General features: G+C 61.6%; 45 protein-coding genes and 1 other annotated feature. Of the genes, 27 read left to right on the top strand and 18 right to left on the bottom strand.

Annotated elements, in window-relative coordinates:
* Window positions 1–168 precede the first annotated feature (168 nt).
* Complete coding sequence (locus D1159_RS11960; RefSeq protein WP_161845892.1) at window positions 169–843, bottom strand: HAD family hydrolase; 675 nt, start codon at window positions 841–843, stop codon at window positions 169–171.
* 512 nt (window positions 844–1,355) lie between these two features.
* On the opposite strand from D1159_RS11960, the gene D1159_RS11955 reads away from it, so the two are divergent.
* The 8 genes from D1159_RS11955 to D1159_RS11925 all read left to right on the top strand — a co-directional run bounded on the left by D1159_RS11955 (window position 1,356) and on the right by D1159_RS11925 (window position 9,455).
* Entirely contained in the window at window positions 1,356–1,835 is a 480-nt protein-coding gene (locus D1159_RS11955; protein ID WP_161845895.1) for a small multi-drug export protein, read from the top strand.
* Window positions 1,836–1,881: 46 nt separating this feature from the next.
* Window positions 1,882–2,232, top strand: coding sequence for a hypothetical protein (locus D1159_RS11950; RefSeq protein WP_161845891.1), 351 nt, complete (start codon window positions 1,882–1,884; stop codon window positions 2,230–2,232).
* A gap of 11 nt (window positions 2,233–2,243) precedes the next feature.
* Window positions 2,244–4,466: an ATP-dependent RecD-like DNA helicase gene (locus D1159_RS11945; protein WP_161845890.1), complete on the top strand. Its 2,223-nt coding sequence runs from the start codon at window positions 2,244–2,246 to the stop codon at window positions 4,464–4,466.
* Window positions 4,467–4,567: 101 nt separating this feature from the next.
* Window positions 4,568–4,744, top strand: coding sequence for a hypothetical protein (locus D1159_RS19225; RefSeq protein WP_202621057.1), 177 nt, complete (start codon window positions 4,568–4,570; stop codon window positions 4,742–4,744).
* Window positions 4,741–5,397 carry a ComF family protein gene (locus tag D1159_RS11940; protein ID WP_161845889.1) on the top strand — a complete coding sequence of 219 codons (657 nt, stop codon included), beginning with the start codon at window positions 4,741–4,743 and terminating at the stop codon, window positions 5,395–5,397. The genes D1159_RS19225 and D1159_RS11940 overlap by 4 nt, the downstream gene beginning before the upstream one ends.
* A gap of 197 nt (window positions 5,398–5,594) precedes the next feature.
* Window positions 5,595–6,617 (top strand): rod shape-determining protein MreB, encoded by a 1,023-nt coding sequence (gene mreB, locus D1159_RS11935; protein WP_161845888.1) that lies wholly within the window; start codon window positions 5,595–5,597, stop codon window positions 6,615–6,617.
* Between the two features lie 70 nt (window positions 6,618–6,687).
* Window positions 6,688–7,860 carry an iron-containing alcohol dehydrogenase gene (locus tag D1159_RS11930; protein WP_161845887.1) on the top strand — a complete coding sequence of 391 codons (1,173 nt, stop codon included), beginning with the start codon at window positions 6,688–6,690 and terminating at the stop codon, window positions 7,858–7,860.
* A 167-nt stretch (window positions 7,861–8,027) separates the two neighbouring features.
* The gene (locus D1159_RS11925) at window positions 8,028–9,455 is read left to right on the top strand and encodes an aspartate ammonia-lyase (protein WP_161845886.1); all 1,428 of its coding nucleotides are present in this window, start codon (window positions 8,028–8,030) and stop codon (window positions 9,453–9,455) included.
* 72 nt (window positions 9,456–9,527) lie between these two features.
* On the opposite strand, the gene D1159_RS11920 is transcribed toward D1159_RS11925, so the two are convergent.
* Together D1159_RS11920 and D1159_RS11915 are read right to left on the bottom strand one after the other, a co-directional pair.
* Window positions 9,528–10,583, bottom strand: coding sequence for a collagen-like protein (locus tag D1159_RS11920; protein ID WP_202621056.1), 1,056 nt, complete (start codon window positions 10,581–10,583; stop codon window positions 9,528–9,530).
* A gap of 53 nt (window positions 10,584–10,636) precedes the next feature.
* Window positions 10,637–11,290, bottom strand: a complete 654-nt coding sequence (locus D1159_RS11915; RefSeq protein WP_161845884.1) for a TetR/AcrR family transcriptional regulator — start codon at window positions 11,288–11,290, stop codon at window positions 10,637–10,639.
* 447 nt (window positions 11,291–11,737) lie between these two features.
* Here D1159_RS11915 and trxB point away from each other — a divergent pair, with 447 nt between their 5' ends.
* The 5 genes from trxB (at window position 11,738) to grdD (ending at window position 16,467) form a co-directional block, all read left to right on the top strand.
* Window positions 11,738–12,673 (top strand): thioredoxin-disulfide reductase, encoded by a 936-nt coding sequence (trxB, locus tag D1159_RS11910; RefSeq protein WP_161845883.1) that lies wholly within the window; start codon window positions 11,738–11,740, stop codon window positions 12,671–12,673.
* Window positions 12,674–12,740: 67 nt separating this feature from the next.
* On the top strand, window positions 12,741–13,058 hold the full coding sequence (locus tag D1159_RS11905; protein ID WP_161845882.1) for a thioredoxin domain-containing protein: 318 nt from the start codon (window positions 12,741–12,743) through the stop codon (window positions 13,056–13,058).
* Between the two features lie 64 nt (window positions 13,059–13,122).
* Entirely contained in the window at window positions 13,123–13,593 is a 471-nt protein-coding gene (gene grdA / locus D1159_RS11900) for a glycine/sarcosine/betaine reductase complex selenoprotein A (protein WP_161845881.1), read from the top strand.
* Between the two features lie 164 nt (window positions 13,594–13,757).
* Entirely contained in the window at window positions 13,758–15,296 is a 1,539-nt protein-coding gene (grdC, locus tag D1159_RS11895) for a glycine/sarcosine/betaine reductase complex component C subunit beta (protein WP_161845880.1), read from the top strand.
* Window positions 15,297–15,309: 13 nt separating this feature from the next.
* Window positions 15,310–16,467, top strand: a complete 1,158-nt coding sequence (gene grdD, locus D1159_RS11890; protein ID WP_161845879.1) for a glycine/sarcosine/betaine reductase complex component C subunit alpha — start codon at window positions 15,310–15,312, stop codon at window positions 16,465–16,467.
* Between the two features lie 181 nt (window positions 16,468–16,648).
* On the opposite strand, the gene ispE is transcribed toward grdD, so the two are convergent.
* The 12 genes from ispE to D1159_RS11830 all read right to left on the bottom strand — a co-directional run bounded on the left by ispE (window position 16,649) and on the right by D1159_RS11830 (window position 30,083).
* Window positions 16,649–17,509, bottom strand: a complete 861-nt coding sequence (ispE, locus tag D1159_RS11885) for a 4-(cytidine 5'-diphospho)-2-C-methyl-D-erythritol kinase (protein ID WP_161845878.1) — start codon at window positions 17,507–17,509, stop codon at window positions 16,649–16,651.
* Window positions 17,510–17,524: 15 nt separating this feature from the next.
* A complete protein-coding gene (locus D1159_RS11880; RefSeq protein WP_161845877.1) occupies window positions 17,525–18,769 on the bottom strand; it encodes a DUF1015 domain-containing protein in 1,245 nt (414 codons plus the stop codon).
* Between the two features lie 54 nt (window positions 18,770–18,823).
* The gene (locus D1159_RS11875) at window positions 18,824–19,996 is read right to left on the bottom strand and encodes an aminotransferase class I/II-fold pyridoxal phosphate-dependent enzyme (protein ID WP_161845876.1); all 1,173 of its coding nucleotides are present in this window, start codon (window positions 19,994–19,996) and stop codon (window positions 18,824–18,826) included.
* Window positions 19,993–20,472, bottom strand: a complete 480-nt coding sequence (locus tag D1159_RS11870; RefSeq protein ID WP_161845875.1) for an Lrp/AsnC family transcriptional regulator — start codon at window positions 20,470–20,472, stop codon at window positions 19,993–19,995. The genes D1159_RS11875 and D1159_RS11870 overlap by 4 nt, the downstream gene beginning before the upstream one ends.
* Window positions 20,473–20,812: 340 nt before the next feature.
* Entirely contained in the window at window positions 20,813–21,379 is a 567-nt protein-coding gene (locus D1159_RS11865; RefSeq protein WP_161845874.1) for a uracil-DNA glycosylase, read from the bottom strand.
* A gap of 208 nt (window positions 21,380–21,587) precedes the next feature.
* Window positions 21,588–22,961, bottom strand: a complete 1,374-nt coding sequence (locus tag D1159_RS11860; protein WP_161845873.1) for a sodium:alanine symporter family protein — start codon at window positions 22,959–22,961, stop codon at window positions 21,588–21,590.
* A gap of 478 nt (window positions 22,962–23,439) precedes the next feature.
* Window positions 23,440–24,207 (bottom strand): MerR family transcriptional regulator, encoded by a 768-nt coding sequence (locus D1159_RS11855; RefSeq protein ID WP_161845894.1) that lies wholly within the window; start codon window positions 24,205–24,207, stop codon window positions 23,440–23,442.
* 198 nt (window positions 24,208–24,405) lie between these two features.
* The gene (locus D1159_RS11850) at window positions 24,406–25,689 is read right to left on the bottom strand and encodes an O-acetylhomoserine aminocarboxypropyltransferase/cysteine synthase family protein (RefSeq protein ID WP_161845872.1); all 1,284 of its coding nucleotides are present in this window, start codon (window positions 25,687–25,689) and stop codon (window positions 24,406–24,408) included.
* A 174-nt stretch (window positions 25,690–25,863) separates the two neighbouring features.
* Complete coding sequence (locus D1159_RS11845; protein ID WP_161845871.1) at window positions 25,864–28,512, bottom strand: valine--tRNA ligase; 2,649 nt, start codon at window positions 28,510–28,512, stop codon at window positions 25,864–25,866.
* Window positions 28,513–28,556: 44 nt separating this feature from the next.
* Entirely contained in the window at window positions 28,557–29,090 is a 534-nt protein-coding gene (locus D1159_RS11840) for a YcxB family protein (RefSeq protein WP_161845870.1), read from the bottom strand.
* 56 nt (window positions 29,091–29,146) lie between these two features.
* Window positions 29,147–29,368 (bottom strand) — a binding site (T-box leader).
* A gap of 97 nt (window positions 29,369–29,465) precedes the next feature.
* Window positions 29,466–29,744: a pro-sigmaK processing inhibitor BofA family protein gene (locus tag D1159_RS11835; protein ID WP_243152263.1), complete on the bottom strand. Its 279-nt coding sequence runs from the start codon at window positions 29,742–29,744 to the stop codon at window positions 29,466–29,468.
* A 54-nt stretch (window positions 29,745–29,798) separates the two neighbouring features.
* Window positions 29,799–30,083, bottom strand: coding sequence for a DUF2508 family protein (locus D1159_RS11830; protein ID WP_161845869.1), 285 nt, complete (start codon window positions 30,081–30,083; stop codon window positions 29,799–29,801).
* A 463-nt stretch (window positions 30,084–30,546) separates the two neighbouring features.
* Between D1159_RS11830 and D1159_RS11825 the strand changes: the two genes are divergently transcribed.
* Genes D1159_RS11825 through D1159_RS11815 form a run of 3 tightly spaced genes read left to right on the top strand, consistent with a single transcriptional unit; the run spans window position 30,547 to window position 32,056 of the window.
* The gene (locus D1159_RS11825; RefSeq protein ID WP_161845868.1) at window positions 30,547–30,861 is read left to right on the top strand and encodes an STAS domain-containing protein; all 315 of its coding nucleotides are present in this window, start codon (window positions 30,547–30,549) and stop codon (window positions 30,859–30,861) included.
* A 41-nt stretch (window positions 30,862–30,902) separates the two neighbouring features.
* Window positions 30,903–31,352: an anti-sigma F factor gene (spoIIAB, locus tag D1159_RS11820; RefSeq protein ID WP_161845867.1), complete on the top strand. Its 450-nt coding sequence runs from the start codon at window positions 30,903–30,905 to the stop codon at window positions 31,350–31,352.
* Window positions 31,349–32,056, top strand: a complete 708-nt coding sequence (locus D1159_RS11815; RefSeq protein ID WP_161845866.1) for a sigma-70 family RNA polymerase sigma factor — start codon at window positions 31,349–31,351, stop codon at window positions 32,054–32,056. The genes spoIIAB and D1159_RS11815 overlap by 4 nt, the downstream gene beginning before the upstream one ends.
* 78 nt (window positions 32,057–32,134) lie before the next feature.
* Here D1159_RS11815 and D1159_RS11810 read toward each other — a convergent pair whose 3' ends face one another.
* Window positions 32,135–32,317, bottom strand: a complete 183-nt coding sequence (locus D1159_RS11810; RefSeq protein ID WP_161845865.1) for a ribbon-helix-helix protein, CopG family — start codon at window positions 32,315–32,317, stop codon at window positions 32,135–32,137.
* A gap of 112 nt (window positions 32,318–32,429) precedes the next feature.
* Here D1159_RS11810 and D1159_RS11805 point away from each other — a divergent pair, with 112 nt between their 5' ends.
* Window positions 32,430–32,912 carry a hypothetical protein gene (locus D1159_RS11805; protein WP_161845864.1) on the top strand — a complete coding sequence of 161 codons (483 nt, stop codon included), beginning with the start codon at window positions 32,430–32,432 and terminating at the stop codon, window positions 32,910–32,912.
* A gap of 65 nt (window positions 32,913–32,977) precedes the next feature.
* Here D1159_RS11805 and D1159_RS11800 read toward each other — a convergent pair whose 3' ends face one another.
* Window positions 32,978–34,372 carry a D-alanyl-D-alanine carboxypeptidase family protein gene (locus D1159_RS11800; RefSeq protein WP_161845863.1) on the bottom strand — a complete coding sequence of 465 codons (1,395 nt, stop codon included), beginning with the start codon at window positions 34,370–34,372 and terminating at the stop codon, window positions 32,978–32,980.
* 121 nt (window positions 34,373–34,493) lie between these two features.
* On the opposite strand from D1159_RS11800, the gene D1159_RS11795 reads away from it, so the two are divergent.
* The 10 genes from D1159_RS11795 (at window position 34,494) to D1159_RS11750 (ending at window position 46,214) form a co-directional block, all read left to right on the top strand.
* A complete protein-coding gene (locus D1159_RS11795) occupies window positions 34,494–34,901 on the top strand; it encodes a ComEA family DNA-binding protein (RefSeq protein ID WP_202621054.1) in 408 nt (135 codons plus the stop codon).
* Window positions 34,898–35,581, top strand: coding sequence for a response regulator transcription factor (locus D1159_RS11790; RefSeq protein ID WP_161845861.1), 684 nt, complete (start codon window positions 34,898–34,900; stop codon window positions 35,579–35,581). Before D1159_RS11795 ends, D1159_RS11790 begins: the two co-directional genes overlap by 4 nt.
* 37 nt (window positions 35,582–35,618) lie before the next feature.
* Window positions 35,619–37,106, top strand: coding sequence for a HAMP domain-containing sensor histidine kinase (locus D1159_RS11785; RefSeq protein ID WP_161845860.1), 1,488 nt, complete (start codon window positions 35,619–35,621; stop codon window positions 37,104–37,106).
* Window positions 37,103–38,014, top strand: a complete 912-nt coding sequence (locus D1159_RS11780) for a GerMN domain-containing protein (protein ID WP_161845859.1) — start codon at window positions 37,103–37,105, stop codon at window positions 38,012–38,014. Before D1159_RS11785 ends, D1159_RS11780 begins: the two co-directional genes overlap by 4 nt.
* A 918-nt stretch (window positions 38,015–38,932) precedes the next feature.
* Window positions 38,933–39,904: a tRNA dihydrouridine synthase DusB gene (gene dusB / locus D1159_RS11775; protein ID WP_161845858.1), complete on the top strand. Its 972-nt coding sequence runs from the start codon at window positions 38,933–38,935 to the stop codon at window positions 39,902–39,904.
* Window positions 39,905–39,938: 34 nt separating this feature from the next.
* On the top strand, window positions 39,939–40,529 hold the full coding sequence (locus D1159_RS11770) for a sigma-70 family RNA polymerase sigma factor (protein WP_161845857.1): 591 nt from the start codon (window positions 39,939–39,941) through the stop codon (window positions 40,527–40,529).
* Window positions 40,530–40,558: 29 nt separating this feature from the next.
* Window positions 40,559–41,623, top strand: coding sequence for a zf-HC2 domain-containing protein (locus tag D1159_RS19220; RefSeq protein WP_202621053.1), 1,065 nt, complete (start codon window positions 40,559–40,561; stop codon window positions 41,621–41,623).
* A 239-nt stretch (window positions 41,624–41,862) separates the two neighbouring features.
* The gene (locus D1159_RS11760) at window positions 41,863–42,303 is read left to right on the top strand and encodes a hypothetical protein (protein ID WP_161845856.1); all 441 of its coding nucleotides are present in this window, start codon (window positions 41,863–41,865) and stop codon (window positions 42,301–42,303) included.
* 432 nt (window positions 42,304–42,735) lie between these two features.
* A complete protein-coding gene (gene fusA, locus D1159_RS11755) occupies window positions 42,736–44,811 on the top strand; it encodes an elongation factor G (protein ID WP_161845855.1) in 2,076 nt (691 codons plus the stop codon).
* Between the two features lie 212 nt (window positions 44,812–45,023).
* Window positions 45,024–46,214, top strand: coding sequence for an S-layer homology domain-containing protein (locus tag D1159_RS11750; RefSeq protein WP_161845854.1), 1,191 nt, complete (start codon window positions 45,024–45,026; stop codon window positions 46,212–46,214).
* A 51-nt stretch (window positions 46,215–46,265) separates the two neighbouring features.
* Here D1159_RS11750 and D1159_RS11745 read toward each other — a convergent pair whose 3' ends face one another.
* A complete protein-coding gene (locus tag D1159_RS11745; protein ID WP_161845853.1) occupies window positions 46,266–47,768 on the bottom strand; it encodes a polysaccharide biosynthesis C-terminal domain-containing protein in 1,503 nt (500 codons plus the stop codon).
* Between the last annotated feature and the right edge of the window lie 690 nt (window positions 47,769–48,458).

Raw genomic sequence — 48,458 nt, 5'->3', positions numbered from 1 at the left:
ATGGGAAGATATCCTCGCAGCCCTGATTGGGCAGGATTTGGTGGACGAAACAACGCTGATGCTGGACAGCACCACAAACTGAAAAACAACCGCCGCTTTGCCACCAGATATGAGAAGAAAGCACTCTATTTCCGGGCTGTTGTCTGCCTTGCCTGTATCCTTAGATGGTTACTTTGACAGTTTTAAAACAGACTCTAGCACCTGGTCCAGGCTGTGTACCGCCGTCACCGTATCGTCCGGCGCCGTTCCCCCGTCCCGCTGGAGCAGAATGGGGCGTATCCCGGCAGAGCGGGCCCCCGCCACGTCAGAGCGGTAGGAGTCCCCCACGTGGATCACCTGCTCCGGCCCGCAGCCGCTGACCTCCAGCGCCTTTTCGAACAGCTCCCGGTGAGGCTTATAGGCCCGCACCATGTCCGCGCAGACAATCCCCGCAGGGGAGAGCCCCTTGTCCTCCATTCCCTTTTCGATGTACTGCATCCCGTTGTTGCTGATCACATAGATGGGCCTGGAGCACCGCTTGAAAAATTCCTTCACGTCGGGAAAGGGGGGCGCGTAGATCCAAAACCGGCGGATCTGCTGGTGGAGGTCCTGTAAATCCTCCCTGAGATGAAATTCCGCCGAAAATTCCTCCAAAAGCCGATCCACAATCTGGTCCTCTGTCTGGTAGGTGTCCAGATAGCTGGCCTCCTCATACGCACGCAGCCTGGTCCACCAGAGGGTGAGGACCTCTCTGGGGCCAGACAGGTCGCTGTTCTGGCAGATCCGGGCGACGACCTCCTCCATCTCCCTGCCCCGCTCCTGCACCATTGTCCCTGTGTAATCCAAAAATACCGCCTGTATCATGGATAACCTCCTGTCTGTACTGCACTCAATTCAGAATCGCGTGTTTATTTTAGCACCGCCGCCGGGAAATATCAAATTCTCTCCGGCGGCGCGGGGGAGCCGCCTTTGCCTCCTCCTGCAAAAGCGGCAAAATTTTCACCCAGACTTGGTGAAGAAAGTTTGAAATCCGTTAGGGTTCCCGCGCTTTTGTCACTCGCCAGGCATAAATTTTGCGTACCAATCCACATACGCCGGTGAAATCAGCGCTTTCTTAACAAAATCCCCGCTATGACAGAAGAGAAAAGTATGTTACAATAGATGCGGCCTTGTTTGAAAACTGTCAGCACAGCCCGAACAGCGGGGGTTTTTCCACCATGCGGCGTTTTGGACTGTCGTTTATCAAGCAAGAACTGAGAACCTGTTCCTAACCGGATCACGCTGGATTTCCGCGGCCTTTTACGGTTGTGTGCAGGTTCTGAATCTCAGCCATGAGATAAATTTTAACAGAACCGAGGGAGTCAATTTTGGAACTGATGGAGTGGCTCACCCACAATCAGGCGGGAGAGCTGGTTTTTACCATGCTGGTGGCCATGCTGCCAGTAATTGAACTGCGGGGGGCGATCCCCTTCGGGGTGGCGCTGGGGCTGAATCCCTGGGCGGCACTGACGGCCAGTATCATTGGAAATCTGCTGCCGCTGCCCTTTATTGTGGTGTATATCCGGCGGATTTTTCAGTGGATGCGCCGCCGCCTGCCCAGGCTGAATCATCTGGTGGACCGGCTGGAGCATAAGGCCCATCTGAAGGGGCGGAAGGTGAGCAAATATCAGTATCTTGGCCTGATGATCTTTGTCGCCATTCCCCTGCCGGGGACCGGGGGGTGGACCGGCGCTCTGGCGGCGGCCTTTTTGGACATGCCCCTGCGCAAGGCGGTGCCTGCCCTGGTGGCGGGGGTGTTCACCGCGGGCTTTTTGGTGACGTTTTTGACCTATGTGGTAAAAATGGCTATCATTTGAACCCTTTTCTCCCCCGCCGCATAGGATGGCCCGGAGGTGAGTGGAGATGCAATCCATTCTGCAAGCGTGTGTGGCCCTGCTGGCCGCCACGGGGCTGCTGACCTTGGCGTGGCTGTGCTTCGGCAAGCTGCTGTGTCCCCGGGCGGGGGGGAAAGAGGGCGGGCCGGTGTACGCCGTCCTGCCGGTGCGGGGGGACGCCGCCACTTTGGAGCACGATGTCCGGGGCCTGGTGTGGCTGCGGGGCAGCGACAGCGCTAAATTCACCATTGTCATCGCCGACGCCGGCCTCAACGACCAGGGGCGCAGCATCGCCCACGCGCTGCTCATCCGGCACGGAGGTATGGCCCTGTGCTCAGCGGAGCGGCTTGGGGAGTACATAAGAGAAGCAATCGGGTAAAGGGTGATCCAGTGGAACACAGAGAAGAACAGGAGCTCTCTCTCATTGAGGGCGGTGTGGACGCCGTGATCTATCAAAACGAGGAAAACGGCTACACCGTGCTTCGGCTGGACGCGGGAGAGCAGGGGGGCATCACCGTGGTGGGGTGTATGCCTGGCGTGGCTCCTGGGGAGCGTCTGTCCGTCCAGGGGAAATGGATGCGCCACGCCTCCTATGGGGAGCAGTTCAAGGCGGAGATTGTGGAGCGCCGGATGCCCGCCGGGGAGGAGGCCATTTTGGAGTACCTCTCCTCCGGGGCGGTACGGGGCATCGGCGCGGCCACCGCCCGGCGCATTGTGCAGGAGTTCGGCGGGGAGGCCCTCACCGTGCTGGAGGAGGCCCCGGAGCAGCTCACCAAAATCAGGGGCATCACCCGCAAGCGGGCTCTGGCCATGGGAGAGCAGTTCCGCCTTCAGATGGGAATGCGCCGGCTGCTGGAATTTCTGGGAACCCACGGGGTGGCCCTCCAGCTGGCCATGCCCCTGTACCGCCGGTACGGCAACCGGGCGCTGGAGGTGGTGCGCTCCAACCCCTACCTCCTGGTGGACGAGGAGCTGGGGGTGGAGTTCTCCGTGGCGGACCAGCTGGCCCTGGACATGGGCCTGGAGGGAGAGGATCCCCAGCGCATAGAGGCGGGGCTTGTCTTTGAGCTCAGCCACAATCTGATGAACGGCCACACCTTTTTACCCAGGCGCAAGCTCCTCGCCGCCACTGCCCAGCTTCTTCAGATCGAGTCGCCCGAGGTGCTGGAGGACGGGCTGGAGGCTTTGGCCGAGCGTGGGGAGGTGGTGCAGGAGCCGGTGGCTGGAGAGGCGGCGTGCTACCTGTTCGACCTCCAGGAGGCGGAGGAGTATGTGGCCCAGCGCCTGGGGGAGATGGCCCGGCGGGAGCTGCTGCCCCCCCAGGGGCTGGACGGGCTCATCGACCGCATTCAGCGAGAGCAGGGCATTGTCTACGCCCCCCAGCAGCGGCAGGCGGTGGCCACCACCGCCCAGCGGCAGGTGATGCTCCTCACCGGCGGGCCGGGGACGGGAAAGACCACCTCCCTGCGGGGGGTGCTGGCCCTGTTTGATTCCCTTGGCCTGGACACCGCCCTGGCCGCCCCCACCGGCCGGGCCGCCAAGCGGCTGGGGGAGCTGTGCGGCCGGGAGGCCGCCACCATCCACCGCCTGCTGGAGACCCAGTTCGACCCCGGCAGCGGCCGGCTGGTCTTCGCCCACGATGCCTCCGACCCCTTGAAGGCAGATGCCGTCATTGTGGACGAGACCTCCATGGTGGATATCTCTCTCATGCGGGCGCTGCTGTCCGCCCTGCGGGGAGAGTGCCGCCTGGTGCTGGTGGGAGACCCGGACCAGCTCCCCTCCGTAGGCCCGGGGAACCTGTTCTCCGACCTCATCCGCAGCGGCCGGATCCCCATGGTGCGCCTGACGGAGATCTTCCGCCAGGCGGCCCAGAGCGCCATTGTGCGCAACGCCCACAGCGTCAACCGGGGGGAGCTGCCGGTGCTGCGCAATGGAGAAAGCGACTTCTTCTTCCTGCGCCGGAAGGACCCGGCCCAGGCCGCGAATACCATTGTGGAGCTGATCCAGACCCGACTGCCCAAGAACATGGGCATTCCGGCGGAGCAAATTCAGGTCCTCTCCCCCACCCGGAAGAATATCGCCGGCACCGCCGCCCTCAACCGGGCGATCCAGGAGGCGGTCAACCCCGCCCAGCCCGGCCTGGGGGAGCGGCGGTTCGGCGAGTACCTCTTCCGCGCCGGCGACCGGGTAATGCAGGTACGCAACAACTACGACCTCATGTGGCGGTCTGAGGACTCCCTCACCTCGGGAATGGGTGTGTTCAACGGGGACATCGGCCGCATTACCAAAATTGACAACCGGGACGAAGTCATCACCGTAAACTTTGACGGCCGCATTGTGGAGTACTCCCCCGACATGCTGGGAGAGCTGGAGCCCGCCTACGCCGTCACCGTCCACAAGGCCCAGGGCAGCGAGTACCGGGCGGTCATTTTGGCGGTGTGCCGGGGGGCGCCCATGCTCCTCACCCGCGGAGTGCTCTACACCGCCATCACCCGGGCCAGACAGCTGCTCATTCTGGTCGGCGATGAGGAAGTGGTGGCCCAGATGACCGCCAACGACCGCCAGCAGCGCCGCTACTCCGGCCTGCGCTGGCGTCTGGCCCAGGAAAAATAGGTTTCGCAAAATTTCGTTGACTTGAATCAAGTTGTATAGCTTAATTCAAGTATATATCAAGTATATCATCAGCCTATCCTAAGGATGGATGGTGGCATGAAATGAAGCGTGACAAACATCTGGGCATTACAATCAACAGCGAAATGCACCGGAAGCTGGTCTATATCTCAGACTATGAGGGCCGTTCTATGAGCGGACAGATTTTATATCTGATTCAGCAGTGCATTCGTACCTTCGAGCAGGAGCATGGCGCCATTGCCCTGGACGAGCAGTCTTGAACCGAGGGGTTGTGTGGGTTCTGGACCTGCTCTTTCCGCCCAAATGCGCGTTCTGCGGCGGGCTGCTGGCGGACGGGGAGGTCCATCTGTGCGCCGGGTGCCGGCGGGAGCTGCCCTGGCTGAAGGGCGCGCAGGCGGAACAGGCCTGTGAGAATATCACTCTGGCGGTGTCCCCGCTGCGCTATCAGGGCAAGGTGCGCGACTCCATCCGGCGGTATAAATTCCACGGCCGCCGGGGCTATGCCAAGGCGTATGGTCCCCTGGTGGCGGCGTGTATCCAGGCCCATCTGCCGGGGCGGTTCGACCTGCTCACCTGGGCGCCCCTGTCGGACAAGCGGAAGCGGCAGCGGGGATACGACCAGGCCTTTCTGCTGGCAAAGGCGGCGGGCAAGGCGTTGGGGATAGCGCCCACGCCCCTGCTGAAAAAGACCCGCCACACCGCCGCCCAATCCGGCCTGGACGGCCAGGAGGCCCGCAGGACCAACATCCAGGGGGCCTATCAGGCGGTGGGGGGGATCCCTCTGGTGGGGAAACGGGTGCTCCTTTTGGACGACGTAATCACCACCGGCTCCACCGCGTCCGCCTGCGCCCGGGCGCTTCTGGACGCAGGTGCGGCGGAGGTTTTATGCGCCACGGTGGCCCGGGCCCGCTGACCCGCCGGCAGTCCGGCGCGTGCAATCGAACATAAGATGCAGAATAGTTACAAAAACTTATGAAAAAACCAGTTGAAATCCATGCGCTTTCTCTTCTATAATAGGGAAGAAACACAGATATAGCACAGGCACAGCGATTAACTGTGAAATTCTGGGGAAAAATAAAGCAAATGCGAAAGAAGCTTTGAGGTGTGGGAATGTTCAGTAAGGATATCGGCATTGACTTGGGCACTGCGTCCATTTTGGTATATGTAGAAGGCCAGGGGATTGTCCTTCAGGAGCCGGCGGTGGTGGCCCTGCATAAGGACACCGGCAAGCTGCTCAAGGTGGGCACCGAGGCCCAGCAGATGCTGGGCAAAACCCCCGGCAACATTGTGGCCATCCGCCCCCTGCGGGAGGGGGTTATCTCCGACTATGACATGACGGAGCGGATGCTGAAGGAGTTTATCCGCAAGGTGACCTCCTTCCGCCTGTTTAAGCCCCGCATTGTCATCTGTGTGCCCTCCGGCATCACGGAGGTGGAGGAGCGGGCGGTGATTGACGCCGGCATTCAGGCCGGGGCCCGGCGGGTGTACCTGATTGAGGAGCCGCTGGCCGCGGCCATCGGCGCCGGCATCGACATCACCCGGCCCGACGGCCACATGATTGTGGACATCGGCGGCGGCACCGCGGATATCGCGGTGATCTCCCTGTCCGGCATTGTGGAGTCCAGCTCCATTAAGATCGCCGGCGACAAGTTCGACGAGGCCATTGTGAAATACATCCGCCGCAAGCACAACGTCCTCATCGGCGACCGGACGGCGGAGGAGCTGAAGATGAAGATCGGCTGCGTCTTCCCCCGGCCGGAGGAGGAGTCCATTGAGATCAAGGGCCGCTGTCTCATGACCGGCCTGCCCCGGGTGTTCACCGTCACCTCCAGCGAGATGATCGAGGCCTTTGAGGAGCCCGCCACCCGCATTCTGGAGGCCATCCACAGCGTGCTGGAGAGCACGCCTCCCGAGCTGGTGGCCGACATCGCCACCAACGGCATTGTTATGACCGGCGGCGGCAGCCTGCTGTGGGGCTTTGACAAGCTCATCGCCTCCCACACCGGCATCGAGACCTATGTGGCGGACGACGCCATCTCCTGCGTGGCCTACGGTACCGGCAAGAGCCTGGACACCATCGGCGACATGCAGGACGGCACCATCAACCTCTCCCGCCGCAAGCAGATGAACTAACCTATGGGCGCTGTACCGTCGGTATAGCGCCCATATTTTTATAGAGAAAAAATATAAGGAGGAAGCACGCATGAAAAATTTTGAGTACTATACCCCCACAAAGGTGGCCTTTGGCCGGGGGGAGGCGGACCGGGTGGGGGCCCTGCTGGCGGAGCAGGGCTGTCACAAGGTTCTCATCCACTACGGGGGCGAGAGCGCCCGGCGCTCCGGCCTGCTGGACCGGATCGAGGCGTCGGTAAAGGCGGCCGGGATCCCCTTTGTCTCTCTGGGCGGCGTGGTGCCCAACCCCCGCATCGCCAAAGCCAGAGAGGGCATCGATCTGGCCCGGCGGGAAGGGGTGGACTTCATCCTGGCCGTGGGGGGCGGCAGCGTCATCGACTCCGCCAAGGCCATCGGGTACGGCATCCCCTATGACGGAGATGTCTGGGATATCTATGCCGGCCGGCATGTGCCGGTTCAGATGTGCCCCGTGGGGGCGGTGCTTACCCTGTCCGCCGCCGGCAGTGAGATGAGCAACTCCTCCGTTCTCACCAACGAGGAGCTGGGGCTGAAGTGGGGGTGCAACTATGATATCTGCCGCTGCCGCTTCGCCGTGATGGATCCAGAGCTCACCTATACGCTGCCCCCCTATCAGACCGCCTGCGGCGTGGTGGATATTTTGATGCACACGATGGAGCGGTACTTCACCCGGGAGCCGGACACTGCCCTCACCGACCGCCTGGCCGAGGGGCTGATGCGCACTGTGCTGGACTGCGGCCGCACCGCCTTGGCCCAGCCGGAGGACTACAACGCCAGGGCCCAGATCATGTGGGCGGGGAGCCTGTCCCACAACGGCCTCACTGGCTGCGGCACCGTAGGGGACTGGGCCAGCCACAAGCTGGAGCACGAGCTGAGCGCCATGTTTGACGTGGCCCACGGCGCGGGCCTGGCCGCCATCTGGGGCAGTTGGGCCCGGTATGTCTACCGGGAGGCGCCGGAACGGTTTGCACAGTTTGCCGTCAACGTCATGGGCTGCGCCCCGGGCGCGCCGGAGCAGACCGCTCTGGCCGGGATCGAGGCCCTGGAGAACTACTTCCGCGCCATCGGAATGCCCGTCTCCCTCCAAGCGCTGGGCTGTACCATAGGCGAGGCGGAGATCGCCATCCTGGCGGATAAAGCCAGCCGTCAGGGAACCCTCACCCTGGGAAATTTTAAAGTGCTCCGCCAGGCGGACATGGCGGAGATCTACCGTATGGCAAATTAGACAATTCCAGCGCTGCTCCAAAACGAAAGTTTTCCTTCTTTTGAAGCAAAACTTTCAAAAACTCCTTGTATCTTGAAGTAATCCATGCTAAATTACCTTTAGTGGCGGATAACTTGCAATAATATGGAATAAACTAGAAATTAACTTTCATAAGGAGTGACAACACAATGGCGGAGGAACAGCAGACCTGCCGTTTGGAGCATGACTCCATCGGCGAGCGGCAGGTCCCCAAGGACGCGTACTACGGCGTACAGACCCTGCGGGCTATGGAGAACTTTCACATCACCGGCCTGACCATGCACAAGGAGCTGATTGTCAGCATCGCCCAGCTGAAAAAGGCGTCGGCCATCACCAATCTTGAGATCGGACTCCTGGAGCGGAGGGTGGCGGACGCCATTATTACCGCCTGCGACGAGATCATCGGCGGCAAGCTCCATGACGCGTTTATTGTGGATCCCGTCCAGGGGGGCGCCGGCACCAGCCTGAATATGAACGCCAACGAGGTCATCGCCAACCGGGCCATTGAGCTGCTGGGGGGCCGGAAAGGGGATTATTCCCTTGTCAACCCAAACGACCATGTGAACTATGGCCAGTCCACCAACGACGTCTACCCCTCCACCGGCAAGCTGGCGGTGCTCAAGCTACTGGTGCGGGCCCAAATCCAGCTGGAGCGGCTGTATACCGCCCTGCTCCACAAGGCGGAGGAGTTTGACGACGTGATCAAAATGGGCCGCACCCAGATGCAGGACGCGGTGCCCATCCGTCTGGGCCAGGAGTTCAAGGCCTACAGTGAGGCCATCCGCCGGGATATCGCCCGCTTTGAGCGGGCCATGGACGAGATGCGCTACCTGAACATGGGGGGCACCGCCATCGGCACCGGCATCAACGCCGACGGGGAATATCTAAAGCGCATCATCCCCAATCTGTCCAAGGTGACCGGCCTGCGGCTGTTCCAGCCTCTGAACCTCATCGACGCCACCCAGAACCTGGATGAGTTTGTGGCGGTATCCGGCGCGGTGAAGACCTGCGCCGTCAACCTGTCTAAAATGTCCAACGATCTGCGGCTCATGTCCTCCGGCCCCCGGTGCGGATTCAACGAGATCAACCTGCCCCCCAGGCAGAACGGCTCGTCCATTATGCCGGGCAAGGTCAACCCGGTCATCCCAGAGGTGGTCAGTCAGGTGGCGTTCAACATCATCGGCAACGACATGACCGTGACGATGGCCGCCGAGGCGGGCCAGCTGGAGCTGAACGCCTTTGAGCCCATCATCTTCTATAATCTTATCGAATCCGTGGAAACCCTTACCTTCGCCATCAATACGCTGGTTGACAACTGCGTGGAGGGAATTACGGCCAACCGGGCGCGCTGCCGGGATATGGTGGAGCACAGCGTGGGCATCATTACCGCCATCTGTCCCCACGTGGGCTATGAGGCCGCCGCCAACGTGGCCAAAAAGGCCATTCAAACCGGCGAGAGCGTCCGCTCCCTCACCATTCGGGAGGGCCTGCTGGACGAGTCGCGTCTGAACAAAATTCTGGATCCCTACTCCATGACCCAGCCGGGGATCTCCGGCAAAGAGCTGCTGGAGCAATAGGGCGGAAAAATACGATCCCGGGCCGTGCAGATACACGGCCCGGGACCTTTATTTTCTGAAAAATGCGGCAGATCAGCCCACCTTGTGGACGGTAATGCTGGAGTTGGAGAAGGCGACATTGGTGTTGTTGGCGGTCAGCGTCACGGTGGCGGGGGCGGTTGTCACACTGATCAGAGTGTTGCCGGCCAGAGCAGCGGTGTCTCCGGCGGCGGTAATGGTATTTGTCGCGCCGCTGCCAGGGATCTCGGCACCGTTCAGGTTCAGCTGGACGGAGGCCGTAACCGGCGGGGCGGTGGCGGTAGTGGTGCCAGTGGTGGAGTAAGTCACCTCATAGGTGCCTGGCTCTGTAATGGTAAAGTCGCCGCTGCCGGCGGTGTGGGTAACTGCCGTGCCGGCAGCCACCTGATTGTCCGCGAAGGTAAGGGCGTCTCCGGTGGCGGCGGGGGTCTGGGCGGCGGCGTTGACTGCGTTGACCGCATTCAGTGCAGGCGCGGCGCCGGTAGGACCGGCAGGGCCAGTGGGACCCGCAGGACCCTGGGGGCCCACCGCTCCGGCGGGGCCCTGGGGGCCGGTTGCGCCAGCCGCTCCGGCGGGGCCAGTGTCTCCGGCCAGTCCCTGGATACCGGCAGGGCCCTGGGGGCCGGTAGGACCGGCAGGGCCAGTGGGGCCCTGGACACCCGCAGTCCCGGCGGGGCCCTGAGGACCGGTGGGACCGGCAGGACCTTGAGGACCCACTGTCCCGGCAGGGCCCTGGGGGCCGGTGGGACCGGCGGGACCCGCGACGCCCTGGGAACCCGCAGCACCGGCGGGGCCCTGAGGGCCGGTTGCGCCAGCCGCGCCGGCAGGGCCAGTGGGACCCTGGGGTCCGGCGGGGCCCTGGGGCCCCTGAGCGCCCTGGGGGCCTTGGGGACCGGTGCCCCCGGCTGTGCCCTGCACGCCCTGAAGGCCGGCAGGACCCTGTGGGCCGGTTGCGCCCATGGGACCCTGGGGACCGGTGGGGCCAGGAATGGGTACGATGCTCACCGAGCAGGGCTCCGTGGGAGGCGGAGGACAGGGCGGACCCGGAGGGCAGTTGGGGGGATAGGGCCGGCAGCCGCAGCCGCAGTCTTTATTGGGATAAATATTCATAAGCATAACCTCCGTGGTATCCTATGCGCCGGAGTACCGGAGGGTGCGGCGCTTCACTGCCGCAGCAGCAGATGGATGTAGCCCAGCTGGCGCTCAATAAGGGTCTGGCTGTCCAGGGCGTCCCCCAGCTGGATCTTTTGGGTCAGCAGCTCTTTAAAGCAGTAGAGGATGATCTCGTTTACCGCCCCCTGCTCGTCGGGAGAGAGGGTCCCTTTGGCCAGGACGGGGCGCAGAAGCCCCCAGCTGCGCTCCGCCAGAGAGCCGCAGGTGAGCAGCTCCAGGGTGCTGCCGTCCATCTCCCCCAGCTCCTCGGGAAAGACCTGGTAGTAATCCCGGGTGATGTCGGTGAGCTCGCCGCTGTACTTGCCGTAAAACAGGTTATAATAGGCGTGGGGGTGCCGGAAGGCGGAGGCGCAGAAAAAGCGCCACATGAAGAGAAACCGCTGGAAATCGTCCTTCTCCCCCGCCAGATAGCGGGCCAGGTTCCGGTTGTAGTCCTCAAAATATTTCATGGAGGCGTAAACTGCCAGGTGGTCCAGATCCTTGAAATAATTATACAGGGTGGCGCTGTTGTACCCCGCCTTTTTGGCTACCCGGCGCAGGGTGAGGGCGTCGGTGCCCTCACTCTCGATAATCTCACTGGCGGCGTTGATAAAGCAGGCGAAAACCTGGTTGCGCTGCTCGGTGCAGTAGGGGGGCCTGGACATGGGCATTCTCCTCTCAAAATTCCACGGTGGGCGGACAATCGGACGGGGCGGGCCAGCCGGTCACCACGGCTGAAAAGCAAACTGATCAGTCTATATTTTCAAGGCAAATTATTTTCTGACACATTATACCGTAACATTCAACAGTAATCAAGATGATTATTCATTTTTAATTTAAATAACCGCGATTTAGGCCGGGTTTATCTATTTTCTCACTCAAAATAGGGGTTGACTTTCTTTCCGAATCATTATAAAATCACCACAAAGAATAGAGCGTTTCAATAAATGTGGCATGTAGGGCCGTCACCGTCCCGGATTGGCGGATTTGCCCGCCGCTCTCCCGGACTGTGCACCCCCGACATACGGTTCCATGCGTCTTTCTCCGCTGGGTGCGGGCATAAGAGCCTGTCGCGCGCAGGCCCTAAGAACTTGTGGGAGGCATTCGTAATTATGGACAAGATCTATGATGTAATCATCCTGGGCGCCGGCCCGGCCGGTCTGGCCGCCGGCCTGTACGCCGGCCGCAGCCGCCTAAGCACGCTGATCATTGAAAAGGGCAAGGACGGCGGCCAGATCGCCATCACCGACGAGATCGAGAACTATCCCGGCCAGATTGTGGAGGGTGAGAGCGGCCCCAGCCTCATCGCCCGCATGACGGAGCAGGCCGCCAAGTTCGGCGCCGAGCGAGTCACCGACGTGATCAAGAGCGTGGATCTCGCCGGCGAGATCAAGACCCTCACCGGCAACAAGGACACCTATCAGGCCAAGGCGGTCATCGTGGCCACCGGCGCGTTCCCCAAGCCCATCGGCTGTGAGAACGAGGGCAAGTTCATCGGCAAGGGCATCTCCTTCTGCGCCACCTGCGACGCGGCTTTCTTCGAGGACTTTGAGGTCTACGTGGTGGGCGGCGGCGACTCCGCCGTGGAAGAGGCCATGTACCTGACCAAGTTCGCCCGCAAGGTGACCATCATCCACCGCCGGGACGAGCTGCGCGCCGCCAAGAGCATCCAGGAGAAGGCTTTCGCCAATCCCAAGATCGCCTTTATGTGGGACAGCGTGGTCCAGTCCGTGGATGGCGAGGATCTGCTGAACAAGATGGTGGTCAAAAACGTGAAGACCGGCGAGCTCACCACTGTGGAGGCGGACGAGGAGGACGGCCTGTTCGGCGTGTTCGGCTTCATCGGCTACAACCCCAACTCTGCCCTGTTTGAGGGGGTGCTGGACATGGATCACGGCTACATCAAGACCGATGAGAACATGCACACCAACCTTCCCGGCGTCTTCGCCGCCGGCGACATCCGTGTGAAGAGCCTGCGCCAGGTGGTCACCGCCGCCGCGGACGGCGCCATCGCCGCCATGCAGGCGGAGAAGTTTATCAACGAGTAAGCAGCAGACGCGGTCCGCCGCGTGTTATGTGAGAGCCAATCAATGATTGAAAGGGGTTATTTTAACCATGCTGGAACTGACAAAAGAGACCTTTGAAGAGGAAGTCCTGAAGGCTGAGGGCAAGGTGCTGGTAGACTTCTACGGCGACGGCTGCGTACCCTGCCAGGCCCTGATGCCCCATGTCCACGAGCTGGCTGAGCAGTACGGCGACAAGATCAAGTTCACCGCCCTGAACACCACCAAGGCCCGCCGCCTGGCCATCGCCCAGAAGGTGCTGGGCCTGCCTGTCATCGCCATCTATGAGAACGGCGCTCAGATCGCCGCCTGCGTGAAGGAAGAGGCTACCCCCGAGGCCGTCAAGGCCATGGTTGAGGCCAACATCTAATCCCCCGTTAGTAGGCGGACTTTCCGCTTTACTATAAAATTTAAAAGGAAAGGAGAGAAACACCATGGGAATGCTGGAAGGCAAGAAGGCCATTATCATTGGTGACCGCGACGGTATCCCTGGCCCCGCTATCGCAGAGTGCGTGCAGACCGCCGGCGCCGAAGTCGTGTTCAGCTCCACTGAGTGCTTTGTGTGAACCAGCGCTGGTGCAATGGATCTGGAGAATCAGAAGCGGGTTAAGGATTTCGCCGAGGAGTTCGGCCCTGAGAACGTGATCGTTATTCTGGGCGCTTCCGAGGCGGAGGCCTCCGGCCTGGCGGCTGAGACCGTCACCGCAGGCGACCCCACTTTCGCCGGTCCGTTGACTGGAGTCTCGTTGGGACTCAAGGTTTATCACGTGTGCGAGCCCGAGATCAAGGATGAAGTTGATTCGGCCGTGTACGACGAGCAGGTCAGCATGATGGAAATGGTCCTGGACGTGGATGAGATCATCGGTGAGATGAGTTCCATCCGCGAGCAGTACTGCAAGTACTAATTGCGCTGTGACACAAAAGTGGTGGTAGGACGCGGCGCGCCCTGTCACCGCTTTTGTGCTTTTTCCCATCTCCCAGATACACTCTCTGCTTTCCCCGCGCCAAAACAATTTACCGCAGGCAAAAAAATTGAATCCGATTCACATTTGGAAAGGCGGTTATTCAAATGAACAGCGTATTGAAGGGCACCGGCTACATTCTGGTTCACACCCCTGATATGGTCATCCACAACGGCTCCACCCAGACCACGGAGCGGGTGGTCAATCCCGACGGCGAGTATCTGAAGGAACTGCCCAAGCACCTGCGCAGCTATCAGGATGTGCTGGCCTACTGGCCCAATCAGACCTATATCGGCAACGTCACCCCCGCCCAGCTGGCCGAGCAGGGCAGCGCCTGGGTGGATCTGAAGTGCAATGTCACCGACCGCTACGGCAAGTACGGCGAGATTATGCCCCAGGCCGAGTTCCTGCTGCTGATGCAGATCTGCGACTGCTTCGACGTGGTCAAGCTGGACAAGGACTTCGTGGCCGAGCATAAGCAGGCCGTGGTGGATCATCCCCTCTTTGACGGGGAGATGACCAACCGCATCGCCGACGGCGTGGAGCTGTCCGAGGTGGAGCACCTGGTCAACGACGAGCACGCCGAGGGCCTGTACCATAATAACAAGCTGGTGGGCTGCGTCAAGCGGGCCCACGACATTGACGTAAACCTGTCCGCCCATGTCATGCACGAGAACCTGGTGTCCAAGTCCTCCAGCGTGCTGGCCCTGCTCCACGCCGTGAAGAACGCCGGCATTGACAAGGGCGAGGTGGAGTATGTCATCGACTGCTGTGAGGAGGCCTGCGGCGACGTGAACCAGCGCGGCGGCGGCAATTTCGCCAAGGCCGCCGCGGAGATCGCCGGCCTGTCCAACGCCACCGGATCCGACACCCGCGGCTTCTGCGCCGGCCCCGCCCACGCCATTGTGGAGGCCGCCTCTCTGGTCAAGGCCGGGACCTATAAAACCGTTGTGGTCACCGCCGGCGGCTGTACCGCCAAGCTGGGCATGAACGGCAAAGACCACGTGAAGAAGGATCTGCCCATTCTGGAGGACGTGCTGGGCGGCTTCGCCGTGGTCATCAGCCAGAACGACGGCGTGAACCCGGAGATCGACCTGTCCATCCTGGGCCGCCATGTGGTGGGCACCGGCTCCGCGCCCCAGGCTGTTATCGGCTCTCTGGTGGCCGATCCCCTTGCCCGGGCCGGCCTGAAGATTACCGACATCGACAAATACTCCCCCGAGATGCAGAATCCCGACATCACCAAGCCTGCCGGTGCCGGCGACGTGCCTCTGGCCAACTACAAGATGATCGCCGCCATGGCCGTCAAGAACGGCGACCTGGACAAGAAGGCCATGCCTGAGTTCCTCACCAAGCACGGCCTGGTGGGCTGGGCGCCCACCCAGGGCCACATCCCCTCCGGCGTGCCCTTTATGGGCCCCGCCCGGGATCAGATGCTGGCCGGCGAGCTGAACACCGCCATGATCATCGGCAAGGGCTCTTTGTTCCTGGGCCGCATGACCAACCTGTTCGACGGCGTCTCCTTCGTCATGCGCAAGAACAGCGGTGAGACCGAAGAGGGCGGCGTCTCCACCGAGACGGTGAAGAAGCTGATTGCCGAATCCTTCCGTCAGTTTGCCGCTACTCTGGCCGCTGACGGCGAGTAAGGGGGGAGACGCAATGGCTGACAAGACCAAAAAGCTGATTGCCGACACCTTCCTGGCTATCGCGGAGGGTCTGGAGACCGGCACCTTCGGCGCCAAGCCGAAGATCGCCGTGACGGCAATGGGCAGCGAGCACGGCGAGGCCACCGTGATGGAGGGGGCCGTCAAGGCCGCCCGGGCCGGCGCCGACGTGTACTTCATCGGCACCCTCACCCACCCCGAGGTAAATACCGTAGCCGTGGCCGACGAGGACGCCGCCCACAAGAAGATGGAGGAGCTGCTGGAGACCGGCGCGGTAGACGGCGCGGTGACCATGCATTACCCCTTCCCCATCGGCGTGTCCACCGTGGGCCGGGCCGTCACTCCCGGCAAGGGCAATGAGATGTTCATTGCCAACACCACCGGCACCTCCTCCACTGACCGGATTGAGGGCATGATCAAAAACGCTATTTATGGCGTCATCGCCGCCAAAGCCTGCGGCGTGGCGGATCCCACTGTGGGCATCCTGAACGTGGACGGCGCCCGCCAGGCGGAGGGCGCCCTCAAGACCCTGAAGGAACAGGGCTACCCCATCACCTTTGCCGAGTCCGCCCGCAGCGACGGCGGCTGCGTGATGCGCGGCAACGACGTGCTCATGGGCTCTGCCGACGTGATGGTCACCGACTCCCTCACCGGCAATATCCTGTCCAAGATGCTCTCCTCCGCCTGCACCGGCGGCAGCTATGAGGCTGTCGGCTACGGCTATGGCCCCGGCATCGGCAAGGGCTATAACCGGCTGGTCATGATTATCTCCCGCGCCTCCGGCGCCCCCGTTATCGCCGGCGCCATCAGCTATGCCGCCCAGCTGGTGCGGGGCAAGGTCTTCGACGTGGCCGCCGCCGAGTTCGCCGCCGCCGAAAAGGCCGGCCTGGACAAGCTGCTGGCGGACCGCAAGGCCGCCGCCAACAAGGCCGCCGCCCCTGCCGAGGAAGTTACTGCTCCTCCCAAGGAAGTGGTTACCGCCCAGATCCCCGGCATCGAGGTCATGGACCTGGAGGACGCCGTCAAGGCCCTGTGGAAAGAGAAAATCTACGCTGAGGACGGCATGGGCTGCACCGGCCCCATTGTCCGTGTCTCCGAGGATAACAAGTCCAAGGCGGTGGAGATCCTCAAGGCCGCTGGGTTTATCTCCTAATATCATCTAAATCCTATATGACCCGGAAGGGAGCGGAATGTACCGGCTCCCTTCCGGGATTCTTTTTGTCCTTTTCTGCCCCCGCGCGGGGAACGCTTCCTTTCTTTTTGGAAAGAAGCCAAGAAAACATCCGGGGGGAGGCAGCGTACAAAAGTGTGCGCTGCCTCCCCCCGGAGCGGACTCAAACCGTTACGGTCAGAAAGGTCTCTGGATAGAGCTCCCGCAGGTACCGGGTCGCCTGCCAGGCCCCCGTCAGGCTGTCGAAGAGGCCGAAGACGGTGGGACCTGTGCCGCTCATGCACGCCCCCAGGGCGCCGGCCTGGATGAGGCTATTTTTGATCTCCGCCACGGCTCCGGCCTGGTTGCGGGGGAGCACGTCCTCAAAGACGTTATACATCCGCCGGGCCACTCCCTGGAGATCCCCCGCCTTCAGCGCCCGCAGCATTCCCTCTGTGTCCGGCCGGCAGGTGGTCTTCATGCTGTCAATGCGGCCGAACAGCTCCGGCGTGGATACGGAGAAGTGCGGCTTGCACAGCACCACAAAACACCAGGGCAGAGCGGGCTGGGGAGTCAAACGCTCCCCCCGGCCCTCCGCCAAGGCGGTGCCCCCCAGCACGCAGTAGGGCACGTCAGATCCCACCCGTTCCCCTATTTGGGCCAGTTCTTTTTGGGAGTAGCCCAGCTCCAGCCAATCGTTGACGGCCAGCAGCACGGCGGCGGCGTCCGAACTGCCGCCGCCCAGGCCGGCGCACACGGGGATATGCTTTTCCAGCGTGATCTCCAGGCCGTTCCAGTCCATCCCCGCCGCTTCACACAGGCACACCGCCGCCGCCGCCGCCAGATTATTCCGTCCGGAGGGCAGGAATTCCAGATTGGAGCCGACGTGGATGCCCCGCCGCCCGGTGCGGCAGAGGGACACCCGGTCGGACAGGGCCACGGACTGCATTACCATGCAGAGATCGTGGTACCCATCCGCCCGCCTGCCCAGTACATCCAAGGTCAGGTTCAGCTTGGCCCTGGCCTGTCTCACAATGGTTTCCATACGGTTCTCCTTGCCTCAGCGGATCTTCCGCGCCTCCAGATAGAATCGCTTGTCGTTGGCCTCTCCTATGGAGAAGGTCTTTCGGGGCAGCACGCCCTCCCGCTGAATCAGCGGGAACAGGTCCCCCTTCTCCAGGGCGGGGAGCAAAAAGGCCATGTTGCCTGACTTTTTCCCCAGCCCCCTGGCCACGCTGTCCCCGTAGACATAGTCCATCCGTCCGCCCCGGCGCTGAATAAACTCGTCCAGAACGGGCTGGAGGGTGGCAACTTCCAATCCTGTGTCTGGATTGGGTACGGTAATCGTCCCCTCGCCGCCGGCGTGGATATAGGACAGCCGGTGCCCCTCCCCCTCGCCGTAGTGGGCGCCGGGGAAGGCCGCGATGACCGCGGCCAGCACCTGTTCTGGCTCCACCCCAAAGAGCACCCGGTGAACGGGGCGGATCTCCAGGCTCTCGTCCCGGAGGTTCGTCAGCTCCGCCAGAGCATACCGCGCGGGCAGATTCTTCCACTGATCCTTGGGGGCAAAGCGCTTCTGCCGCTCATAGCACTCCTTGGCAATCGCCAGGGCGTGGTTGCCGTCTCCCACCGCGAAGGCCACCTCCCCCTGGCTGGTGACCGCCCGCAGCAGCTCCGCCGCCTTGGCCAGATGGGCCTCCGCCAGCTTCCAGCCGGCGATATGTCCTCCGTTCTCCATCAGCTCAAACTCATACAGGGGCTCCATCTCCCCCCGGCGGGCGTGAAGGTATTCCATAAGTACGTCTTCCTGGTCATCGATCAGCAGCATGGTGTGGGGCAGCTCCAGCGGGGCGTTCTTCCGCACCGCCACCCGGGGCGGTACGCGGGCCTGGACCACCCCTTCGGTGGCCCGCACCGCCGTAGCCTCCCCCAACTCGTAGTCGTACTCCTCCAAATCCACCTTGCCCACCAGGCCCCGGCGGGTTTTCCCGTTGGACAGCCGCCGCTCCACATAAATCATGGCGCCGGCCAGAATGCGCAGCCGGTTTTCCCGCAGGTAGCGGGTCATGGTGTTGTTCACGTCTACAATATCAGTGTCTACATTGGGGCCTGCCAGACAGCTCTCCGGCAGGATAAGGCGCAGGGTAGAGGGGGCGCCGCCCACATACTCCTCCACCCGCTGCCAGTACTCCGGCTGAGAGGTATACTGATCGCAGGCCACCACAGACCACTTGCGCATGTCGCAGTTCTGGGGCAAAAGGATATCCGCCGGGGTAAAGGGAAGTCCGTCAAAATAGCTGGACATGGTAATCCCTCCGTTGTCTATAATCCGGCCGTCCGGCCCGTTGGTTGATTGCTTCTATTTCCCCCGCAGGTTGGTCAGGAAGTGATCCATCCTGGTCAGGGCCTCGGCAATGTCCTTCATGCTGGCGGCGTAGCAGCAGCGGACAAAGCCTTCGCCTCCGGGGCCGAAGGCGGCGCCGGAGATCACCGCCACCTTTTCCTCCATCAAAAACCGTTCGCAGAACTCGTCGGAGCTCAGGCCGCTGGAGCGGATATCGGGGAAGACGTAGAAGGCCCCCTTGGGCTCAAAGCAAGGCAGGCCGATGCGGCGCAGGCCCTCCACCAGATAACGGCGGCGGCCGTCGTACTCCTCCCGCATTTTTTCAATATCCCCGTCGCCGCTGCGCATGGCCTCAACGGCGGCATACTGGCTCATGGTGGGGGCGGACATGATGCCGAACTGGTGGAGCTTGATCATCTGTTCAATTATCTCTGTGGGGCCGCAGGCATAGCCCATACGCCAGCCTGTCATGGCGTGGCTCTTGGAGAAGCCGTTGACCAGAATGGTCCGGCCCTTCAGCTCCGGCAGGTTGGCGGGGGAGACATGGTGCTGGCCGTAGGTCAGCTCGGCGTAGATCTCATCAGAAAGGATCATGATGTCAGTCCCCTCCAGCACGGCGGCAATGGCCTCCAGGTCGGAGCGCTCCATAATCCCGCCGGTGGGGTTGCACGGGAAGGGGAGCACCAGTGCTTTGGTCTTGGGGGTGATGGCGGCTTTCAGCTCTTCCGCCGTAAGGCGGAACTCGTTCTCCGCCTTTGTCTCCACCATTACAGGCACGCCCCCGGCCATATTGGCCAGCGGGCCATAGCACACGAAGGAGGGCACCGGCACAATCACCTCATCCCCCGGGTTCACAATGCACCGCAGGGCCAGATCAATGGCCTCGCTGCCCCCCACCGTGATTAAAATCTGGCTGGCGAAGTCGTATTGCAGCTGGAAGCGGCGGTTCAAATAGGACGCCACCTCCCGCCGCAGCTCCGCCATACCGGCGTTGGAGGTATATTTTGTGTGTCCCTTCTCCAAAGAGTAGATGCCCGCGTCCCGGATGTGCCAGGGGGTGACGAAGTCCGGCTCGCCCACCCCCAGAGAGATGGCGTCCTTCATCTCGTTCAAAATGTCAAAAAACTTCCGGATGCCGGAGGGCTGGGTGTTTTTAATCCGCTCCGACAGAATGCTGTCGTAATTCATGAGAAGATCAACTCCCTCTCCTGCTCCTCCGCCTGCTGGAAGATCAGGTGCTTTTCCTTGTATTTTTTCAGAATAAAGTGGGTGGCAGTGCCGGTCACATCCTCCAGAGTGGCCAGGCGCTGGCCCACGAACTGGGCCACCTCTTTCAGTGTCCGCCCAGAGATAATCACCGTCAGGTCGAAGGCGCCGGACATGAGGTAGACGCTCTCCACCTCGTCATACTGGTAGATTCGCTCCGCCACCCGGTCGAAGCCCTCCCCCCGCTGGGGGGTCACCTTTACCTCAATGAGGGCGGTGACGGCCTCCCGGTCGGTGCGGTCCCAGTCTACAATTGCCTGATAACCCAGGATAATCTTGTCCTCCTCATACTTCCGCGCCGCGGCCTTCACCTCATCCACGGTCATGCCGGACATAGAGGCCAGCTGTTCCGGGGTCAGCGTACAGTCCTCCTCTAAAAGCTGAAGCAGCTTTTTCATGGAATTCCCTCCTAACTTTTCCAACCGAAAAACGGATATAACCGCTCGATTTAAATATTCTTATTATACTACCAGCCGGCGGTTAAATACAATAGCGCCCCCTCTCCCGGGGCAAACTCTTCCGACCTGCACAATCCATCCCGCACTTCCCAACAAATTTTTCGTGAATTTTCCCGGACGGGTGCATTTGAGAACAGACAATAAGAACCTGTATTCATAACCGGGAAGCGCTGGATTGCCGCCGCGGGGCGGCGAAAGGCCTGGCAAGACAGGGTCCAGCGGTTATGAATACAGGTTCTCAGGTCTTGTCTGAACAATATTCAAACGCCAGAGGCCTGATTTAATAAGTATGAGTGCAGAGCTCCTGGATTTTGGCCTGGAGGCCCTTCAGGTCAGCATAGGTCTCCGGCCGGCGGCGGGGATCCCGCAGCAGGGCGGCGGGATGGAACATAGCCGTCATCTGCACCCCCGCTTTCTCAAACCACAGGCCGTGCTCTCTGGTAATCTTAAAGTCCTCTTTGATCAGCTTCATGGCGGCGATGCGTCCCAGACAGACAATAATTTTGGGCCGGAGCAAAGCCACCTGATTGCGCAGATAGCCGATACACGCCTCCTGCTCCGCCTTCAGCGGATCCCGGTTCTCCGGCGGGCGGCACTTGACCATATTTCCGATAAACAGCTTGGACCGATCCAGATCGATCATAGCCAGCATTTCGTCCAAAAATTTGCCGCCCCGGCCCACAAAGGGCCGGCCGCTCAGGTCCTCCTGCTCGCCGGGGCCCTCCCCAATGAGCATCACTTCTGCGTCTTTGGGGCCCTCGCCGAAGACTACATTGGTACGCGTCTCCCACAACGGGCACTTCTGGCAGGACAGACATGTCTCCCGCAGCTCTTCCCAGTCCATCATCTGAACCCTTCCCCCTTTTTCTATATGGAATGATACAGCTATTTTACCACATCTTTCGTTCCCTGCCTAGAGAATCGCTGCTTTCACCGGCTTGTGCGGATTGGCGGGCAAAATCTCTGTCTGGCGGGCGGCAAACAGCGCAGGCATTTTTTTGACAGAGCAAAAGCGGGAACCGGCTGGTTCCCGCTTTCAGCAGCGCTGTATTCTTTTACTTTTGCAGGGGGGAGTCCTCACCCTTGCTGATCTTCACCACCACGCCGGACAGGGCGATGAGGGCGATCAGGTTGGGCAGGGCCATGATGCCGTTGAAAAAGTCCGCCAGGTTCCACACCAAGCCCACCTTCAGCACGGAACCGATGACCACGCACACCACCACGATAGCGGCATAGATTTTTACGGCCTTATTGCCAAAGAGGTACCGGATATTCTGCTCACCGAAGAAGTACCAACCCACGATGGTGGAGAAGGCGAAGAAGAGCAGGCAGACGGCCACAAACTTGCTGCCGATGTCGCCGAAGGAGACCGCAAAAGCGGCCTGAGCCAAAGCCACGCCCTCGGGGTTATTGGCCAGGTCGTTGACATTCAGGGCGCCGCTGGAGATCATCACCAGGGCGGTGAGTGTCAAGATGATAAAAGTATCGATAAAGACGCAGATCATGGCCACAACGCCCTGATCCTGGGGCTTGGCCACCTTAGCGATGGCGTGGGCGTGGGGCGTGGAGCCCATACCGGCCTCGTTGGAGAACAGGCCCCGGGCTACGCCAAAGCGCACTGCCTGCTTGATGGTGATGCCCACCGCGCCGCCGACGATGGCCGCAGGATTGAACGCGCCCTCAAAAATCATAACAAAGGTCGCGGGAACATGGCCGATGTTCATAATCAGGATAGCCAGGCTGCCTAGGATATAGACGATGGCCATAATCGGAACTACCTTCTCGGTGACAGAGGCGATCCGCTTCACGCCGCCCAGGAAAATGAAGCCGGCCAGCACGGCCACTACCACGCCTACCGCTACCTTTGGAACGCCGAACGCGGTATAGAACGCGTCGCTGATGGAGTTGGCCTGCACCATATTGCCCATGAAGCCCAAGGCCAGAATGATGGCTACGGAGAAGAAGCCGGCCAGGAATTTGCCAAAGCCGCCCCTGAACGCCGCCCGAATATAGTACACCGGGCCGCCGATGACCGTGCCAGTCTCATCTCTGGTCTTGTACTTCTGGGCCAGCACGGCCTCGCCGTAGATGGTCGCCATGCCGAAGAAGGCCGCCAGCCACATCCAGAAGATGGCGCCGGGACCGCCGGAGAGCAGCGCCGTGGCACAGCCGGCGATGTTTCCGGTGCCCACCTGGGCGGCAATGGAGGTAGCCACCGCCTGGAACGAACTCATGCCGTCCTTGTCCGCGCTTTTGCCAAACAGGCTGAAGCCGCCGAACATCTGCTTCCACCCCGCGCCGAACTTGCGGACCTGGATGAACCCCAGCCGGATGGTAAAGAGGATCCCGGTGGCCACGAGCACATAGAGCAATATGTTGTTCCACACAAAGTCACTGGCAATCCCTACAATTTCCGTCAATTTTTCCATAACAACCTTCCTTTCTCTCCCCAACCTGGGGGCTGCCGGCACCCTGTGGCCCGACACACATGGACCGCCTGGATGCCTGCCTCTGGTTCCCCGACTTCCTCCTTTCCGCTTTCAAAGACCAATACACCCGCCGCACACAGGCGCGGCGTATGCCGTCAAAAATAAAAAAGCCCGGCCAACCCCTTAATGTGTCCGCACTGTAAAGACACTCTCTTTTCCCTTTGAATTAGCCGCTTAAATATTTTTATCCAAAAATTGCGGTTATTTTCAATGCTTTTTTGTACAGCTCTATCATATCCTATTTTATACCGTCAGTCAAGGGCGTTTTTTCTATAAAGAAAATTCCGATCAGCTCTATTTTACCCATGACAACACAACCGGAATTTTTATATTTCTATGTTTGTGCTCTTCATATGTCTTTACTGTAAAGACATATGAAGAGCGGCCTGTGCCAGTTGGCACAGGCCGCTCTTTGGGCTCAGCTCAGACGCTTGGTATAAAGCTCCACCGCATCCCGGAGGAAGGCCGCGCACCCCTGCGCCTCCCGGTCGTAGTAGGCTACAAACCGGGGATCCTCGGGATACATCGCCGCCAGACCGGCGTGGGCCTGCGGGGTGTATGCGCTCCCGCTATAGGCCAGCCAGCGGCGGTGCGCCCGGGCAATGGCCTGCCCCTCCTCCCCCTCCGGCGGCAGACCCGCCCGCACCGCCTGAGTCAGCCTGTCCTGTATTTCCTTTCCCAGCGCGGTCCACGCGTCGTACTCCTGCTTGGTCAGGCCCATCACCTTGGCATAGGTGGCGTCCACCTCCTGGTCTCCGTACTTGCTGCGCAGCTCTTCGCCGTATTTTCTCTCGTTTTCTCCTATTACGCGCTGTTTAAAACACTCAAATTTTTCTACATCTGTCATGGGAATTCCTCCTTGCTCCTGTTGAATCGACCGTTTTACGGCGGCGATCTGACGGTCCAGCTGCTCCCTGCGGCGCTCCAGCTCCGCCAGATGCCTGGCCAAAGCCGCCGCCCGGTCCAGGTCCGCCTCCTTCAGCAGCTCCGCCACCGCGGACAGCTCCAGCCCCAGCGCCCGATAGAACAAAATCAGCTGCAGCCGATCCACCTCCGCCGGACCGTAGAGGCGGTATCCCGCCCCGCTGGCCCGAGTGGGCTTCAGCAGCCCAATGGCATCGTAGTGCCGCAGAGTGCGGGCTGTCACTCCCGCCAAAGCGGCCAGTTGACTGACAGTGTACTCTATGGCCATAAAGTTTCCCTCCTGTCAAACCTGAGTATAGGCTATGACGCAGCGGAAAGGTCAAGAAAAATTTTTGCGCCATTTCCAGTATTTTTGTAATAATTTATCCTCATTCGACAGTCCGGAATCATTTTCGCGCCCGCTCCACAAAAAACAGACGGGAAATGTTTCCCGTCTGTTTTTACACCGATTGACCGCTTCTTACACTCCGGCCAGGGCCTTGTCCAGGTCGGCCAGGATGTCGCTGATGTCCTCCAGACCCACGGAGAACCGCACCAGGTCGGGCGCCACGCCGGCGGCCCGGAGCTCCTCGTCGTTCATCTGCCGGTGGGTGGCGGAGGCGGGGTGGAGCACGCAGGTCTTGGCGTCGGCCACGTGAGTGGCGATGGACGCCAGCTCCAGCCCGGCCATAAAGGCCTCCGCCTTGGCCCGGCCCCCCTTCACTCCGAAGGAGACCACGCCGCAGGTGCCCTTGGGCAGATACTTCCGGGCCAGCTCGTAGCAGGAGTCCCCAGGCAGGCCGGGGAACTTCACCCAGGCCACTTTCTCGTGCTTCTGGAGGTACTGGGCCACTGCCAGGGCGTTTTCACAGTGGCGGGCCATGCGCAGGGGCAGGGTCTCCAGGCCCACATTGAGCAGGTAGGCGTTCATCGGGGCGGGGATGGACCCGAAATCCCGCATGAGCTGGGCGGTGGCTTTGGTGATATAGGCCCCTTCCAGGCCGAAGCGCTGGGTATAGGTTACGCCGTGATAGCTCTCGTCCGGGGTACACAGGCCGGGGAACTTGTCCGGCCAGCGGGTCCAGTCAAATTTGCCGCTGTCCACAATGGCGCCCCCCACCGCGTTGGCGTGGCCGTCCATGTATTTGGTGGTGGAGTGGATGACAATGTCCGCCCCGTGCTCAAAGGGACGGCAGTTTACCGGGGTTGCGAAGGTGTTGTCCACGATCAGGGGCACCCCGTGGGCGTGGGCGGCGGAGGAGAACTTTTCAAAGTCCAGCACCGTCAGCGCCGGGTTGGCGATGGTCTCGCCAAAGACCGCCTTGGTGTTGGGCCGGAAGGCGGCGTCCAGCTCCTCCCGGGTGCAGTCTGGCTCCACAAAGGTAAATTCAATGCCCATGCGCTTCATGGTCACGGCAAAGAGGTTGTAGGTCCCCCCGTAGATGGCGGAGCAGGCCACCACATGGTCCCCGCAGGAACAGATATTGAAGACCGAGTAGAAGGATGCCGCCTGGCCCGAGGAGGTCAGCATGGCCGCGCTGCCCCCCTCCAGGGCGCAGATCTTGGCCGCTACCCGGTCGTTGGTGGGATTTTGCAGCCGGGTGTAGAAGTAGCCGCTGGCCTCCAGATCGAAGAGCTTGCCCATGTCCTCGCTGGTCCCGTAGCGGAAGGTGGTGGACTGGATGATGGGGATGTTGCGGGGTTCTCCGTTTTCCGGGCGGTAGCCGGCGTGGAGACATTTGGTGCTGATCTTCTGCTCGCTCATTGGAAGGACTTCCTTTCTCTGCCTGTCTCGGGATTTCTTTGGTAGGATTCACTTTCTCTATACTACGCTAAAGCGTGAAATCTGTCAACGCTTTCTTTGTCGGGGAACCATCCCGCCGCCCGTTTTTCCGCAAAGGCGCCGGACGGTAAAACCGTCCGGCGCGCCTGATGTTACTTACATATTGTTCCGCTGCTCTTCCAGCTTGGCGATGAGGGCGGAGAGCTTTTCCGCCCGCTCCCGCTCGGCCTGAACCACGTGTTCCGGGGCCTTGCCCACAAAGCCCGGGTTGTTCAGCTTGGCCTCCAGACCGGACAGGCTCTTGCGGTTCTTCTCCAGCTCCTTTTCAATGCGGGCCCGCTCCTTCTCCAGATCCACCAGCTCCGCCAGGGGCATGGAGATGCGCGCGGCGTGGGTGATGACGGTGACATTGCCCTTGGCGCTCTCCGCCTCGTCCCCCTCCAACCCCGCCGCGCCGGTGATGGTGACGTCGCTGGCGTAGGCCAGACGCTTGAGGAAGGGAATCCCCGCCGTAAAGGTCTCCCGCTCCAGGGTGGCCACCGTCAGGCTGGCCTTTTTGGAGGGGGGCACGTTCATCTCCGCCCGGCGGGTGCGCACCCCCCGGATGGCCTCCATAATGAGCTCCATCTCCTTCTCCTCCTGGGGGAAGGAGCGCTCCGGGCGGTACTCCGGCCACTTCTGGAGCATGAGGAAGTCCCCCTCGTGGGGCAGGGCCTGCCAGATCTCCTCGGTGATAAAGGGCATAAAGGGGTGCAGCAGCTTGAGGGTCTCGGTAAGAACGTAGCACAGCACCTTCTGGGCGTTGATCTTGGCCCCTTCGTCCTCCCCTTGGAGGCGGGCCTTGGTCAGCTCAATATACCAGTCGCAGTAGGAATCCCAGATAAAGTCGTACACCTTCTGGGCGGCCACCCCCAGCTCGTACTTCTCCATATTCTCCGTCACCTGGGGGATGACGCTGTTCAGCTTGGAGAGAATCCACTTGTCCTCCAGCTCCAGCCTGTCCGGCAGCTCACACTTGCCGATGGTCAGGTTCATCATCAAAAAGCGGCTGGCGTTCCAGATCTTGTTGGCAAAGTTGCGCATGGCCTCGCACCGCTCGGTATAGAAGCGCATATCGTTGCCGGGGGAGTTGCCGGTGACCAGGTTGAAGCGCAGGGCGTCCGCCCCGTACTGGTCGGCGATCACCAGAGGGTCGATGCCGTTGCCCAGGGACTTGGACATCTTCCGGCCCTTGTCGTCCCGGATCAGGCCGTGGATAAACACGGTGTGGAAGGGTGGCTTTCCGGTGTGCTCACAGCCGGAGAAGATCATCCGGGCCACCCAAAAGAAGATGATGTCATAGGCGGTGACCAGTACGTCAGTGGGATAGAAATACTTGAAATCTTCACTGTTCTCGTCCGGCCAGCCCAGGGTGGAGAAGGGCCACAGGGCGGAGGAGAACCAGGTATCCAGCACATCCTCCTCCTGGACGATGCGGGCGCTGTGGCAGTGGGCGCACTCGGTGGGGTCGGTCTCGGAGACTGTCATCCTTCCGCAGTCCTGACAGGTCCAGGCCGGGATCTGGTGGCCCCACCACAGCTGCCGGGAGATGCACCAGTCATGGACGTTTTCCATCCAGTTGGTATAGATCTTGGCAAAGCGGTCGGGGACGAACTTGGTCTCTCCCTCGTTGACCACCCGCAGGGCCTCCCTGGCCAGGGGCTCCATCTTCACAAACCACTGGGCGGAGATAATGGGCTCCACGTCAGTGCCGCAGCGGTAGCAGGTGCCCACGTTGTGGGCGTGGTCTTCCGTCTTCTCCAGCAGGCCCAGGGCGTCCAGGTCGGCCAGAATGGCCTTGCGGGCCTCGTACCGGTCCATGCCCTGGTATTTGCCGCCGTTTTCGTTGACCTTTCCGCTGTCGTCCAGCACCCGGATGGACTCCAGATTGTGGCGCAGGCCCACCTCGAAGTCGTTGGGGTCGTGGGCGGGGGTCATCTTCACGCAGCCGGTGCCGAACTCCAGGTCCACGTACTCGTCGGCCACAATGGGGATCTCCCGGTCCATCAGGGGCAGAATGCAGGTCTTGCCCACCAGGTCCTGATACCGCTCGTCCTTGGGGTTCACCGCCACGCCGGAGTCGCCCAGCATAGTCTCCGGCCGGGTGGTGGCCACCACGCAGTACCGGCCCTCCTCCCCCTTGATGGGGTATTTGATATGCCACAGGTGGCCGGGCTTGTCCTTATACTCCACCTCCGCGTCGCTCAGGGCGGTGACGCACTTGGGGCACCAGTTGACGATCCGGCTGCCCTTGTAGATCAGCCCCTTGTTGTACAGGGAGACGAAGACGTGGCGCACCGCCTTGGACAGCCCCTCGTCCATGGTGAACCGGGCCCGCTCCCAGTCGCAGGAAGAGCCCAGCTTCTTCTGCTGGGCCACGATGCGGTCGCCGTACTTGTGCTTCCAGTCCCACACCCGCTCCAGGAATTTTTCCCGGCCCAGGTCGTGGCGGGACAGGCCCTCGCTTTTGCGCAGCTCCTCCTCCACCTTGATCTGGGTGGCGATGCCGGCGTGGTCGGTGCCGGGGACCCACAGGGCGGCATAGCCCTGCATCCGCTTGAAGCGGATGAGAATGTCCTGGAGGGTGCAGTCCATGGCGTGGCCCATGTGGAGCTGGCCGGTCACGTTGGGGGGCGGCATGACGATGGTAAAGGGCTTTTTGGCGGGGTCCCGCTGTCCCCGGAAGCAGCCGTTTTTCTCCCACATCTCGTAGATACGGCCCTCCGCCTCCTGGGGCTCGTAAATCTTGGGCAGTTCTTTCTTCATTGGTAATTCACATCCTATTTCAGTAATCTCTTTTATGGCCTCTGTCAGGAGAGGGTGTAGACGGTGATCTGGGATTTTTTGTCCCGGCTTTTGTTCTGGGCCGTGAGAAATTGAATCAGCGCCTCCGGCGCGGCCCCCTGGAAACGGGACTTGTCCAGAATGCACCCGCCCTGGCCCTGGAGGAAGAGGTAGAGCCGGCTGCCGCAGTCGCACAGGGCGAAGACCTCCTCATAGCTGTGCTGCCGCGCCTGAGCGCCGATCCGGGCGGTAAAGCCGCCGTCAGAAAAGGTGAAGGTGATGTCCTCCGGCGGCGCAGCGGTGCGGCCCGCCCGGGCGATGAGCTGGTGGTAGAACAGGGCCGCCGCCAGGCATAGCCCGCCCAGCACCGCCGCCGGGATAACCAGCAGCCGCCGGTCCGCAGCCCATAGATAGCCCCCCATGGCAAAGCAGAACACGCTCAGCAGCCCCATCAAAAACCGGGTGCTGCCGCTCTGGCCCCGCTGCACCGTGCGGCCGGCGGCCCGCTGGAACGCCGCCGTCTCTTTGTTGTCATATGTGGTTGTCACTGTGCAGTTCAACCCGACGCCTCCTTTTCTCTATCCCCGCGCAAAAATAAAACGCCCCGAGCCAAAGGGCTCAGGGCGAACGATCTGTCCGCGGTACCACCTGAGTTCGGCCGCCAAAACGGGGCCGCGCTCTGGGCCCGTAACGGGGGCCGGCCGGCGGCGTATACTTTGTATTCTTCTACGCCGCGGCTCCGGGGCGACCTTCCCCATACCCGTCCAAAGCCTCGCACCAAACCGGCTTTTCTCTGACTCCGGGTCTGCTGGGTACTCCTCCCCATCCTCGCCTTTCGCTGATTTCTCTAGTATATGAAATCCGCCGGAAAAAGTCAACCGCTTTTGTCCGGCCCCATCAAAAAAATGTGCCGCCCGGCGGTATTCTGCCCTTGTTCAGACAGGGCCCAGCATCCAGTTCATCAGCAGCAGCAGGCCGAACCCGGGCAGGCCCAGCAGGCCGAGAATGAGGGCATTGAAGAGATTCACCCCCAATGAGATCCCCAAAAAGCCGCCCGCCTGGCTGAACAGAGCCAGCCCCGCCAGCCCAACTCCCGTCCGGCCCAGCAGCCGGAGCAGCCGCCTCACGGTTTTTCCCATGGCCAGCAGCACCAGCAGGGCCATCAGCCCCACGGTAATTGGGGCCGCATAGGCCCGCAGTATGTCCAAAGGCAAGGCACTTCCCTCCTGTTGATTGTTCTTCCCAGTCCCTTGGATCCTTCCCGCTGTTTATGGATAGGCCGACAGAGGGCGGAAGCCGCCCTTTTTCTCCCGGCGGGGCGCCTCCTGGCTGTCCGGCGCCTCCAGAGTCTTTACCTGCCGCAGCAGATAGGCGTATCTGGCCTGAATGGCGTTGATGGTATAGATATAGGACTCGATGAGATCTGGGTCCCCGGTACCGTTGAAGTTGGCGTATGCTTGGGCCAGATCCACTCTGGCCCGGTCCAGCTCCTCCCGCAGGGTGCGGCGGACCTCTTCCGTCTCCTGCCGCCTGCGTCTGTCCGCTCTGCTCATACTGTGCTCCTTTCTCCGCAGTTCACTCTATGGCTCAGTTTTGCCGGGTATGCCTGCTTTTATACCAAAATTTCCCGCGAATGTCCCGCTCCGCAGCGGTCATACTATGCTCGGACAGGCAGTGAGGGACACTTCCTTCCAAACGCATCTCCTTTTAAGCCGGTGCCGGGCGCGCGCGCCCTCTGGCGAAAGGCGAAAGGAACTGCGGTCTGTCCGGCCAAACGGCTCTATCCGCCTGGAGGAAATCTTCTTTGGGCGGTACGGCGGCCGTGGAGGGCCGCTGTGTGGGAACCTCTCCCATGCGGCGGCCCTCGTTGCTTTTCTCCCCTTTTGGAAAAAGGGGAGGAGAAATTTTGACAGCGGTTGACTTCGACGGAAAAGGACAGGGGCGGCAAGTTATAATCGCAGTACACCAAAATCTGGTACACTGCGATTTTTTATGTGCCGGACGGGAGGCGGAAAGATGGGTGTGACCTGTACGGAAGAGGGCCGGAGGATGACAATCCAGATCTCCGGCGAGGTGGACCACCACCGGGCCAAAGAAATTATGACCGAGCTGGAGCGGGCGGTGGAAGCCGGCCTGCCCAGGCAGCTGACGCTGGACCTGTCAGGGGTCACGTTTATGGACAGCTCCGGCATCGCAGTGCTTCTGCGGACCTACCGCCAGCTGGCGGGGCTGGGGGGCGCCATGGAGGTGGCGGGGGTGCCGCCCCAGGCGGGGAAGGTGCTCAAGGCGGCCGGGCTGGAGCGGCTGATGCCCCTTGAATACAAGGACTAAACGTGTTCGGGCGATCTGAGCGCCCGGTGGAGGGATTACATATGAGACAAGCAGCGAAAAACGAGGCGGTGCTCACCTTTCTCAGCCGCTCCGCCAACGAGGGCTTCGCCCGGACGGCGGCGGCCAGTTTTGTGGCCCAGCTGGACCCCACCCTGGACGAGGTGAACGACATCAAGACCGCGGTGAGCGAGGCGGTGACCAACTGTATTGTCCACGCCTACCCCCAGGCCCTGGGGAAGATCAGCCTGCGCCTGCGGCTGTACGGGGACAATACGGTGGAAATTGTGGTGAAGGACACAGGGGTGGGCATTGCCGACGTGGACAAGGCCCGTGAGCCCCTGTACACCACCGGGGATGAGGCCCGCTCCGGCATGGGCTTTACCATTATGGAGAGCTTTATGGACGGAGTGAAGGTGCGCTCCGTCCCCGGAAAAGGGACCGCCGTCACTCTGGTCAAGCGGATCGCCCGCCGGGCGGGCGTGCCGGCGTGAGTGTGGCGGACACCCCCGCCCTGCTGGAGGAGGCCCGGCAGGGGGACAACGAGGCCTGCGCCCGCATTCTGGAGGAAAACGCCGGCCTGATCTGGGGCATCGTGCGGCGGTATTACGGCCGGGGCGTGGACCCGGAGGACCTCTATCAGCTGGGGTGCCTGGGGTTTTTAAAGGCGGTGCGGGGCTTTGACCCCTCCTTCGGCTGTCAGTTTTCCACCTATGCCGTGCCCAAGATCACCGGGGAGATCCGCCGCTTCCTCCGGGACGACGGGACCGTGAAGGTAAGCCGGGGGCTGAAGGAGCGGGGGGGCAGCATCCGCGCGGCCCGGGAGAAACTGTCCGCCGCCCTGGGGCGGGAGCCCACCCTGTCCGAGCTGTCCGCCGAGACCGGGCTGACGCCGGAGGACATCGCCGCCGCGGAGGAGGCCAACCAGCCTGTAGCCTCCCTCCAGATGGAGACGGGGGACGGCCTCACCCTGGAGAGCCTGCTGGGCGGAGACGGGTTCGAGGAGGATCTGGTGGAAAAGGACGCCCTGCGCCAGGCGGTAAAATCCCTCCCCGAGCGGGAGCAGAAGGTAATCCTCCTGCGCTACTTCCGCTCCTTTACCCAGGACCGGACCGCCAAGGTGCTGGGGGTGTCCCAGGTGCAGATCTCCCGCATCGAGCGCAAGGCTATGGAGCACCTACGCCGCCTGCTGGAATGACCCTGATAAAAAGCCCGCCTGTCCAATCTGTGGACAGGCGGGCTTTTTGGCGCGCTGAGGCGGGGTTCCGCCCCCCGGTTACTCAATCTCTATATTTTGTATACCATAGTTGAGAATCAGATTGATTAACTCGTTGCGGGAATGGTTTGTCTCCGCCGCGAGTTTGTCCAGCCTGTCAAGGGTGTCCTCCTGAAGCCGAACAGTGATTATCTTGTGCCCGTCATTGCCCCGCCGCTTGATTTTCAAGGGTTCACTTTTCATATCGCTGTACCTCACAATCTATCATAAATTATAACTTGACAGGGAGGCACAAAGTATAATATAATATCATATCATTTTAGATATCAAATTATATTACAGGAGGCAGTGAGAGATGAGAAAAGTTCTGGCCCTTGTGCTGGCGGCGGCCCTGGCCCTGGCCCTGACGGCCTGCGGCAGGGACTACAGCGCGGACTTCACTGGAATGCTGGATGTGTACAGTCTGGACATGACGGAAGACGACGCCATCGCCTTGGAGGATGGGGTTGACTACGAGGCAGAGGATCTGGGCGACAGCAGGCTGCTGGAGTTCGAAAACGGACATATCTACCGCTTTTCCAAAAAGGACGGCTCCTTCGAGTTTGTCAAATGGACGCTGCCGGACCATCTGGTGGACGCGGGCCTGGAGATGTGGGAGGAGGTCATAGACGAGGGCATCGAGAGCTGGACAGACCGTTATGGCGGGCCCGAGTTTAACGAGAAGATCGATTCCTACAGCTGGTACGGCAAGGTAGACGGTCAAAGGGCCCAGTTATCCGTTCAGAAAGGCATCAAAAACCTGACCCCCTCCATGCTGGAGCTGGATAAGGTAAAGTAACTACATAAAGAAAAAGGGCGGTTGCAGCGTTCATTCTGCAACCGTCCTTTTGTTGGTATGAGCGGTCATTTCCGGCGGCGGCCGGAGTAGCGGGAACCCCTGCCGGCGGCGCTGGCGCTGTAGCGGCTGCGCCGCTTACCAAAGAGGAGGCGGCGTCCGCCGAAAATGAGGACAAGCCCGCCAGCGGCGGCCAGGGCGGCCTTGACCCAGAGCTGCTGAAAAAAATTCTGCACCTGGTTCAGGCGGTAGAGCAGCTCAGAGCGCTCCACAGTGCTGGTGGCCAGCAGATCCGCAGAGCCGTAGGACTGGCCCTGGTAAGTAACAGTGACGGTGCCCAGCTTCTGGCCCGCCTGGACCGGGGCCTGGACCTCCTCCGGCAGGTCCACCTTCTGCTGGAAAGCGCTGGGCTCGATGTCGTTGGGGAGGGTGGCCTCCAGACTGGCGCTGGGCTGGACGGTGACATAATTGGCCCCGGCGGAGAGGGACACCCGCACCTCCGGGAATCCGGAGATGCCCTCCGCCAGAAGGGTCTGGGTGGAGAAGGAGTCAAAGCCCCAGTCCAGCAGGCGGCTGCTCTCAGTGAAGTAGTTGACCTCCGGGTTGACCTTGTAGTTCTCCGCCCCCAGCACCACGGCGATGAGGGTCTTCCCGTCCTTGGTGGCGGAGGAGGCCAGACACCGGCCTGCCTCCGGCGTGGAGCCGGTCTTGATGCCGTTGGCGTACTCATACCAGTAGCCGGACACACGCCAGGTGGAGATGAGGGCGTTGGTCTCGTGGAGCTCCCGCTTGTCGCTCAGATTGGTGGCGGGGACCTCATAGGCCTTGGTGGAGACGATGGTGCGGAAGGTGGGGTGCTGCATGGCCTCGTGGCACATGAGGTAGATGTCATAGGCGGTGGTGTAGTGGCCGTCGTCGTGGTAGCCGTGGGTGTTGACAAAGTGGGTGCCGGTCATACCCAGCTCCTGGGCCCGGCGGTTCATCAGGTTGACAAAGGACTCCACGTCGCCGCACAGGAACTGCCCCAGCGCGTTGCACGCCTCGTTGGCGGAGGCGGTGAGGGCGCAGTAGAGCAGGTGCTCCAGGGTGATCTGCTCCCCGGCCTTCAGCCCCACGGTGGACCCCCCCTCGCCGATGCCGTAGTTCACCTGATCGCCGATGGTGACCACCTCGTCCAGCCGGTGGTCCCCCCGGTCAATGGACTCGATCACCAGCAAAGCGGTCATCACCTTGGTGATGGACGCGGGGTAGTTCTTGTCCTGGGCGTTCTGGGCGTAGAGGATCTCCTGGGTGCTGTCGTCCACCAGAATGGCGGCCTTGGCCTCGATCTTCATGGTGGAGAGGAGCTGGCTGTCCTCCTTCAGGTCCCCCATTGGGTAGGAGAAGGGGGCGGCGGAGGCGGGGATCTGGGAAAACAGCAGACACAGCAGCATCAAAACGGGAAAGAGACGAATTTTTTTCATAGGAAACGCTCCATCATTGTGATATACTGGGTGGTGTACGCCGCGGACCGGCCGCGAGATGAGATGTAGACATAATTATATCAGACAAAGCGCCCAAACGCAATGGAGAGGACGTGAGGGATTGAAGATTTCCAAATTGGAGTGGGGCGCGCTGGCGCTGACGGCGGTATTTTTTGCCTTTTCCGCCGGCTGGCTCCTCCGGGGGACGGCGGACGCGCCGCCCGTCCGGGTGGAGACCGAGCGCACCCTCACGCTGGAGGAGCAGACGCTCAGCCTGCCGCCGCAGTCCACCCCCGCCCCAGAGCAGACCTTGCCTCCGGGGGAGAAACTCAACATCAACACCGCCAGCGCGGCGGAACTCCAGCGGCTGCCGGGGATTGGAGAAAAGCGGGCGGCGGACATTATCGCCGACCGGACCGCCAACGGCCCCTTCCGTATTCCCGAGGACCTGACCCGGGTGAGCGGCATCGGCGAGGGAACACTGGCGCATTTGCTGGATTATATCACCACAGGGGAGGACGCACCGTGAAAATTTTAGTGGTAGACGACGAAAAGGTTCTGGTCAAGGGGATCAAGTTCAACCTGGAGGGGGAGGGCTACGAGGTGGAGACCGCCTGCGACGGGGAGGCTGCGGTGGAGCTGGCCCGGGGGGGCGCCTTTGATCTGATCATTCTGGACTTGATGATGCCCAAGATTGACGGGCTGCAGGCCTGTATGCGCATCCGGGAGTTCTCCAACGTCCCGGTAATCATGCTCACCGCCAGAAGCGAGGACGCGGACAAGATCGTGGGCTTTGAGTGCGGGGCGGACGACTATATTACAAAGCCCTTTAACATTTTGGAGCTGAAGGCCCGGGTGCGGGCCCTCCTCCGCCGGGCGGGCATGGCGGAGAAGAAGGAGAAGGGGGGCCGGCTGTCCGCCGGACACATCACCCTGGACCCGGACGAGCGGGCGGCCTGGAAGGGGGAGCAGAGCGTGGACCTCACCGCCAAGGAGTTTGACCTGATGGAGCTGCTCATGCGCAACCCCGGCCGGGTATACAGCCGGGAAAACCTGCTCAATGTGGTGTGGGGATACGAATACGCCGGAGACTACCGCACCGTGGACGTACACGTGCGCCGCCTGCGGGAGAAGCTGGAGCTGGACCCCGCCCGGCCGGTGTATATTCTGACCAAGTGGGGCGTGGGGTACTATCTCAAGAATGGCTGACCGTACGCCGCCCGCGGGGCGGAGAGGGGGGAGAGACATGCCGGCGCAGACGCTGGGGCAGAGCGTGCCCTTCTGGCGCTCGCTCCAGAGCAAGTTTATTTTGAGCTACGGGGCCATTGTGATCGCCCTGCTGATCTTTCTGAATACCTACCCCATTCTAATCTCCCAGAACCTGGTGTTTCAGTCCAAAAAGGACTCCCTGTGGCGGCAGGCGGACATCATCACCTCCACCCTGGCGGGGGCCGGGGGGCTGACGCCGGAGGGCGTGGAGGGCAACCTGAACCAGCTGGGCGTGACGGCCAAGCTGGGGGTGGCGGGGGTGGACCGGGTACTGGTCACCGACCCCGGGGGCCTGGTGCTCTACGACACCAGCGAGGTGGACAACGCCAGAGACCGCTACGCCCTGCTGTGGGAGGTGGTCAGCGCCCTGCGGGGCAACGATGTGTTCCGGTCCGAGTTCCGGGAGAAGGCCTTTCACAGCTGGGCGGCGGCGCCCATCATCTACCGGGGGATGACCCAGGGGGCGGTCTATCTCTACGAGTGCGACAGCAGCCAGGCGGAGGTGCTGCTGGACTTCCAGAAGAACCTGCGCAATGTGTCCCTGGTGGTGTGCGTGCTGGCCCTCCCCCTGAGCGTACTCTTTTCCACCGCGGTGACACGGCGGATCGCCGTGCTGCTGCGGGGCATCCGCACCGTGCGGGAGGGGGAGTACAGCCACCGGGTGTCCGTGTCGGGGCGGGACGAGCTGTCCCGGCTGGCCAATGAGTTCAACGAGCTCACCGGACGCCTTCAGGTGACGGAGGAGGTCCGCCGCCGCTTTGTCTCCGACGCCTCCCACGAGCTGAAGACCCCCCTGGCCTCCATCCGGCTGCTCAGCGACTCCATCCTCCAGACCAAGCACATCGACAGCGAGACGGTGCAGGAATTTGTGGCGGATATCGGCAGCGAGGCGGAGCGGCTCACCCGCATTACGGAAAAGCTGCTCACCCTCACCCGGATGGACACCGCCCCGCCCCAGAATCTAACGCCCGTGGACCTGAAGGCGGTGGTCCTCCGCGCGGAGCACATGCTCTCCCCTTTGGCCCGGGCGGGGAATGTACAGCTGAAACTGAATCTGGCGGAGCAGTGCCTGGTCCTGGCCACCCAGGACGATCTGTATCAGGTGGCCTTCAACCTGATGGAAAATGCAGTGAAATACAACCTGCCTGGGGGCAGCGTGATGGTAAAGCTCTCCCTGCGCCGGGGCCGGGGCCGGGAGGAGCGGGACCGGGTGGTACTGCTGGTGGAGGACACCGGCATGGGCATCCCCGAGGAGGACATGCCCAAAATATTCGACCGCTTCTACCGGGTGGACAAGGCCCGGTCCCGGGCGGCGGGGGGCACAGGTCTGGGCCTGTCCATTGTGCGCGACACGGTGCGCCAGCACGGCGGCAGCGTAGAGGTGCGCCGGCGGGTACCGGAGGGCACCTGCTTTCAGGTGGAGTTTCCCCGCTGGCAGGAGGGGAGAAAGGGGGGACGGCCATGAGGCGTGTCAGCGCTGGACGCAGACTGCTGGCAGCTTTGTGCCTGCTGGCCCTGGGCGGGTGCGCCGCCCGCCGGGAGCGCGCCGGCAGCGAGGGCGAATATCAGATCTATTTCGCCGCCGCTCAGAGTGAAAACGGCGCCGCGGTGGCCAGCGAGTCCTGGACGCCGCCGGCCCAGGGCGGGGAGATCCAGGCCCTGCTGGACCGGCTGCTGGCGGGGCCGGAGGCGCTGTCTCTGTACTCCCCCTTTCCCCAGGGGCTGTTTGTGCGCGGCTGGCGGCTGGAGGGCGGACAGCTGCTGGTGGACTTTTCCGAGGCATACGGCGGCCTGTCGGGCATTGAGCTGACCCTGTCCAACTACTGCCTGACCCTCACCCTCTGCCAGGCCCCGGGGGTGGAGACGGTGCAGGTGACGGTGGAGGGGGAGGCCAGCCCCTTCGTCCCCGCCGCCGGCCTGCGGGCGGGGGACGTGGTCCTCTCCGGGGCGGAGCGGGAGCCAGTGTGGGTGACGGTAGAGCTGTGGTTTGGTTCGGCGGACGGCGCCGGGCTGGCCACAGAGTACCGGCAGGTTCAGATTACCGGGGAGAATACCCTGAGCAGCACCCTGCTCTCCGCCCTGCTGGCCGGGCCGGAGGACCCGAATTTGCAGGGCCTGATGCCCCCGGACACCCAGGTGGCGGGGGTCCTGCTGGAAAACGGGGTGTGCAACGTGGACCTGTCCCAGTCCTTTGTGGACGGCCTGCCCCGGGACGAGGCGGAGCTGGAACGGCTGGTGGCCTCCATCACCCAGACCATCTGCGCCAACCTGGAGGGGGCGGAGCAGGTGCATCTGTGGTGCGAAGGCCGGCCCATCCCCCTGCCCAACGGCCTGGGCGAGCCCCAAAGCCCCGGCTCCTGGATCCAGCCATAGACAGGAGGCGCCCCTGCCTTTTCCCCTAGGCCCATGGCGGGGGAACAGACCTGGGCTTTCGCGCCGTCTGCCGGGCGCTGAGCGGCTGCTACACCACAACGGAGACAGCCAGCTCCAAGGCTGTGCTATCAGGACAAAAAATCCAGCCCCTAACAATACCGGCCTGCGCGCATTCAAAAATGCGCACAGGCCGGCTGTTTATGGACGGCGAACATAACTGGTCAAAATATCAAGTCAAGCGCGATGAAAACAAGGGATATGTATAATACCCCGGCAAGGAGAAGGCTGGATGCTTTTCCCTCCCGCCGCCACCTCTGAAAAGATTGATATGTAAAATGTAACGCAAGGGGAAGGCACACCAGAGTGAGCGCATAGTCAGGCAACATATCCGTAAAGAGCCGCAGGAAGAGTACAAGCAAGCCCACCGCAAGATAAACCAACCAGAGAATACGTACATACCATCTCATAGAAAACCCTCGCTATATAGAAGCAGTTACAACATCCCCGCCGATTTTGGAACCAATCGCTGCGGCATCCGAGAGATTTTCGTTGGAAATCCTCACTGTAATTTCGCCATATTTAGGGGACGTACCGCTTATTCCTACCGCTTGCAACATAATCGTTTAATGTAATTATATAAAAATTTATGTGCATATAAAACATCAGACTCACGCCCCTTTTGTTATATTATACTACAAGAATAAAACCGAGTCAATATATATAATAATCAGATTTTAATCCCGCCCTATAAATGTGATTTTGCATAAATAGCCCGGAAAATTTTTCTGTAAAACCGCGCGCGCAGATGAAATCAGCGGATCCGTAAAACGAGCGCGCTCTTCCTGCCTTTTCTCCTTGCCCCAACAGGTCCTGTATGGTATGATTACCAGGAAAACTGAAAGGATATGAGGAATCCACGTGAACATCGGTACCATTCAGATTGACACCCAAGTGGCCCTGGCCCCTATGGCAGGGGTGACGGACCTGGGCTTTCGCACCATCTGCCGGGAACTGAGCGGCTGCTACACCACAACGGAGATGGTCAGCTCCAAGGCCCTGTGCTATCAGGACAAAAAATCCATCCCCCTGCTCAAGCTGGGGGAGGAGGAGCACCCCGCCGCCGCCCAGATCTTCGGCAGCGACCCCGCCTGTATGGAGGAGGCCGCCGGCATTGCCGGCCAGGTGTCCGGGGCGGAGATTATTGATATCAACATGGGCTGTCCCGTGCCCAAGGTGGCCCAGAGCGGGGACGGCTCCGGCCTGATGCGCACCCCAGAGCTGGCCGCAAAGGTAATGGAGGCGGTGGTCCGGGGGGCGGGGGGCCGGCCCGTCACCGTCAAATTCCGCCTGGGGTGGGACAAGGGCTCCATCAACTGCGTGGAGTTCGCCCAACTGATGGAGCAGGCCGGCGCCGCCGCCGTCGCCGTCCACGGCCGAACCCGCAGGCAGATGTACTCCGGGGAGGCGGACTGGGACTACATCCGGGCGGTGAAGGAGGCGGTGTCCGTCCCGGTCATCGCCAACGGGGACGTCTTCTCCCCCGAGGCCGCCCTGCGCATTCTCAAACGCACCAGGGCGGATATGGTGATGATAGGCCGGGGGGCCTTTGGCAACCCCTGGCTGCTTCAGCAGTGCGCCGCCGCCCTGCGGGGAGAACCCATCCCGTCCCTCCCCCCGCTGGCGCAGCGGTGCGCCACCGCCATGCGTCAATTTACCCTCAACGCCGCCCACAAGGGGGAGAAGATCGCCTGTCTGGAGGCCCGGCGGCACTACGCCTGGTACCTCAAGGGGATCCCCTACGCCGGCTATTACAAGGAACAGATCGCCCGCGTCTCCACCATGGAGGACTTAGCGCGGGTCACCCAGGGCATCCGCCGGGATTTGTGCTGAGCCCTCCCAATTTTGAGAAAGGGCGGTGAAGACCGTGTCCACAGAGCAGGAGCTGGTATCCAGGGCCCAGGCGGGGGACGAAGAGGCCTTCGCCGCCCTGGTGGAGCAGAATCAGACCCGGGTCTACCATCTGGCCCTCCGTCTCACCGGCAGCCCGGACGACGCGGCGGAGCTCACCCAGGAGGCCTTTCTCAGCGCCTGGCGGGGCCTGGGGAAGTTTCAGGGGGGCAGTTCCTTTTCCACCTGGCTCTACCGGCTGACCAACAACCTGTGCATCGACTTTCTCCGCCGGGAAAAGCGGCGCCGTTCTTTGTCCATGACCGTCTCTCTGGACGATGAGGAGGAGGGGCGGCAGGCCGACCTGCCGGACGACCGGTATAACCCCCACCTGGCTGCCGAGCGGAAGGAGCTGGGGGAGGCCATCCGGGCCGGGCTGGCGTCCCTCACCCCTGAGCACCGGGCCGTGCTGGTCCTGCGGGAGTTCGACGGCCTGTCCTACAGCGAGATCGCCCAGCTTCTCTCTCTGGAGGAGGGGACGGTAAAGTCCCGTATCGCCCGGGCCCGGCTGGCTCTGAGAAACTATTTGATCTCCACGGGGAACTTTTCTCCCCCCGCATCGTCTTAGAGAGTAGAAAAAGGAAAGGAGGGAGCTTCATGATTCACTGTGACCAGGCGCTGGAGCTCATCAGCGCCCGGCTGGACGGCGCGCTCACCCCTCAGGAAGACGCCGCCCTGGAAGCCCATCTGGCCCAGTGTCCCCAGTGCCGCGCCCTCCTGGCGGACTTGTCCGCCCTCCGCGCCGCCTGCGCCGGGCTGGAACCCCCTGTCCCCGCCGGCCTGACGGATCGGATTATGGCTCAGCTCGCCAAAGAGGCGGCGGAGCCCGCCCCCGTTGCACAGCAGCCTAAAAATAAAAGTTTTCTTTGCTTCCTTTCTTTTGAAAAAGAAAGGAAGTGGCGGAATTGGGCGGCCACCGCTGCGGTTTTCGCCCTTATCCTGGCCGGGGCAGGCCGGGTGTGGCAGACCTCGCTGCTTGGAACCGGCAGCGGGTCTGGCGGCGCGGCCCCTGCTGCGGGGCCGTCCGCTGACGGCGTCGCCGGCGGCGGAACGCGCTCCCTCATCTCAGAGCAGGCGGGCGCCCCCGAACTTGCCTCCCCCAAGGCCGTGCCGGAGCAAACCGCCCCTGCCACCGATACCGATAATGCCAGCCAGACCAAATGCACCAGTTATCCCAACCCCCAGTCTGAGACGCAGCCCGCCTGCGCCGGGGAGAGCAGCGCGCTGCCGGAGACCGCCGCCCCCGCCGGCGCGGACATCGCCGCTGCCCCCCAGGCCTCCGATCCCCCCGCCCCGGCTGTGTTCACCGCCGGCCGCTCCGGCGATACCGGCCCGCTGGACCCCCAGGGGGCGCTGGACGCCCTCCTCGCCCAAATAGACGGCAGCTATACCTTGGCGGATCTGCCTGACAACACAGTGGGCTGCCTCCTCTTCCCCGCCGCCGGAACGGCTCCGGACTGGACCTGCGGGGCGCTGGTCTATACCGGCTCCTTGGATGATGGAGGCTTCTGCTTCCACCTGCACACCTATGCCCAGGACCCGCCCGGCCCGGACGGCCAGAATACGGACTACCTGTGCTATGTGCTGGACGCCGCCGGCGTCCTTACAGAGGTCCAAACCCTCACGGAAGACGCCCCCTGCGGCTGCTCCGGGATTTTTTAACACTGTATTTGAGACGACAAAAGGCACGGCCAGCTACCGTGCCTTTTACCGTAACTTTATTGCAGGAGGTGGTTCCCATGGACTAAATAGCGGACAGCCAGTGACTATCTTCTTTGAAGCGTGTGGGAGGCTGTATTGATGTAACGAAGAATTCCGCTAGTAAAACAAAGGAGTGTGCCACTTATGAAAAAGGCTATTTCGATTTTAAAGTCGATATTACTAACTAAAATTATTTGCTTGTGATGGAATTTGAACAGGCTGTTTTTCCGCAGAAAGATATTGCCGAACTCTTAGAATGGCTGCAAGAGAAATATGTTGTATCTGAGATAAAACTTGCCGATTTCTCAAAATCGTTTGGAAAACACTTGGTATATAATGCGGTTCATGCTGTTACGAATCAGAAGCTGATGTTAGAAGAGCGTGAGTTGCAATTTATATGTTATAGAGTGGAAAAGGCAGCTCATAACAGTGAATATGATTATATTTTAGAGAGCACATACGGAGAATATATTTATGTGATTATCGAGAAAAATACTGGCTATATTTTATCCAACTGTAACAAGCTATATCTGGAGTTAGTGATAGCGCGGGGCGTTACAAAGGAGGATATAGATAATAATACCATGTATATGCAGTATTATCTTGATTGCTTGAGGCTGCGTCAAGAGGAAATGGATTGAGGTGAACAGCGATTTCCAGATCCCGGCGAGGACTCGCAAAAGCACGTTCACACTGGCGACACAACGGGATGCTTTCTATGCCCCAAAAGGCCCGCGCACTTTAGGCGGGCGTCCGTAAAACAGGGAACGGAGCGTATCAGTATCGATACGCTCCGTTTCTTGCATACCCCCGATTGCGCGCCCCCTGGCTCTCCCCCTGGGAGAGCCAAGTACTGAGCGCCCTTGCAGCTACAGCAATTTGCCTTGCTGTAGCGGTTCCCTGTCTTATGAGCACTGCGGTTGTCCGCGCGGGCCTTTTTGTGGAGTTTGAACGATTTTAATGAATTTGCTGTTGCCAAACTGTTTATTTTGAGTTATAATGACTACTGTCAGTCGTGATGATCCATCGGGGCACACTGCTGGCCCGATTTCAAGTGCAAGGAGAGGAAACATATGAGCTATTCTGCGCAAAACATCCGCAACATCTGCCTGCTGGGACACGGCGGCAACGGCAAGACCACTCTGGCGGAGAGTATGCTGTATCTCACCGGCGGATCCATCCGGATGGGGTCCACGGTAGACGGCAACACCACCTGCGACTACGACCCGGAGGAGACCCGCCGCCAGATTTCCATCTCCACGGCGGTGGCTCCTGTGGAATATAAGGGCTGCAAGATCAACGTGCTGGACACCCCGGGCTATTTTGACTTCGTAGGCGAGGCCATTGAGGCCATGAGCGTCTCCGGCGCGGCGGTGATCGTCTGCTCCGCCAAGGGCGGCATGAGCGTGGGCGCCGAGAAGGCCTGGAACTACTGCGAGGACCGGAAGATGCCCCGCATCCTCTATATCTCCAAGACCGACGAGGACAACGCCGACTACAACGCCGCTTTCGCCACCCTGCGGGAGCGGTTCGGCAAGAACATCGCCCCTGTCGTCGCCCCCATCTGGGACGAGAACAAGAAGGTCATCGGCATTATCGACGTACTTCACAAGCGCGCCTATGAGATGCAGCACGGCAAGCGGGTGGAGATCGATGTGCCGGAGGATAAAAAACCTGTGCTGGATGAGCTGTACGACGCCCTGAAGGAGTCCGTGGCCGAGACCAGCGAGGAGTTTATGGACAAATACTTCGGCGGAGAGGACTTCACCTACGCCGAGATGGTCCAGGGCCTGCGCCAGGGCGTGCGGGAGCTGTCCCTCTTCCCCGTGGTCTGCGGCTCCGCCGCGGAGGGGCTGGGCACCCTGATGCTGCTGGACACCATTGTGGACCTGGTCCCCAACCCCCTGGAGGGCTCCCCCGAGATGGTGGAGAACGCCGACGGCGAGCTGGAGGAATATGTCCTGTCCGACCGGGCCTATCCCTGCGCTTTCGTCTTCAAGACTACCTCTGACCAGTACGGCAAGTACTCCTATATCAAGGTCTTTTCCGGCACACTTACCCCCGATATGCCTGTGGTCATCGCCCGCACCGGCGAGACCGTCAAGCTGGGCCGCCTCTATGTGATGAAGGGCAAGAAGGCGGAGGAGGTCAAGGAGCTGGTGTGCGGCGACATCGGCGCCGTGGCCAAGATGGACGCCTTCAAGACCGGGGACACCATCTGTGACAGCCGCAAGGTGATTAAAATCGCCCCCCTGCCCTTCCCCGAGCCCTGCTACTCCGTGGCCATCGCCCCCAAGACCAAGGGCCAGGAGGACAAGATCGCCGGCGGCCTCACCCGCATGAGCGAGGAGGATCCCACCTTCACCTGGGCCAACAACGCCGAGACCCGTCAGATGGTGGTCACCGGCACCGGCGATATGCAGATGGACGTGCTTCTCTCCAAGCTGAAGAGCCGCTTCAGCGTAGAGGCGGAGCTTTCCACCCCCCGGGTGGCCTACCGGGAGAAGATCCGCAAAAAGGTAGAGGTCCAGGGCCGCCACAAGAAGCAGTCCGGCGGCCACGGCCAGTTCGGCGACGTAAAGATCCGCTTCGAGCCAGGCGAGAGCGAAGAGCTGGAGTTCTGCGAGGAGGTCTTCGGCGGCGCGGTGCCCAAAAACTACTTCCCTGCGGTGGAAAAGGGCCTGCGGGAAGCGGTGCAGCACGGCGTGCTGGCCGGCTACCCCGTGGTCAACCTGAAGGCGACCCTGTTCGACGGATCCTACCACCCGGTGGACTCCTCTGAAATGGCCTTTAAGACCGCCGCCCAGCTGGCCTACAAGGCCGGCCTGCCCGACGCCAACCCCATTTTGCTGGAGCCTGTGGGCGAACTGAAAGTCACCATTCCCGACAGCTACATGGGCGACGTCATCGGCGACCTGAATAAGCGCCGGGGCCGCGTCATGGGCATGAATCCCGACGGCAAGGGCAACCAGGTGGTGGAGGCGGAGGTCCCTATGGCCGAGATGATGACCTACGCCATCGACCTGCGCTCCCTCACCCAGAGCCGGGGCTCGTTCACCTTCCATTTCGTCCGCTACGAGGACGCTCCCCCCGCCGCCCAGCAGAAGGCCATCGACGCCGCCAAGGCGATGCAGGAGCTGGACAACTAAAATTCACGCTGTGGTTCTGAACTTCAAAGAGGGCCTGCGGTTTGACAAACCGCAGGCCCTTTTTTCCTGCGGAAATTGCCGTCTGAAAAAAAAGTTCTCTAAATCTCTTGACAATATATATATATATATATGATATAATTTACGAAAACTTGTGCAGTATGACGGTTTTCTCTTCTGTTTTGCTGCGCAAGACGATAAAGGAGTGTTTTGGAATGAAAAAGCGTTTCCTCTCCCTGGCGCTGGCGCTGACTCTGTGCCTGTCCTTGCTGCCGGCGGCCTCCGCCGCCGCGGGGCTGGACAACTTCACCAAGTCCAACCCCTATACCCCCGGCCAGTTTACCGACGTCCCCGCCGGCGCCTGGTTCGCCGGCCCGGTTCAGGCCGCCTATGAATACGGCCTGATGCAGGGCCCCAGCGCCACCCTGTTCAACGCGGGCGGCAACGTGACCATCGGCGAGACCGTGGTCATCGCCAGCCGGCTCCACGCCGCCTATCAGGGGGAGGGCTTCGTCTTTGAGCCCGGCGACCCCTGGTATCAGCCCTATGTGGACTACGCCGCCGCCAACGGCATCGCCGGTGGCTATCCGGACTACGGCGCGGTGATCAGCCGGGCCGGCTTCGCCATGATTCTGGCCAACGCTTTCCCGGCGGAGGGGCTGGCCGCCATCAACACCGTGGAGGACAACGCCATTCCCGACATCCCCTCTGACGCCAACTATCACGACGCCGTCTACCGCCTCTACCGGGCAGGAGTCCTCTCCGGCTCCGGCGCCACCCGGGCCTTCCTGCCCAACAACAATATTACCCGGGCCGAGGTGGCGGTGATTCTCTCTGCCATGGCGGACGCCTCCCTGCGCCAGAGCTTCACCCTCTCCGCCGCCGCCGTTCCCACCCCCACGCCTACGCCTACTCCCACACCTACGCCTGCCCCTCCTGCCGGACCCACCTACAACCAGCTGGTCTCTCCTTTCAATAAGATTGTAGACGGCTACAACGACGGCCGGTACCGCATTATGGTTATTATTACTACCGCCACAACGGCAGATGTGGCCAGAATGTCCTATGATATGGCGGCTGAGCCCCTCTTCGGTTCCCCAAATTTCAGCACGATGCTCAGCGCGGAATCCACGCGGCGCGATGCTCTGAAAGATATGCGCAAATATGTTGATGAGGCACTTCCCTATGCCAATGCCATTCTGGCCGCCTGCAACGAGTATCCGGAGTTCTTCGCCGATCTGAAGCATGTTACAGAGACCACCATCTCCGAGCTGAAGGATCTGCGCAACCGCACCTTTACCTCTGAGGGCGACCTGGACTTCGCCCATCAGGTCACGGACCACTGGCTGGAAATCTCCGATCTCATCGACGATGCCCGGATCCGTATGAACGCCCTGAAAAAATAACCGCCGGCAGAAAACAGGTCCCGGCCCCTGCGCGCAGGGGCCGGGACCTTGCTAGTTCAGCCGGAAGAGGGCGCGCACCGGCACACCCTGTGCGGCCAGCGCCGCAAGATACTCCACCCCGCCGAACACCAGGCAGGCCAGCCCAGCCAGCCCCGCCCCTACGCCGCTGTCTGTCAGCACCCGGAACAGCAGGTTGATGCACAGCCCCGTGAGCACCGAGGCCAGCATGGGCGCGGTACACCACTGGAAAATCCGGGGCCGCATCCCGGCGTACCGCCCCACCGCCGGCCAGTTGAGGAGCAGGCCAAGGGCAGAGCTGATCACAAATCCGGCCACATATCCCCCCAGCCCCACGCCAGGCAGGCCCATAAAAAACCAGGTACAGCCCAGCTGGACCGCGGCGCATACAATGGCGTTCCACGCGGCACGGCGGTGCTTTCCCACGCCATTGAGCACTCCGCCCAATACTGACTGATAGCAGGACAGCAGCACGCCCGCCGACAGGGGGAGGATAAACTGTCCCGCCGTGGGTTCCCGGAACAAAAAACGCCCGATTGCCGGCCCCAATACTACCAAAAAGGCCATGCAGGGCATAATCAGCACCGAAGTTGCCAACATGGCCTTGTTGATCCGGTCCCGGATGCGGTCCAGGCGGCCCAAAGCGGCGCTCTGGGCCAGCCGGGGCACCAGCACCAGCCCCATGGCTCCAATAAAGGCCGACGGCATGTTCAGCATCGGCGCCGTCATGCCGCACAGCACCCCAAAGGCGCTCATGGCCTGGGACACATCCGCCCCCGCCGCCACCAGCCGCTGGGGGATAAGAATGGCGTTGGCCGACCCCATCAGGTTCCCCAGCAGGGCGGTCACCCCCGCTGGTACGGCGATAGACGCGATGCGGCGGTTCAGCCCCGCCTTGGCCGGTACTCGCGGCAGCCCGGCCATATACCGGCGGCAGAGCGTCACCAGCGTCACCGCGGAAAACACCTCGCACAGCACCATGCCCAGCACGATCAGCCCCACGGTCCGTTCCGGATTCTGAGGCAAAAACGCCGCCAGCAGGCCCAGCACCGCCCCCGCCCGGATAAACTGCTCGCACAGCTCCACCAGCGCCGGCGGACGCACATTTCCTGTGCCGTAGAAAAAATGCTTGTGGAGATTTTCAATCCCCGTCAGCAGAATGCAGGGCATCAGAAGGAGCAGGCCCAGCCTGGTTCGGGCGTCCCGGAGGATATAGACCGAAATAGCGTCGCTGAACAGAACGATCACTGCCGCCACCGGTACAAAGATTGCCAGAAAAGCCGCCCCACACCGGCGGAGCACCGCCCGCACGCCGCCCCCCATTTCCCTGGCGCAGAACTCTCCCGACAGTTGGGACACCGCCACCGTGGGCCCCACCGCCGCCAGGGACATAATCACTGCGCTTACCGGTAAAATGAGCTGATAAAGCCCCATAATCTCCGCCCCCACCATCCGGGACAGGAAAATCCGGTACACAAACCCCACCGCCTGAGCCACCAGACCGGCGCCGGTAAGCAGCAGAGTTCCATATATCATTGAAGACCGGCTCAGTTTCAAAACTTGGCTCCCCCCTTTTCCTTATCTATATTCGCGGAGAATCAGAGACATTCTCTGGACGCCCTCCGGTGGCGGGGCCCTGCGCGGGCGGCGCCAGGGCCCTTTCCCGAAAGGACCCTGGGCCCAAAGGGCCCAAGGGGGGCTGGCCCCCCTTGGGGAGCCCCCATACAATGAGCCCCCCGGTGCACCGCGCCGGATATCTGCCATGCCGATGTGCTAGTCCGGCAGACAACGCAGTCCCAGCTGGGGCTTTACAGGAGACGTTACAATAGAAGAGCCGGGCCTCTCGAGTCGGCCCGGGGGTTTGTTTACAGATGGCGTTCCCCCGGGCCGACCAGGGAGGCCCGGCACATAAAGCCTGGTCTGGCAGGAGACCTGCGCAGGGATCACTTATCTCGAAAAACTCTCAGGACGCTGAGGCAGTGGTGGCGGCGGGGCACGCCGCCTGGGCCCCCGCGCTGGGGGAGTCCAGAGGGGGGATCATCCCCCCTCTGGCCCTTTGGGTCCAGGGCCCTTTCGGGAAAGGGCCCTGGTGCCCGCCGCGCAGGCGGCCCGTGCGGCGAGCACAAATCCCGCCCCCGCGGGGCGGCCCGCCTACAGGAATCCCTGCAACTTTATTTGACAAACCGTCTCAAAACGAGTATCATAGTTTCGCGCTTTGCACTGTAA

Origin of the sequence: Pseudoflavonifractor sp. 524-17 (assembly GCF_009935845.1) — a bacterium.
Classification (GTDB): Bacteria; Bacillota; Clostridia; order Oscillospirales; family Oscillospiraceae; genus Pseudoflavonifractor_A.
This window is presented reverse-complemented; position numbering and strand designations above follow the sequence as displayed.

What these genes read in the sequence shown, in the direction of transcription:
- D1159_RS11960 (WP_161845892.1), bottom strand. Translation starts at nt 843, where the DNA reads ATGATACAGGCGGTATTTTTGGATTACACAGGGACAATGGTGCAGGAG.
- D1159_RS11955 (WP_161845895.1), top strand. Translation starts at nt 1,356, where the DNA reads ATGGAGTGGCTCACCCACAATCAGGCGGGAGAGCTGGTTTTTACCATG.
- D1159_RS11950 (WP_161845891.1), top strand. Translation starts at nt 1,882, where the DNA reads ATGCAATCCATTCTGCAAGCGTGTGTGGCCCTGCTGGCCGCCACGGGG.
- D1159_RS19225 (WP_202621057.1), top strand. Translation starts at nt 4,568, where the DNA reads ATGAAGCGTGACAAACATCTGGGCATTACAATCAACAGCGAAATGCAC.
- mreB (WP_161845888.1), top strand. Translation starts at nt 5,595, where the DNA reads ATGTTCAGTAAGGATATCGGCATTGACTTGGGCACTGCGTCCATTTTG.
- D1159_RS11930 (WP_161845887.1), top strand. Translation starts at nt 6,688, where the DNA reads ATGAAAAATTTTGAGTACTATACCCCCACAAAGGTGGCCTTTGGCCGG.
- D1159_RS11925 (WP_161845886.1), top strand. Translation starts at nt 8,028, where the DNA reads ATGGCGGAGGAACAGCAGACCTGCCGTTTGGAGCATGACTCCATCGGC.
- D1159_RS11920 (WP_202621056.1), bottom strand. Translation starts at nt 10,583, where the DNA reads ATGAATATTTATCCCAATAAAGACTGCGGCTGCGGCTGCCGGCCCTAT.
- D1159_RS11915 (WP_161845884.1), bottom strand. Translation starts at nt 11,290, where the DNA reads ATGTCCAGGCCCCCCTACTGCACCGAGCAGCGCAACCAGGTTTTCGCC.
- trxB (WP_161845883.1), top strand. Translation starts at nt 11,738, where the DNA reads ATGGACAAGATCTATGATGTAATCATCCTGGGCGCCGGCCCGGCCGGT.
- D1159_RS11905 (WP_161845882.1), top strand. Translation starts at nt 12,741, where the DNA reads ATGCTGGAACTGACAAAAGAGACCTTTGAAGAGGAAGTCCTGAAGGCT.
- grdC (WP_161845880.1), top strand. Translation starts at nt 13,758, where the DNA reads ATGAACAGCGTATTGAAGGGCACCGGCTACATTCTGGTTCACACCCCT.
- grdD (WP_161845879.1), top strand. Translation starts at nt 15,310, where the DNA reads ATGGCTGACAAGACCAAAAAGCTGATTGCCGACACCTTCCTGGCTATC.
- ispE (WP_161845878.1), bottom strand. Translation starts at nt 17,509, where the DNA reads ATGGAAACCATTGTGAGACAGGCCAGGGCCAAGCTGAACCTGACCTTG.
- D1159_RS11880 (WP_161845877.1), bottom strand. Translation starts at nt 18,769, where the DNA reads ATGTCCAGCTATTTTGACGGACTTCCCTTTACCCCGGCGGATATCCTT.
- D1159_RS11875 (WP_161845876.1), bottom strand. Translation starts at nt 19,996, where the DNA reads ATGAATTACGACAGCATTCTGTCGGAGCGGATTAAAAACACCCAGCCC.
- D1159_RS11870 (WP_161845875.1), bottom strand. Translation starts at nt 20,472, where the DNA reads ATGAAAAAGCTGCTTCAGCTTTTAGAGGAGGACTGTACGCTGACCCCG.
- D1159_RS11865 (WP_161845874.1), bottom strand. Translation starts at nt 21,379, where the DNA reads ATGATGGACTGGGAAGAGCTGCGGGAGACATGTCTGTCCTGCCAGAAG.
- D1159_RS11860 (WP_161845873.1), bottom strand. Translation starts at nt 22,961, where the DNA reads ATGGAAAAATTGACGGAAATTGTAGGGATTGCCAGTGACTTTGTGTGG.
- D1159_RS11850 (WP_161845872.1), bottom strand. Translation starts at nt 25,689, where the DNA reads ATGAGCGAGCAGAAGATCAGCACCAAATGTCTCCACGCCGGCTACCGC.
- D1159_RS11845 (WP_161845871.1), bottom strand. Translation starts at nt 28,512, where the DNA reads ATGAAGAAAGAACTGCCCAAGATTTACGAGCCCCAGGAGGCGGAGGGC.
- D1159_RS11830 (WP_161845869.1), bottom strand. Translation starts at nt 30,083, where the DNA reads ATGAGCAGAGCGGACAGACGCAGGCGGCAGGAGACGGAAGAGGTCCGC.
- D1159_RS11825 (WP_161845868.1), top strand. Translation starts at nt 30,547, where the DNA reads ATGGGTGTGACCTGTACGGAAGAGGGCCGGAGGATGACAATCCAGATC.
- spoIIAB (WP_161845867.1), top strand. Translation starts at nt 30,903, where the DNA reads ATGAGACAAGCAGCGAAAAACGAGGCGGTGCTCACCTTTCTCAGCCGC.
- D1159_RS11810 (WP_161845865.1), bottom strand. Translation starts at nt 32,317, where the DNA reads ATGAAAAGTGAACCCTTGAAAATCAAGCGGCGGGGCAATGACGGGCAC.
- D1159_RS11805 (WP_161845864.1), top strand. Translation starts at nt 32,430, where the DNA reads ATGAGAAAAGTTCTGGCCCTTGTGCTGGCGGCGGCCCTGGCCCTGGCC.
- D1159_RS11800 (WP_161845863.1), bottom strand. Translation starts at nt 34,372, where the DNA reads ATGAAAAAAATTCGTCTCTTTCCCGTTTTGATGCTGCTGTGTCTGCTG.
- D1159_RS11785 (WP_161845860.1), top strand. Translation starts at nt 35,619, where the DNA reads ATGCCGGCGCAGACGCTGGGGCAGAGCGTGCCCTTCTGGCGCTCGCTC.
- D1159_RS11780 (WP_161845859.1), top strand. Translation starts at nt 37,103, where the DNA reads ATGAGGCGTGTCAGCGCTGGACGCAGACTGCTGGCAGCTTTGTGCCTG.
- D1159_RS19220 (WP_202621053.1), top strand. Translation starts at nt 40,559, where the DNA reads ATGATTCACTGTGACCAGGCGCTGGAGCTCATCAGCGCCCGGCTGGAC.
- fusA (WP_161845855.1), top strand. Translation starts at nt 42,736, where the DNA reads ATGAGCTATTCTGCGCAAAACATCCGCAACATCTGCCTGCTGGGACAC.
- D1159_RS11750 (WP_161845854.1), top strand. Translation starts at nt 45,024, where the DNA reads ATGAAAAAGCGTTTCCTCTCCCTGGCGCTGGCGCTGACTCTGTGCCTG.
- D1159_RS11745 (WP_161845853.1), bottom strand. Translation starts at nt 47,768, where the DNA reads ATGATATATGGAACTCTGCTGCTTACCGGCGCCGGTCTGGTGGCTCAG.